Source organism: Spirosoma sp. (assembly GCF_026391055.1).
Classification (GTDB): domain Bacteria; phylum Bacteroidota; class Bacteroidia; order Cytophagales; family Spirosomataceae; genus Spirosoma.
Window position 1 is genome coordinate 576,715 of sequence record NZ_JAPLET010000030.1, and the last position, 57,671, is coordinate 634,385.

A 57,671-nucleotide genomic window follows, 5' to 3' on the forward strand; every position below is an offset into this window, starting at 1 on the left:
ACAGGAGTTGAGTCTGGTTACGTCGTACAGCCGAAACCATCTGTCCAACGCAGCCGACTGGTACACGACGGCATTGAATGCCGAGTCGGGCGCAACCCCGGCGACGTCTCAGCCGGGTTTTCCCGAACGGGATAAAATTACGGGTCGCACCATCGGCGATCAGGTCATTGCCCAACTCGACTACACGCATCCGCTGGGCGATTCGGCCAAGCTGGAAATGGGATTGCGCAGTTACACTTACATCCGTGATCAGCAGTATTTTTTTAACAAGCTGAACAACGATACACAGGCGTATCAGTTACTGCCCAGCTATTCGCAGGACGCCCGGATTGCCGAAGCTGTCAACGCCATTTATGTGCTTTACACGCGCCAGTTTCGCCGGAATATCAGTTTGCAGGCGGGTTTGCGGTTAGAGCAGTCGAGTTTACACGGCACCTCCCGGCTCGACACGACGACGTTTGGCTATAACTATCCATCCGCCAGTGGGCAGAATCTGTTTCAATCCTTTTTCCCCTCCTTTGCCCTTTCGAAAAAGCTGAGTGAAAGCGCCGAAATTGGCCTTAGTCTAAGCCGCAAGGTAGGAAGACCTAATTTCCGGCATTTGTTCATTGGCATTCAGGCGAATGACCGGCAAAATATCACCATCGGCAACCCCGCCGTGCGGCCGGAGTTTGTCAATACGGCGGAGGTCAACTACAACAAGAGCTGGGATAGCCCGTTACTCGGCGCACTAAGCTGGCTGGCTACGGCCTATTACATCTACGAAGACCATACCATCAAACCCTTCACGCGCCCCTCGGCCACTGATTCGTCAGTGCTGGTCACAACGTTCATCAACGTCAAAGCTGACATCCGCTACGGGTTTGATAATACATTAAAGTTCAACATTGGCCCGAACCTGAGCGCGGTGGCTAACCTGAACGTGTTTAACGTAATTCTGCAATCGGTCGATCTGCAAAATCAGTTGGTTTCCTACAATGCCAAGCTGAATCTGACGTATCGATTCCCAGCCGCTATCTCGGCGCAACTAACGGGCACCAATGATGGCAAATCACCCTCGCTGCAGGGCTACCGGCAGGCCGTACGTGGCGTCGATTTTGCGGTTCGGAAAGGATTCTGGCAAAACCGCGCCAGCGTTACGTTCACGATCAACGACATGTTCAACTCCCGCCGGTTCATCAGCATCTACGATCAACCTGGGGCCTACCAGGTGACCATGAACCGCCGGGAGGTACGGTTTTATAAACTGTCAATACAATTGCCATTGGGTAGCGATACCATCAAGCGTAACCAACGTAAAATGGACCGTCCAGACGTAGACTTTAGTAATTAGCCATACCCACTATATCGTACGCATAACCGCTAAACGAATCTGTAGATATCGTTGACTGGTTATGCATTTCCTCATATACTATTCGAGTATTAATTAAGTATAAACTACTTATTATCAACTAATTAACTTAGAGTCAGTGCCCGATATAACTTGGAAATAGTCTATAAGTTTGTTGCTGAAAGAATCAAAACATCGTCGTATTCAGTAATGAACTATGATCTCTTTTGTTAAAAAGATTACGCTGGTTGCCTGTCTGTTGGTTGCTGGTAATGTGTTAGTTATTGCCCAGCCGACTTATTCATTTATTCAGAAAATCAGTCTGCCTACGGGTGAGGGGAAATGGGATTACCTGAAAATGGATGGTGAGTGGGAACGGCTTTTTGTCTCTCACTTCGACGAAGCCCCAGTTTTTCGGATAGACAGGGTATGCCTAGTTTGGTCGGCATTTACCAAACGTAATAAAGCAGATTAAGCAACAAACTGGTAACTCTTACCAGTTTGTTGCTTAATCTGCTTTATTAGTATGAAGTAACTACGCAGAATTAAATTTAGTCATTACCTTACTTAATTAGTTTAGCCTAAAACCCGTTAACCATGAAAAAAAGAACGTTCCTCAAATTATCATCGACCCTAATGACCGCACCTATACTCTCGCCACTTGCTGATCTGGCAGCACCCGAAAAATTAAAAAACTGGGCCGGAAACCTGCAATACAGCACCGATCGGCTGTATGAAGGCAAATCCATTGGACAGGTGCAGGAGCTTGTCAAAAAATACGATAAACTCAAGGTGCTGGGTACGCGTCATTGCTTCAACAGCATTGCCGACAGCAAAGACAATCTGCTGTCATTAAAGGCGATGGACGACGTCATTTCGCTGGATACAAAAGCGCATACCGTAACCGTCGACGCCAGTATGAAATACGGCCAGTTAGCACCTTACCTCGATAAAAAGGGCTTTGCCCTGCACAATCTGGCGTCGTTACCTCACATTTCCATTGCGGGAGCCTGCGCCACCGCTACGCATGGTTCGGGCGTGAAGAACGGCAATCTCTCGACGGCGGTGTCGGGCATGGAAATCGTTACAGCCGCCGGCGATGTTCGCACGCTTTCCCGGGCTAAAGACGGCGACACGTTCAACGCAGCCGTTGTTCACTTGGGGGCACTGGGTGTCGTAACGAAGGTTACGCTCGACATACAACCCACTTTTCTCATGCGGCAGGACGTTTACGAAAACCTGCCAATGGCTCAGCTCAAAGAGCATTTTGAAGCCATCGTTTCGGGTGGGTACAGCGTGAGCCTGTTCACCGACTGGCAGAAAAGCCGCGTCAACGAAGTCTGGATCAAGCGCCGAATCGACAAAGGCGTGAAGCTGGACGCGAAGCCGGAGTATTATGGGGCAACGCTTGCCAAAAAGAATCTGCACCCCATTGCCGAACTTTCGGCGGTGAACTGCACCGAACAGATGGGGATACCGGGGCCGTGGTACGAGCGCATGCCCCACTTCCGGATGGGCTTTACACCCAGCAGCGGTAAAGAATTACAATCCGAGTATTTTGTTCCCCGCAAAAACGCCGTCGAAGCGATCCTGGCCGTGGAACGGCTCAAGGCGCACGTAAGCCCTCACCTGATGATTTCGGAGTTACGAACCATCGATGCCGACAATTTGTGGATGAGCCCTTGTTACAAACAACCCAGTCTGGCTATTCACTTCACCTGGAAACAGGACTGGGCATCGGTCAAAAAGGTGTTGCCGATGATTGAGAAGGAACTGGCTCCTTTTCACGCCCGACCGCACTGGGGCAAGTTGTTTACCATGACGCCTGTGCAACTCCAGTCGCGCTACGAAAAGCTACCGGCTTTCAAGCAGCTGGTTACTCAGTACGACCCGAAAGGCAAGTTTCGCAACGATTTCCTGAATACAACGATTTACGGAATTTAAGCAAGCAACTTGATAAACACCGTTAAAACTCAACTGGGCACCCTGATTTCAGGGTGCTTTTTTATTGCATTATATCAAGACGACTGAAAACGACAAAATAAAGAGAAGGCCATTAAATAAGTATCGATTTTAGTCTGAGTTTAATCGTAAAAAAGAAAAATACAACTCTTTTACCTATTTCTCCAGACGGTTCTATTGTATCTATATATAATTAAAAAATTTAGAATAGGACAATTTTTTATCTGAAAACAAGGCGATTACCTACGACTTATATTGCCATAAGCTTGTTTCCTACTTTTTTGAATAAGCAGGAAAACAAGCCAGCGATTAGCGATATACAACTTGAAAAACTGGTAATCATGAAAACGACCTATACGTTCACATTTGCCTTATTACTTGTATTTTTTCACGTCACTGGCAACACTAAACCCATCAACCCACTGTGGCGGACCGGACAAATACGCTTCTGGAACAAACTGGTTCTGGAGGGCGATTTGGCCTACAACTGGTCGGCGGAGATGGTTTCCTTTCGGCAGTCGGATGGCCGGATGCAAACCTACTCGGCCAATCAGGTTGCCGAATTTAGCTGGTTCGACCAGGAGCAGAATAAACGTCGAAACTTTGTCTCGCTGGCAAGGCCGCTGGACAACGAACGAAGCAGCCAGCGTTTTTTTGAAGTTTGTATAGATGGTCCTTTAACGGTTATTCGGCGGTTTAGAAAGCCGCGTGGGCCGTTTAAACATGCATTTAGCCACCCGGATCATTCGTCTGATCAGCCCACCTTCGCGCAGGATACAGACAGGTTCGATTATTTTGTTTTCGATGCGGGTCGATTGCTGGCGCTAAATAACTTCCACGCTGACATCTATAAACCTTTAATGACCACTTACCACAAGGAACTACGTCAGTATATTCTGACTCATAACATCAATGATCGTGCACTGTCAGGTCGTCTGTTACTGATAGGCCGCTATAACTCAATGGTCCAGTACGATCCAAAAACAGCCTCGAACAAAGATCTCTCCGGGGCAAACGACTAAACATTAACGAAGGTCAACGTGTATCTTTGGCATCCGGCCGTTTCTCTGGTAAGGCCGGGCATCAACTATGTTCAACGTCCCTCAACCTGACCCCGCGCCAATTACCCGTCATTTACGGGCCATGTTTGGCTCACGTTTATTACTGGCCGCCGTCCACCACCTGAACGTCTTCGAGACATTTAGCGCCGGTCCGCTCCCCCTCGCCGACCTGAGCCGTCAACTTGACTTGAACGAACGGCCAGCTATGACGCTCTTTCCGGCCCTCTGTGCTATGGGACTGCTTCAATGGGACGAAAACGGACGGCTTGCCCTCACAGAACTGGGCCGTTTTCTGACAGTTGACCACGTACCGAACCTGACGGGCTACACGGGTCTGGAAAAAGACGATCCGGGAGCGCTCGAAATGGCTGTTCGGCTCAAAAACGACGGTCCGCTCCAGACCGATGATGGTATTTCATTCGTGAAAGAAGGCGAAGGGCCATCGCCCATGGACGACCCGGAGTTATCCCGAAAATTTACGCTGGGTTTGGCCGGACGCGCCCGGCACCTGTCGCCCCTTGTGGCGGCAAACTTACCGAAGCGCGAAGGCCACCTGCTCGACGTAGCCGGAGGAACCGGCTTTTATACCTACGAGTGGCTACTGGCCAACCCTACCTCCACGGCCACCCTGTTCGACCGGCCAGCCGTACTGGCGGTAGCGGCCGAACTGCTGGACGAATTCAGCCAGAGCGGTCGGCCGGGAGCGGCACAGGTAAAGGGTCGGGTTACATTCCAGCCGGGTGATATGCTGACGGACGAGCTTCCACAAACGGATATTCTGTTAGCAGCCAGCCTTTTCCATGACTGGCCAACATCTACCTGCCAGCTACTGGCCAACCGCTTTGCGGCCGCGCTTCGACCCGGTGGTGAACTGTGGGTACACGATGCATTTCTGAATGATACGCTGGATGGCCCGCTGGCAGTTACCGATTATTCAGCCCAGTTATTTTGGGGAACCAAAGGCCGGTGCTACAGCCGGACCGAGTACCGGGCCTGGTTTGCCGAAGCTGGTTTGGAACCAACCCCGGCAACCATTCCGACTCAGTTGGATTATAGCTTAATCTGGGCACGCAAACCCCTTTAGGATTAGCCCAATCCGGGAATCACGTTCAGCAAACTGCGGCCCTTTGTAGCCACGGCTTCGTTGAACTGATCGGTAATCACATTTTTTATGATCTCGCTGCGGTCTTTCTCCCCGCGCACGAGGGCTTTGGCAAATTCGATGGCCTGATCCGTCGTGATTTTTCCGGGCATGGGCGGCTCGTTGGCGTCGACAATAGCATCGACAACGACCGGGCCGTCGTGCGCCATCGCCTGCCGGATTATGGCGTCGGCATTTTTCGGATCGTCGATGGTGAAGCCGGTTGCCCCACAGGCTCTGGCGTAGGCCGCAAAGTCGATGGAGTGTAGATCGACGGCAAATTCGGGGTTACCCTCCATCACAATCTGCTCCCATTTTATCTGTCCATAGGAGTTATTGTGGAAGATAAACACCTTGATGGGCAGCTTATATTTGACCGCCGTAGCCAGCTCGCCCATCAGCATGGTAAAGCCGCCATCGCCCACCAGTGCCACCACCTGCTTGCCCGGATGCGCCACTGAGGCTGCAATGGCATAGGGCAATCCGGAAGCCATGGTAGCCAGCAGTCCCGAGGTAGAAAACTGCATAGTTCCCCGCATCTGAATGTGTCGTGCGGCCCAGGTTGTGTTGTTGCCGCAGTCGCAGGTAATAATGGCGTCGTCGTTGAGGAGCGGGCTAACGAGGTGCGGCACCACCTGTGGCTTCATGGGCATGACCTCCTGGGTTGCCCGCTCGGTGAGCAGCTCGTTCCAGTGCGTCATACGCTGCTGTGATTTCTCCAGAAAACTCTGGTCATCTTTGCGCTTGATCAATGGCAGTAATGCCTGCAAAACAGCCTTACTATTGCCCATTAGCCCAATTTCGACCGGCGTTCGTAGTCCAATATGCGCCGGATCGATGTCAATCTGCACGGTACGCGCCTGACCCGGTTTCGGGAAATATTCGAGATACGGAAAGCGCGTACCAATCATAATCAGCGTATCGCACTCCTGCATGGCATCCTGCGACGGGGCGGTACCCAGCAAACCCAGACCACCCGTTGTATGCGGGTCCGTATCGGGCACAACACCTTTGCCCAATAAAGCTTTGATAATGGGTCCGCCAACGGCATCGGACAGGGCCAGCACTTCGTCGCGGGCATCCAGACAACCCCGCCCGGCGAAGATAACCACCTTCTCACCGGCGTTGATCAACTCGGCGGCACGGTGCAGTTCGTGGACATCGGGCACGACGTTGTGGCTTACCCGCGTCGCGCTACTATGATTAGGTACGTTAGGCTGCGAGCGGATGTCGTCACTTACGGTCCATTCCTGGTAATCTTTCGGGAATGAAATATGAGTTACTGTACGCTGTCCCATCGACGTACGAACGGCCTGATCGAGGACATTTACGACATGGTCGGGACCCATTACGCGCTCATTATAGGCGGCCACATCGGCAAACACCTTCACCAGATCAACATCCTGCTGGTAAAACGTACCGCTGACATCGTGGGCCGTATGCCCCGTAATGGCCAATACGGGCTGCGAATCGTACTTGGCATCGTAGAGACCGTTGAGCAGGTGAATACCGCCACAACCCGATGTAGCCAGACAAACGCCCAGCTTACCGGTAAATTTCGCGTAACCACAAGCCATAAAAGCGGCTGCTTCTTCATGCCGCACCTGAATGAGCTGGATCTTATCCTGCCGTTTACGCAGCGACTCATAAATACCGTTGATGCCATCGCCGGGAAGGCTGAATATGGTATCGACACCCCATTCCAAAAGTCGTTCGACCAGCAGGTCGGCTCCTGTTTTTGCCATAATACGTGATGAAAAGAAAACGAGTAAACCCAGGCTTCCAACCACAACCGATCGACAGTCGAACCGCGAAGCCTGTACGTTTTCAACCACCCGCACACCATTGGTGTTTGATAACAGACTGAATATTAATAAATCTTAATGAGCGTACGGTATATACGTAAACGGCAACCACCTTATGCCTGCCACTCTATCCGGTAACATTTCTTGACCCACTCGCGCAACTCCGACTGGCCGGTTTCCGTATTGTACGAAACTCTAAACGGCTTTATCTTATGAAACTCCCACTACAGCTACTCCTGGCGCTGACACTATCAGTATTCTCCTGCAAAAAGGCATCTGATAACCTTATCCCCGCCACTGCCACACCCACCTTTGATGTAAAAGGGGTTATGGCTACCGGTAGTTGGACGGTTGGCAGTTTCCGACAACGGACAGAAGATAAATCGTCCGGTTTTAAAGGAATCACATTCGTTTTTTCTGCCGATGGCACGGTCACCGCTACAGAAAACAACAAGACAACAAAAGGAACGTGGGTTTACTCACCGGCGGTGACGTATTATGGTGGAAATGGCCTATCGTCTTTAACCATCAATATAGGAACATCGAAACCGTTCGATCTACTGAACGCAACCTGGAATATTAACGCAGCTTCGACCACCTCGGGCTTAAAACTAGACAACAAAGAGCCCGCCGAAGACGAGCATGTGGAATTTGTGAGACTATAAGCCAGGAGCACTTAGCTGTTTTTTTTGAACACGACCCGTTGCAGGTTGTCGACCGAGTAGTTCGTAACGCCCTGACTTGGCTCGGGCTGTTTCTTCCCGGATGTTACCTCAAAAATAAGCCTGTCGCCTAGTAACTCATAAGTCGATGTCAGGACAATTCCCTGTGTTTCGAAGACGCTGTACAGCTTGTTCCCGAACAGGTAATCGGCTAACACGACCCCGTCTCCTTCGTCGGTAACGTATTCGTGTTTAGCGGCATCTTTCAGGCGCAGCGTGTAATCTTTGACGACCGGCATTTTACTAGACAGATACTCGGTTTTCCAGGCCCAGGCTTTTCTTGGTTCGGCGACTGTTACCGTCAGGCGTACCGGAACACTGTCTTTAAGTGTGCCTTTGCTATATATGTGCATGGTGCCTGTCCAGGTACCCACGCAGGCATCAGCAAAAGCAGACTGTGCCCGGAGTTGGTAGCTGAGTACCAGACTGACAATGAATATGAGGGCAAATCGTGTCATAGAGGCAGGACGGTTAAGCGGATAAATCGGACAGGGCAGTAAACAGACCGCCGGCAATAAGGGCATCAATGCACTTTCCCATAGGCTTTTTCGCCTGCTTCCACGGCAACGGATAGCGTGTTATTTTGGGGGGGAATCGGGCAGGGATACCCTTCCTGAAAGGCACAATAGGGATTATAGGCTTTATTAAAATCGATGGTTACGCGGCCGTCTTTGATATCGCCTGTTCGCAGGTCGATGTAGCGGCCGCCCCCGTAGGTTTCTTTACCCGAGGTGGCATCTTTAAACGGCAGGAACAGGTAATCGCGGTATTCGGGCATCCGAATTACGTTCAGATTCCGGTACAAAGTCAATTGTTGTTTTTGGCCGTTCAATACGAAGGTCAGCACCGCATAGGCCACGTGCGACCTTGTCTGTCCATTGTACGTTGGCATCTCGAACGGTTCGGCATTAGGTATCCGCTCCGCTGTAGCTATCACCCGATAAGTGGAATCGGGCGAGTAAAACTGCACATAGGCCAGGTCGGCCTCAACCTTGATTGGCCCTCCTGCCGACGCCATCAAGTCTTTTTTATACGTTTCGCGATGCCGGGCAAGCTGCTCGGCAAAAGGCGTTTGAGCAACAGAAACCGTCGTTAGAAATGAACTCAGTAGAACGAAGAGAAAACGCATAGCCAATCAGTTAATCACGTACTCCCGACCGATGGCAGGAAAAGCACAAAGATACAGTCTGAAAACATACTAGCCTCAGCTATAACTGCCGTCCCCCCGCACACCTCCGAACTGATCGGCGACATAGCGCTTGTATACTTTACCAATGGATAACTCTTTCAGACCGATCCAAATGGTGTCTGCTTCCATCCGGTCTACATACATCGTGTTTACGATATTCGACCGGCTAATACGAACAAACTGCCGTTTTGGCAAACGCTCCTCCGCTTCTTTCATGGTCAGGCGGGTCACGTAGGTTTTCGATTTGGTAATGACTTTCAGGTAATTCTCTAAACTTTCGATATAATGGATATCGGCGTGCGGAATCATCTGCCGGTCGCCCCCGACCATACATGAGAAATAGTCCGTTTCTGCTGAGGCAAGCGGGAGCAGCACCACTGGTCGCCCGCCATCTTTCTGATGCGTCCCCAAGAAGCGATACGTGACATAAACGCCCAGCCCGGTAAGGGTGTACACCCAAAAATTAACCAGATACGGTAATGACCGGGATATATTAAACTGGGTCAACAGAATAAAATTCAGGTTGAACGAGCCCAGTGTCATAAGCAGAAAAAGCCATCCAAAATAAACCGCTTTTCGACCTTGCAGGAACTGGCGCTCAAACAGGATTCGGTTGTGAAAAACGATCCACCCATATAAAAGCACCAGGTATAGATAAGGCGATAGCTTGGCAAATCCCGGCCGCTCACCGATGGCATACAGATCGCTCAGGTAGTGAACCAGCAACAGCCCCGTCAACCCCAGCAGGTTGCGCACAACAAAATGGTTCAGGAACTGACTCGGTTTCATTCAGGCAAATTACAACCCGAACGATAGAACACCAGCAGGAACGTGACAAACGGCTTTTGTCACAGACAATGGCACCCGGTCACTCAATCCTTGCGGTAGCTGCGGCAACAAGCCACTTTTGAGCATCCTCCGGCAAACATCAACATCCGGACGCTCGTTTATGCAAACGCTTCATACGCTTACCATTCTTACGCATGTCAGCTTTGGGACCCTTGGGCTATTCCTTGGTCTGCTGGCGTTGGGCTATCGGAATAAATCCCGACAACATATCCGTTACGGACGCTATTTTCTGTACACCCTGACGGTCGTTGTCGTTACGGCATTCATCGGCATTCTTTTCTTTCGGTCCAGTTCCTTTTTGCTCATGCTTACCCTACTCGGTGGCTACGTTGGGTTTTCCGGTTACCGAGCCGTTCGGCTCCGCGAGCGGCAGACTACTCCGCTGGATGTTTCAATTACGCTAATCGTGCTTGTGGCGAGTGGCCTATACCTGCGGAGGCTACAGGCAGGAGACATCAACTGGTCTCCGGCCGTCGTCTACCCAACACTTTCCGCGCTGATGTTGGTGACTGGATATGATTTAATAAAGCATTTCTGGCTCTACAAACGGCTCAGAACATGGTGGCTTTATGAACACATTTACAAAATGCTATCGGCCTATAGCGCTGTTCTATCGGCCTTTTCGGGCACGGTACTTCCGCAATTCAAACCTTATAGCCAGATTCTGCCGTCGGTACTCTGCGTAAGCGCCATCCTCTACTTTATCCGAAAACAATCCCGAAGGCCTGCTGCAAATACAGGTTACGCACAGATACGCACCCGCGACAGGCGGATATCCGACCGATTTAACTGACGCTGCATTTCGGCGAAAACACAGTCAATAGCTTCGTCCGGATCGTTGGCCGAAACGGACAGATCTTCATCCAGACGGAGGTTTTGTTTCATCTCATCCAGTACGTCGAAGACGACCCGGATCAACTGTTTCTTTTTAGTAGCCATAGTAGTAAGGAAGTTAATTCTGTTCAGCCATTGCCGACAGCCCAAAATTAACACCTGACTACTATAGTTGTATTATATATAGCAAAATAATATCATAAACAGGCTGACCGGTCCGGTCCCTACGTCACTAGCTACCTATGTATGTTGGCTTCCTCTTCCCAAAAGGCACATAAAGTCTGCTTGAGCGAAAAAATCAGTCCGTAACAGGCCAGTTGGTGCCGGTACGACTTGTACTGCGCCACTACCTGCGGGAAAGACCGCAAACAAGCCGAAGCAAATGCTGACACATCCAGCAGCGACAGCACATCGCCATTGGTCAGGACTGCCCAGTCGTGCTGGCTAAGCTGTGGTTCTTCTACCGTGTATTTCTGTCCTTCAGCATCCACACCGGCTTGCAGATAATGTCCGTAAGCCGCCAGCAGAAACGTTAATGACGATACGTCTTTACCTTGCTGGAGCCGGTCAAGCAGAATGGGAATAACCAATGACGAGAACTTGGAAGCCCCATCCCGGCACAATTGATCCAGCGGAAGATTTTCGTCCGAGTTAGCCAAATAGGCCATGAACGAGTTGATATCGTCTTCCAGACTGATGGAAAGAGGAACTTTGGATTTAGCCGTTGTTGCTAGAAAAGCCCGTACATACGCACTAATAAAATTGTCTTCCATAGCTTCGTGTACGGTTCGGTACCCGGCCAGAAATGCCGGATAAGCCAGTACGCTGTGGGCCGCCTTCAGGCTGATGCCATCAGGCAATTCCGTCGATACTTCCTGAATGGTTGTGAACATACGGATTCGATGATTAAAGTTTTTGAGTCAATTGAGGGATGTGCCACATAGGAATACCGCGATGAAGCGCGGGCAGACTAGCCCACGTCAGTTCTTCATCGCGTTCAGGTTCGGACACGATTGTTTATCCTAACCCTACGAAGTGGCTGGCCGGTACCGGTCTCAGACCGGTAATCCATGCGTCGTGGCTGCCTGTTGGAGACAGGCAATTACGCAAACAGGAAAAAAGGTGCTTACAACTAGCTCCGGGCAATGCCGCTCCGGTTACTAGGCAAAGAAACTGGGGCGTCTGAACGTACCCGCTGGTTGCCAGCTAGCATCCCGACGGCGCAACGACTGGGCAATCGTAATGATTTGATCGGCCAGTTTACCCTGCTCTTCAATGGTTCCCGTCGTGTAGATCTGCTGACGGCTGGGTTCCCATTCGAACAGTTCCGTTTTGTCATCGTAGATACCGATGGGTACTCGTTTTGTGTTTGTTGACAGATTTTGCAAAAGAGACACCGCTTCCGCATGGGTAGAGGCCCCAATGTGATGGTACTGTCCTTTAAGCATATATAAAACTGAAAAACGATTCATGGTTGTAGTCATTAATGTTTGTCGATGCTGGCTTTTCATCCACGATCCGCATTTGGCAGGATAAAGCCGCTTTTTGTTTTTACTCTTCTCGTCGAACTACCGGTTAGTAACCAGAAATGAACCACCAAATGGTGTCTGGGTACGACTCAGTGCTTCAAACACATCCGCATGTTGGGCGATGAATGCCAATACAGATTTCTGCAACGACGCGCGCAGGCCCGTTATGTCTCTGTGTCCGATGCTATTATATATAGGTTCCATTTTTTCTCGCTTGTTTAGGGTCCGCGCTGGAGAAGTTTTCGTTCTGATCTCCTCTTGCCGTCGAACCGGATTCATTTCATTTTGATGGAATCGGCGGGCTACTTCTCCCAACAATTCCCAGCACATTTTCCCTGATTCGCGCTGTAAGCTACTCGTACTAAGGCTGTTCACGCTACAGGTATTTCAGCTATAAAACCCCTGCATAGCCGGATTGGTTTAAACGTTTAAACGCCAGACGGCTAAAATGACTAAAGTTCTTTATATTCCCCCGTAAACAAATAAGAATAGTACAAATAACGTCACATTTATATTGATTTTTTGTGATTTTACGGCGGTTAGTAAAGTAGTCTAAACAAGGTCAATGTTTAAACGATTAAATTATTAATTGGCTTTTTCTTATGTTTGCCAGCTATGACTAAAAAGACATCATTGAAAGATATTGCCCAAACGGTGGGTGTTTCAACCGCCCTCGTTTCGTATGTGCTTAACAATCAAAAAGAAAACAGAATAAATAAGCTGGTGGCTAAAAGGATCAGGGAAGTGGCCGAAGAACTGAACTACCGGCCTAACCAGATTGCTAAAAGCCTCAAAACGAACAAGACATACACCATTGGGCTAGTCGTAGCGGATATTTCCAACCCATTCTCTTCGTCGCTCGCTCGTATTATTGAAGATGAAGCTGATAAATTCAATTATACCGTGCTCTTTGGCAGCTCGGACGAAAAACCTCAGAAGGCCCAGAAGCTCATTTCGGCACTGCTTAACCGGCAGGTCGATGGATTACTGATTTCTCCGCCGGAAGGCTACGAGCCACAACTTACTGAATTACAGAACCAGGGCATTCCCTTTGTGCTCATCGACCGGTACTTTCCTGACCTTAAAACCAATTATGTAGCTCTGGACAATTCCGAAGCGATTCACAAAGCCGTTCAGCATCTGCTCGATTCCGGTTATGAGCGAGTGGGTATGGTTACCTTCCACACAAGTCTGTTTACGATTAATGAGCGTAAACGCGGGTATTTAGCAGCCCTCAAAGAGAACAAAATCCCGTTTCGTAAAACCTGGCTAAAAGAATTACCGATTGATGCTTCCGGGCCAGCGATTGCCAAAGCGGTCGACGATCTGCTCAGAGGCCAGAAACCCGTCGACGCTATTTTGTTTGCGTCCAATACCCTCGCTCTTTACGGCCTGCAACAGATCAACGCCCTACAATTGACCGTCCCCGAACAGGTCGCCGTCGTGAGCATCGACCAGGCCGAATCGTATAACTTGTTCCGGACCCCAATTACCTATATCAGGCAACCCTTGCTGGCAATGGGTCAACTGGCCACTAAAATTCTATTGGAGAGCATCAAAAAAAATAACACCACCACGCAGGTCAATCTGGAAGGCGAACTGGTAATACAGGAATCGACTCGGCCGGTTAACGGATGATGGAATACCGACCGGGCCAGTCGGTCGATTGGAATCTGATAGCGCTTACACCACATACATTGTTTACCGGCTCCCGGAAACAGCCATCGAATCCAGTTTACCGTTTCAAAAATTCCTGTAGGCGTAGTGTGCCGTCGCCCAGCATAATTTGCTGAGCCGAATAGGCCTCCCGAAAGCTTTTGAAATTTTCGACGGTATAAGGCATAGTCATGGGGGCAAAATGAGCGGTTCCAATGGAGCTACCTTCAGTGAGCAGACGGGCTTCGAGCTGGTCGGCCCGGCCGAGTGCCGTTTGACCCATTCCGCCCTGAGGAGCCGTTGCCCCGGCGAAAATCAAGACATTATTGGCTTTATTATAGAGAAATTCTGTGCCCAGATTAGGGGTGTTGTCAATAGCGGCTGTATTGCAGGAATGTTCAAGCAAAAAGACAGGTTTGATAGCTGCCCGGCGGGCATAGTTTACATCAATCAAAATACTTCCCCACTCGTTAAAACTACCAAACGAAACCGTGTTTCCATGCGCTCCGATGCTGGCAACGTCATATTTATTGGTGAGCATTTCCTGTTCATAGCTTACCTGCGAGGTCGGAAACCTGGCCAAATCGCCCAGTGTATTGTCGATACCTACGTAAAAGTTACCACGCTTTGCCAGAGCTGTATAATATTCGTCGCGGATAATCTTGTACTGGCTGGCATACAGGGCCTCTGTCGTGATTCGGCTGCCCAGGACAGGCTTAATGAACCCCTTCTGAAGTTGAGTTACCTGCGTTCGGTAAGCATGGTTTTTAGTCAGATAGTCCCGAATGGAGGCAATGGTTTGGGCTTTGCTCTGGTAAAAAGGCAAAATGGACGTCCAGATTTCAGTTTCGACCCGCCCCGTGTGTGCATCAATGGCCATGTTTGCGGGTTGACCGGCATTCGTAAACTGCCCATCGAGGTCCATGTAAAACTGCATCGAAAGTCCCCGGTAGGGTGTCGACGGCGGGTAGATATATTGAGCGGATGGGATGGGCGTTTGTCCAACAAAAAGCACCCCTTCCAGTCGGGGCGTCAGGTCCGTAAAATAGGTCTGAATTCGTTTTCGTAAATCAATAGGTTGCTGTTCAAGCCTGGGATGCATAACGACCCGGTATCCATCATTGACCATGTCGTTGAACCAGACATTAAGCGATTGGTGCAGGTCTTTTACCAGCGTTGTGTCCAGTACTACTACTACAGATTGCTGAAAGTTTCCCTGCGGATTTATCCGTACTTCTTTTTGTAGGGATTTTTTATTGCCTTGCGCATCAGAGGCAGTCAGGGTGATATAATAAATCCCCATTTGAGCATACTGGTGTGTAGGTTCCGCTTCTCCGGAAACAGAGCCGTCACCAAAATCCCAGACGTATATGGTAGCATTTTGGGAGCTATTTTTAAAGCGTATGTTGGTATTCGTTACATATTTCTCCGCGCTATAGGAGAAGTCAGCCTCAACGGGCAAAACCGGCACGGACGGCGCTGGCGTATCCTTTGCAGGCTGACATTGAACCAGGCCGAAGATCGCCAGAAAGGAACACAATACAACCACCAAGTGGCACTTGTTGACTCGTAAAAAATAACAATACGTCATGTCTATAACAGCTTTATTAAGGTAACCCTGGTTGTCTACTTGCTCAGGTTGGGTGGCCATTGCCGGAACAGAGGAACATCTCCACACCGCATTAAAATAGAAAAGCAGTCCCCTGATCTATCTTTTCAGAAAGACGCTCACTTTCGGGTCTGATTGATTTTGGTGGGTAAGTCATACGCCCAATCGAGGATATGTCGCATCCGGGTGCGCTGGTCGAAGGTGAAGCAGCCCGAACTCGGTACGCCATAATCCATGATATTCGTCCCCAGAAATTTCACACCCGAACAAGCGTTGCGAACAATACCTTTGTTGACCTCTTCGAACAAAAAAACGGGTGTATCGGCGCAGTAATCCAGATCCTGATTACAGTTACCCTCCTGAAAGACGTGTAAAAGCGACAGGCAATGCCCCAGTTCGTGCGCAAACGCCGGAAAATAATTGACCGGGTCTATTCGGAAATCGCCGGGCCAATACACACCATAGCTTGTTTTGGCAGAGGAGGCTATACCTGTGCCTACACCTTTCAGCGGTTTATCAGCCGGAAGCGTTGGGTAGGCTCCATTGGCTGCGTTAGGGTACTGGGAATTGTATAAAAATACGTTCAGGTACTTGGTCGGGTTCCACGACGCTGCGAGTGCATTCTTCACGACAAGCGGGTCGGAGCCGGTTCCATACAGGGTGGGGTCGTCCGAGACCTTATCGAGTCCTTTCTTAGGCAATGTCCGGCCAGTAGGGTCGGTGTCGGCCAGATAGAACTCAATATAGGTATTGACCGTATTCGGATCGCGTTTGGGCGAGGTGTCATCGTAAAGTGCACCCGCATAGAGCTTGTTGACATAATCGATCATCTGCTGCAAATCGGCAGTGGTCCAGGTGTCGTTTTTATACATCAGGTGAAAAACCAATGGGATACGAACAACCTCAAAGACGGCGTCTTTTCGGGCATTCACGACCAGTGTATTGCTCGAAATACCGTAGCCTTTTGCCTGAATTTCGTGCAGTCCCTCGGCGGTTGTTTTAAAAACTGACGATGTTAGTTCGGAGCCGTTGTCATACAGCTTGACGGCGCTGGCTGCCGGAATGGGATTCCCGGCTTTATCGTACAGCGTGACCTCAAAGGCCAGCGCCGACTTCCCGTTGGCAAGCATCCCGAGCATACCACCTGCCAGACCGTCTTTCAATTTCAGCTCCAGCCGATATTCAGGATTTTCCTTTACCGTCAGGGACTTAGTCATTCTCTGACTGCCGCCGGGTCCGGTAGCGGTTAGCGTTACGGTAAACGTTCCCTTTTGGTGAAAAATATGTTTGGGCGATGCCTCTGTAACGGGCGTGGTACCGTCGCCAAAGTCCCAGGCGTAGGCAGTCGCGTTTTGGGATGTGTTAGTAAACGTCAGAGCGGCCGGGGCATAATACTCTCCCTCGGCGAAGGCAAAGCTGGCTACGGGCGCGGGTTTGGGCTGTGGATCAGGTTCTGTTTTCTGGGCACAGCTTACCAAAGCTATCCAAAGGGAAAAGTACAGTTTTTTTTTCATGACAACGCACAGTTACGATTACCTCCCCAACCTATATATGGATTGATAGACCGGAAAATGAGTGAATAGAAGCGGAATTAGTAAGACGAAACTACCAGTGACAAACAAGCTTGTCAGTGAATACGTAACAAATGGTCACTTCAGCGAACTACTGGTCGTTTTGCCAAATAACTGGCTAGTGCCCAAACCACTTCCAGAGCTTTTCGACAAGGCTACCCGATTGACTGATGTTGGCCTGAGCGCTGTTGTTCAGGTAATGGCGCAGCTCCTGCCCGCCCCGACGCGATGCATACCGGACACTGCCATCGGTAAGGGTTACGCTCAGCTCGGCGTGGTTATAGCGTCGGACATACGCCAGATTCACGATCTCACTCTGACTGATGGGAAAGAAGTTGTAATCCTTGACCAACAACTCACTGTAATGCCCAAGATTACGCATAGCCGCCAGCCGGGAGTTGTTGGTCAGGAAAAACCAGGTTACCGTGCCGTCGGCTTCGCAACGCATCAGGTCTTTTATGTCGACGAACTCAATAATGCCGCGTGCCAGATGCAGAGCTATGCGGCCCGTATCGCGCGGGGCTCCTTGTTGAAGCAGCGTCAGCATAAACTCAACCTGTTGCCGGTATTGCTGTTTATGCAGTTGTTGCCCCGCCTTTTCAATAGCCCGGCAGAGCTTTTCGGGATCGATGGGTTTATTCAGGAAATCAATGGCCGAGTACTCAAAAGCCCGCGTAGCGTACTCATACCGGGCTTCACCCGTCAGAAAAATCACGTCAAAATCCAGGTTATCGGCCTGTTGTAAGCGGCTCAGTATATCGAAACTGGTTCCTCCCCGAATGCCAATGTCCAGAATAAGAAGGCTGGGGCGTTGTTGCATAATCAGGTCAAAGCCACTGTCAACACTATCGGCATCGCCGAGAACGTCCACCTGTGGGCAATACCGCCTTAACATGTTCTTCAGATTGACCAGGTTGTCAGGGACGTCTTCAATCAATACGGCTTTGATGGGTAGCATAAAAGTTAAAAAATTAGGTGGATAGTTTTTAGGCTTTTGGTGTGTAATTAATAATAAGATCGACCAGGGTTCCTCCAGCTGGCCGGTCGCTGGTTGTCAGGCTAATATGATACCCCATCTGATTTAACAGCTCGATGCGTTTTTTTACCAGTCCGCTTCCCCTCGATACATACGGTTTGATGGAGGTGGCCTGCTGCCGCCGGGCGCCCTCCCGCCCAACGCCGTCGTCGTCAATTTGAATACACAGCCGGTCGTCGTCTTCCGGCCAGATGCGGATGCTCAAGTGGCCGCTCGTTTCCTTATACAGCAAGCCGTGTTTAATGGCGTTTTCGACGAACGGCTGTATCAGCATGGGCGGTATGGACCACATGCTCGTTACAAGTGTTGGAGCCACGTCGAATGCGTATGTGAAGCGGTCGCGGTATTGCAGGTGCTCGAACTCGACGTACATCTGTAACATTTCCAGCTCTTTATCCAGCTTGACTTCCGTTTCAGCCGACCGGCTCTTGGGCATTTCGGAGCGAACGGACGATTCCAGAAACCCCCGGATAAGTTGCGCCAGCCGTAACAACCCCCGATTAGCCTGCTCAAGATCGTTGGTCAGGATCATCCGCTGCAGCGTTCCGAGCACATTGAAAACAAAATGCGGGTTAAGCTGGGCCTGTAGCGTTTGTACCTGCAGGAATAGCAGTTGCTGCTCCTGTTGCTGCAGACGAAGGCTACTCTGGCGGCTTCGGAAGTAAACATAGCCCAAGGATACCATCAGCAGGCCTATAATACCGGCCGCCAGATATGGGAACATGGGCCATTGCCAGACAGGCAATGACACCCGGAACCGAAGCCGTGCCACAGCCTCGCCCGATTCAGTGAGGTCGCCGGTTTGCGTTTTTAATTCGATGGTGTGTAAGCCGGGTGGCAAATTGGTAATGGTAACCTGATTGTTGGTTTGCCAGCTACTCCAGTTGTCGCTGATACCCGGAATACGGTAGCTGAACTGCGTGCGTAAGGGCTTGTTGACCCCGATAGCCTCGAAGCCAACGGCCAGGGTATTCTGCCTATAAGCCAGTACAGCCACCGAGTCGGGGGTTCGGCGCCGGAAGGGTATCCGTTTGGTATTTACGGATGTAAAATAGGTTCGAACAGGGTTGGGCGACAGGTTCAGACGCCTGGGGTCAATCTGGGCCAGCCCGGTACCGGTAGACAGCCAGACGATCCCTTTGGCGTCCTTGAAAACTCCCTGTTCTACAGGTTCGATACCCAGAAATCCGTTTCGGCTTGTAAAAAGCTGAAACGTCACTTTCCCCGTAGCGTAAAATATCGCTAAATCGAGGATATATATATTTTGTGAATCAGTAATTAACAGGTGAGTAGCATCGAGAGGGGTCACGTTATAAATGATGTTCTGCAAGAGGTTTGTTTGCAGCGCGATAAAGGCATCTTTTTGTTGATCGAAATACAAACAACCGCCTTCGCCGGTACCCAGCCAAAGCGTACCCCGCGCATCCCGACACATACTTAGTATACCTCTGGCGGGGAGTTTTTTGCTTAACGGCGGATACTGCCTGGTTACCTTAGTGTCGAAATTATAATGCGTCAGTCCAGTGCTCCCGATCCAGTAGTTGCCCCGCTTGTCTTCCAGAGCGGATATATAGGGGCCGGGCATCAGACCGCCTTTTTCTGTCAATGAGCGGACAACCCGATAAGGTGGCTTTATCGAATAGAAGTCGACTTGTTTTACCCGGGAGGCAAGCACCAGGTTGCGTTGTGCGCCATTTAGTAAGTAGACAACCGGGTTATCGGTATCCGTTTTGGTCTCAATGCGGCTAAAGGTGTTGCCATCACCATGATGTAACATATGCGATCCGTAACTAATCCAGAGCGCCTTCCGGTTATCAAGCACCGAGGCCGATTCCTCCCAATGACTAGTAAAACCAGGATCGTGCTGCTTCACCAGTTGTTCGTAGCCCGATACCCTGCTCAGGTTGCCATCCTGTAGCTGTTGGATGGGGCCGGTACTATTAACAATCCAGAATACTCCTGGAGACCGCTCAAGAACAGCGCGGGGTGCCGGTATTGTCTGCTCAGAGAAATACCTTATTCCGTTCGTAAATACCCGAAGCAGCCCTTTTCTTGTCCCAATCCAGTAGCTGATTCCGTCGGATGTGGCATGGAGTAATTCACTCCCGGCCATCAGCAGGAAGGAATGTCGACTACCTCGCTCCAGCAGATAAATATTCCCCTTATGGCTGTACACATAATCGAAGGGCACCGTTTGCAGAACCTCAACCGTAGCAGCCCTTAGTTTCAGGAAGGGTACATAGTTGGCCCCCTGCCGGTAAAGAATCAATCGGCTTTTATCCGGCAATTCACCACCAAGAATACTGTATCCGTTCGTCTCCGCTGTATAATTGGGAGTCGGCACCCCCGACAATAACATAAGGTCTTTGGCAACCGGGGTTAGTTTTCCATTGTCCAGTAAAAAAAGGCCTTGTTTTTCGAAGGAGATATACAGCTGTTTGCTGCGTTTATCCGAGATTAATCCCGTCGGCTTCCACCCGTTGGGTACCACCCTGGTGGTCTGCCAGGCCGATTTGACCAGTTGCGTAAGCTGATGATCGGGATAGGTCAGGGCAAAAAGCTGATCATGGCTATCAATGGCTATCGTGCCTGGGTCGATGAATCGTTCATGATGGAACGAGACAAGCGTATCCCCATCGAACCGGACAACTCCCCGCAGAGAGGCAATCCATACATTGCCTTTACGATCTTCCACAAAGCCACCGATGTAGCTGCTGCCTACGCCATCGCGGGTACGGAAGTTTTTGAACTGTTCGCCATCAAACATTGAAAACCCATTTCGCGTACCGATCCAGATGTAGCCACGGCTATCCTCAAATACCCGGAGAATCTGCATCTGCGGCAGTCCGTCGTGGTTGGTATACCGTGTAACGGGGTACTCCTGCCCGAATGTCAATATACTCTGAAGCCCAAAAGCCATCAACAACAACCAGCGCAGCATCGTGTAAGCGTATTTTTTCGGAACGGTAGGTAGGCAAGTTAGTAAGGAGCAACGCTGAGAATCGGGAAAAGCAACAACCGGCCGATTTGCCAAACAACTGGCATAAAAACGATACATATCCGCTTATCACTCTGCTTAGACGGGCGCCCCCTGGGCCAGGTTTCGGTTTAGGCTGATTTTTATGGGCCGAGCATCAACTACCTCCCTCTCGCAGCCATGAGTTTATGCGTACGTGCAGCCCGATTGCCCAAAGCCAAAATGACTGAAAAACAAAATCCCGGCCCTGTTACCACAGCCGGGAGCGTATAACTTCAATATGTCTGTTTATTAACTGCTACACGATATGCATTCTTCAGGGTAATCCAGCGAACAGGTCATGGCTGCATGCTGCTGTTCGAGGGACGTTACCAAAGAAAACTGCCTTGGACTCCCTAATCCGTTGCCTTTTACTTGGTCAATTCTTTCGGTAACCCATATTTTCGTATCAGTTCCTTAGCTTGCTCATTTTTCTGAGGGAAGAAAACACTGTCACCAAAAACTCGAGCCAATTCCGGATTTTCGGCTACGACAAGGTTGTTACACAAAGTCATCTTATTGTCAGTTCCAGCTTTCATAAGCGAAATATACTGATTTGTCGTCTATGTATGACAAACGCCTGATAGTTCTTGTTTCGTTCAAATAGATACCACTGTCCATTATCCAATCTATATAATATGTGATTCTCTATTATCTCTGTATAAAATCGATTCAATCCCATTTAGTACTGTCTGGTGCGCGAATCGGTACTACCGGTTGCATAAACAGTAGCCAGTGGATAAGTAGACAAAAAATCAAGTGTAGCTCTTGCCACCGTAGCCAATACTTTGTCTTTATCTCCATTTCTAGAGTCTGCAAGGTCGTTCACCTGCATTGTATCACTGTCAAAATCTCCAAAGCCTAAATTATATATGTCTGTAATGCCTATGTTGCCTAGGTCCGTTCGCTCAATGAGGGCAAACTGAATCAATTTTACAATCGCTCCTTTGGGGCCTCTACTCTCAAAATAATAGGTTGTATGACTATTGAATACCTCTACGTTATAAACCTCCTGCGTCATGCTACGGTATTAGTTCAAAATAAACCCCGGCTACTCTTCAGTAACCGGGGTAACTTCATTTCATTAAGTCTAAACTTTAACTTCCACACATCTCGCAACCTTCGGGATCATCCAGCGAGCAGGTCATAGCGGCATACTGCTGTTCGAGGTCCGTTACCATCGGTACGGGTTGCGGAGTGGTGTTCTGGGCGTGCTCCTTAGCGTATTGTACGTAATCGAGTGGCTTTTCCACCGTTACGGCTTCGGCCATTACAGGCTCCAGTTGTGGCTCGGCCTGTGGCTGAACGACCGTGAACTTCACGGCGTCGGCAGCGGCTTTCGTACGAAGGTAATACATACCCGTTTTCAGACCCGCTTTCCAGGCGTAGAAGTGCATCGACGTCAGTTTGCCGAAGTTCGAATCCTGAATGTGGATGTTCAGCGACTGCGACTGGCAGATGTACGCGCCCCGATCGGCGGCCATGTCGATGATGTGCTTCTGCTTGATCTCCCAAACCGTTTTGTAGAGGTCTTTGATGTTCTGCGGAATGTTCGGAATCGCCTGGATCGAGCCGTTGGCCAGAATCAGGTTGTTCTTCATGGCATCGTTCCACAAGCCCAGCTTCACGAGGTCTTTCAGCAGGTGCTTGTTCACGACCACAAACTCGCCCGACAATACGCGACGGGTGTAGATGTTGCTCGTGTAGGGCTCAAAGCATTCGTTGTTACCCAGAATCTGCGAGGTCGAGGCCGTTGGCATCGGTGCCAGCAGCAGCGAGTTCCGAACGCCGTGCTCAACCACATCCTTGCGCAGGCTTTCCCAATCCCAGCGATTCGACTTGGGTTTTACCCCCCACATATCGAACTGGAAGATACCCTGCGAGATGGGCGACCCTTTCCAGGTCTCGTACGGACCGAATTCTTTAGCCTGCTCCATCGACGAGGTCATGGCACCAAAATAGATCGTCTCGAAAATATCTTCGTTCAGGCGACGCGCTTCCTCCGATTCAAACGGCATCCGCAGCATGATGAACGCATCGGCCAGGCCCTGCACACCCAGCCCAATTGGCCGGTGGCGCATGTTGCTCCGGCGAGCCTCTTCGACGGGGTAATAGTTGATGTCGATGATCTTGTTGAGGTTGCGGGTGGCCGTTTTGGTCACTTCATACAACTTCTGGTGATCGAACCGCATAATACCGTCCGTGCCACGGGTGATGAACTTCGGCAGCGCAATGGACGCCAGGTTACAAACGGCGATTTCGTCGGGGGCCGTGTACTCGATGATTTCGGTACACAGGTTACTCGACTTAATTGTACCGAGGTTCTTCTGGTTCGACTTCTTGTTGGCGGCATCTTTGTACAGCATGTACGGTGTGCCGGTTTCAGTTTGCGATTCCAGAATTTTGAACCACAACTCCTGCGCCTTTATCGTCCGGCGGGCACGGCCTTCGCGCTCGTACCGGGTGTACAGTTCTTCGAACTCATCGCCATAGCAATCGGCCATGCCGGGGCACTCATGCGGGCAGAACAACGACCAGACGTCGTCATCCTCTACGCGTTTCATGAACAGGTCGGGCGTCCAGAGGGCGTAGAACAGGTCGCGGGCGCGTCCTTCTTCTTTACCCGAGTTCTTTTTCAGATCCAGGAAGTCGAAAATATCGGCATGCCAGGGCTCCAGATAAATCGCGAATGAGCCTTTCCGTTTGCCACCACCCTGATCGACGTAGCGGGCGGTGTCGTTGAACACGCGCAGCATGGGTACAATGCCGTTCGATGTTCCGTTGGTGCCTTTAATATAGGTACCCGTAGCCCGAACGTTGTGAATGCTGAGGCCAATACCACCCGCCGACTGCGAGATTTTGGCCGTTTGTTTGAGCGTATCGTAAATACCATCGATGGAGTCGTCCTTCATCGTCAGCAGGAAGCAGCTCGACATCTGGGGTTTTGGCGTCCCGGCGTTGAACAGCGTTGGTGTGGCATGCGTGAACCACTTTTCCGAAAGCAGGTTGTACGTCTCGATGGCCGAGTCGATATCTTCCTGGTGAATCCCAACCGCTACCCGCATGAGCATATGCTGCGGCCGTTCGGCAATGCGGCCGTCGAGTTTCAACAGGTAGGACTTTTCGAGTGTTTTGTAGCCAAAGTAATCGTAGCCGTAATCCCGGTCGTAAATGATGGTCGAGTCCAGCAGTGCGGCATGCTGGCGAACCACGTCATACACCTCTTTGGAGATCAGGGATGCATTTTCACCGGTTTTGGGGTCTTCGTACTGATACAGTTTCTTGATGGTACCGGAGAATGATTTATTCGTTTCCTTGTGCAGGTTCGAAATGGCAATCCGGGCGGCCAGAATAGCGTAATCCGGGTGTTTGGTGGTCATCGACGCGGCTGTTTCGGCAGCCAGGTTATCGAGTTCGGTGGTTTTAACGCCATCGTAAAGACCACTAACGACCTTCACCGCTACCTCTACGGGTTGTACATAAGCGGGGTCGAGACCATAGCAAAGCTTTTCGATCCGGGCCGTGATTTTGTCGAACTTAACCGACTCCCGGCGACCATCGCGTTTGACTACAAACATGAGCGTTTGGGTTAGTTTTAATGTATGAAAAAATGATAAATTAATGCCTCAGGCAACCTGTTTTTAAGCTTCCCAAAGATACCAATTTCTCTTGTAACCTAATTGGCACAAGTATTGCATTCGGATACTTTATTAACAGGTCGACGTTCTAAAGTTCTTTCGAAATAGACGGAAAAGCAACCGGTAAGGTTCGGTGATTTTCGTGAATCGTTGAAAGGTGCAATTCTACCCGACGCGTTAAGGAATTGTTAAGTCGTCAGTGTTAAGGACTTACCAATAACCCACCGGAGAACTAGTCTAAAAATAAAAAAGATCGAATTTATTGATCGGTGCAACCGGGCTTAAGAGACCGGGTGAACCGTAGAGGAAGGCAACTTGATTTTCTAAAGTTAAAAATAAAAACCCAGTCCCGTCAAGTCTTCATCAAGCCAATATTATGCAACGGTACAGATTTAGAACGTTCATTATCAACACCTAAAAGAACCTAAAAAAGACTTGGCTATTCAACGCAAACCCCGTACCTTTGCAATCCTTTTCGGTCGGAAACCGAGAAGATGACAAGAAACTGAGATTAATCATGAAAAAGGGCATTCACCCGGACTACCGCGAAGTGGTATTCCACGACCTGTCGAGCGACTACAAATTTCTGACCCGCTCTACGGTTCAAACAAGAGATACAATCGAGTACGAAGGACAGACCTATCCGCTCGTTAAAATTGAAGTTAGCTCGCAGTCGCACCCGTTCTACACGGGTAAGAACGTACTGCTCGACACCGCCGGTCGTGTGGACAAGTTCCGCAAGCGTTACGGTACCAAAGAAAGCGCTACGCCGACCTCAACGGCTCAGTAGTCTTCTACCAGCACAAAAAAACTCCCCCGCTGCGGTCAAACGCGACGGGGGAGTTTTTTTATGTCTGATTTATCAGAACGTTGGGACATGACTATCTCAAAAAGGTAAACCGCCGTCAACACCCCTCTACTGAATCTGTGGCAGCGACCAGTTTTTTCGAATGGCCACAAGCCGGAACACGGTAATCAGAACGACAGAGGTTACGAACAGTACGGTCGGGTCAATGGGTAACGACCGGCCAAGTTGATAAAGAAGTGCTCCCGCCAGACAGGGCGTGGCGTAAAGTTGTTTGCTGAAGATAAGGGGAAGGTCGTTGACCAGTGTATCCCGAATTACCCCCCCGAACAGAGCGGAAATAACACCCAGCAGTACCGACGCCCAGCCGTTTACACCCAGCGCCAACGCTTTTTGCATACCCAGTATGGTGTAGATTCCGACCCCGAGGGTATCGAAAACGAGCAGGGGTCGTTGCAAGGTACTTAGCCACCACTTCCGGCACAGCACAGCCAGGATCACACTGCTGAGGATAACGATCAGGTAATTTGGGTCGTGTATCCAGGCAATTGGGTGAGCCCCTATAATGATGTCGCGCAGGGTACCACCGCCTACGGCCGTGACGAAGCCTATAAAAAAAAGGCCAAACAGATCGTGGTACATCTTTTTGCTCAATGCCGATAAAGCTCCCGAAATGGCAAAGACGCCCGTACCCACCAAATCCGTTATATACCAGATCGTCATAGAAAAAATAAATTTGTCAATAGTAACCTGACTAATCGAGTTGACTAATTACCGGCAAAAGAAAGCAGAAAAGCCGGTAATTTTATTTTCCTTAAGGCCCTGTACACCAGATTTAGTGATTGGTGTATCGGACCGCATGGCTCCGGCTACCCGACCCGATACAACCTAACAACAGGATAATGTTTCGCCCCGTTTAATCGTACCAATCTGCGTTCTGGCGTTCTTTGCAGCATGGCGTTTATTCAAACAGATACCTTTACACTACGGGGTTACGAGTGTGATGCCTTCGGGCGGATGAGCCTACCGGCGTTGATGAACCTAATGCAGGAGTCAGCTAACCGAAATGCGATTGACTACGGCATTGGTATTGCCGATTTGGGCCAAAAGGGCTTTGGCTGGATGCTCATGCGTTTTTGCCTGCGAATGCACCAATACCCGCGCTACGGCGATACGATTCGGTTGATGACCTACCCTACCACGGTGGAGAAGTACTTCATTCACCGCGACTTTCGGGTGCTGGCCGAAGACGGAACCTTACTAGCCGATGCAGGCAGCATCTGGCTGGTGTTCAGCATGGAAAAACGAAGCATGGTGCCCCTTCCCGATTTTATCCGGCAGTTGAGTCCGCCCACCAACGTTGAGCCACTGCCTCTGCTGCCCCTTAAACCTGATTTCCAGACATTACCGTTTAGCCCGTCAGAAACCAGGCCGGTTGAGGTGGGTTGGCTGAGCATCGACCAGAATCAGCACGTCAACAATGTGGCGTATGTGCAGTGGCTGATCGAATCCATAAACACCGATACACTACAAACGCGGGAAATTGCCGAAATTGATTTAGTTTACAGGACCGAAAGCCATTGGCACGATTGGCTGGACGTACAGACTGCCACTGAAACGGGCGACACGCTATTGCACCGAATTGTTCAAACCGAATCGGGTAAAGATGTGATTCTGGCCAGAAGCCGATGGCGTTAATTTCCAAGACAACCATGACTACTTCATCAACTACCCAAACCCTCGACGCCGTGCTGGACGGCCTCATGAGCCGATACAGTGAACGCGTTCCCGATGTTCACAAAGTAACTGACGCCATGATCGCTGCGGGGATTATTCAGTCGGCAGAGGAGATCGAGAACGACCACATTGCCTTTCGGACAATGGGCGTACCGAATTTAGGGCTGGCTTCGTTCGGGAAGATTTTTTCGCATTACGGCTACGAACGACGGGACGAGTTCAACTTCACCGGCAAGAAACTAACGGCTTATTGGTATAGCCCTCCGCAGCCGCATTACCCGCGCATATTTGTTAGTGAACTGCGCGTGCATGAGCTGTCGGACGAAGCGCAGCGCATCATTCACAAGTACACGGATACCGTGACGAGCGACCCCGTCGACTCGCTGGATCTGGACGATGCCGAAGCCGTCGACCGCTTTTTGCACCAACCCCTCTGGCAAACGCCCACGCTGGCCGACTACCAAACCCTGCTCGCCGAGAGTGAGTATGCCGCCTGGGTGATTTATAACCGTTATTACCTTAACCATTTTACCATCAGCGTACACAACCTCAAGCCAGGGTACAACACCATCGACGAGTTTGTGGCTTTTCTGGAAAGTAGCGGTTTACGGCTCAACTCGGCTGGCGGAACCATCAAAATCAGTCCAGATGGTGGTCTACGGCAGGCGTCTACCGTGGCCCAGATGATCGACGCTGAATTTGCCGGTGGCGACGTATTCCGAATTGCGGGCTCGTACGTGGAGTTTGCGGAACGTCGTGTGCTGCCCGAATTTCAGCACCTCCCCACCGACCAGATCACCCGCCAGCACCGACGCGAAGGTTTTGAAACAGGTAATGCCGACAAGATTTTCGAGAGTACGTTTACCACCCAAACGGGTAGATAGCTTATCGTATTCGGTTTACGATATTTGGTTGCCTGACATCCGTAAACTGTAAACCGAATACGCCAAAACTCTTCACTCCATGAATACAAAATCTACGCTGTTATTTGTCGTTCTGCTCCTTTGCAATCTTGTTTCATTGGCGCAAAAGCCTGCTCCGGTGGGTTTGCAGTTGTATAGTTTCCGAACTCAGTTTGCGAAAGATGTACCGGGAACAATGGCTAAAGTGAAGGAGATGGGCTTTCGGGAGGCCGAAATTGCCGGAACCTATGGCCTTAGCTTAACCGACTTCCGCAAGTTGCTGGATCAAAACGGGATCAAAGCCATCAGTACGGGAGCGAGTTTTGAGGACCTGGATAACAATGTACCCAAGGTACTGGCCGAAGCCAAAGCGCTGGGGGCGAAGTACGTAGTCTGCACCTGGATTCCCCACGCTACCGATGCCCTGACGCTGTACGAAGCCGACCGGGCTATCGACGTGTTCAACACCGCCGGAAAACTACTGGCCGAAAACGGGATTACATTCTGTTACCACAACCACGGCTACGAATTTCAAACTTACAAAGACGGCACCTTCTTCGACTACCTGGCCGAAAACCTCGACCCGAAATCTGTCTATTTCGAAATGGATGTGTTCTGGGTCAAGGCCCCCGGTTATGATCCGGTAGCCCTCCTGCAGAAATACCCCAAGCGGTTCCTGCTCATGCACCTGAAAGACCGCAAACCCGGCACCCCCGACAGCAACAACGGCCGCTCGGATGTGGAATCGAACGTGACCCTTGGGCAAGGCGACGTCGGTATTGCCGCGATCATGAAACAGGCCAAAAAATCGGGGGTAAAGCATTTCTTCATCGAAGACGAGTCATCCCGTTCGATGGAGCAGATGGTGCCCAGTCTGAACTTCTTATCCAGCCTGAAATAGTTGAGGCAACCGGCGAGCAACCTGCTCAATATCGTCCGGCTCATGAAACGCACTAATTACGATGCGTGTGTTGGCCCGGTCGGCAGCGGTTGGGTACGCAAACGAGTAAATCAGAATTTTGTGGTCAAGCAGTTGCGCGTACAGTTCATCGTGTTCGGTATAGAACACCGGGTAACCCATAGCATGTCGAAATAAGCCGGATGGCAGCAAGCGTTCTTCGGCCAGGCGAATATTGTGCTGGAGTTGCTCCTGCCGTTCGGCATATAAGCTATCGGCACGCAGATAGGCATCCAGACAAGCCGGAGCCATGGGCGAGCAGGCGCCAAAAAAGGCCGTTTCGCGGAGATTGGCTATTGTTTCGGCATCCGAGAAAACGGCCCCGCCAGGCAAGCCCATGGCTTTCGCCAGCGAGGCCGTGACAAGGATACGAATCGGTCCGCTCCGGCGGTTCTGCAATGAAGAAAGCTGCGGCCAGATACCCCGCCCGTTATTCAACACCCCTATTCCATGCGAATCGTCGACAACCAGCGTAATCGATCTGTCGTCGGGGAGGTCGTTTATCCAGGCGAAATCGTAATAATCCGAGCAGACCGCTTCGAGGGAGTTCATTAAAATAGCCACCGGTCCGGCGTCGAGCGCCTGTAGCTGGGTGGGTAACTGGGCCGTCCAGTCCGGAAATGACAGTTTCGGCAGTTCAACCACCGGTGCGTGCCAGAGAGCCGGATGCGCACCAGGCGCATACACGAACGTAGTCTGCTCCCGGCGCAGCCAGTTGACAATAACCTGCCCGGCCATCATACCCGACGAGAGCGTGAGCGCGGCTCCGGCACCGGTTCGTGCCGCAAGTTTGGCTTCGGCCTCTTCGTAAACGCCGAGTCGTAGATTCCCATTCCGGGAACTACCGAAAACCGTCCCGTATCGGCTCATGCTTTGCGCCACCAGCTGTTGAAAACCGGGGTGCTGGGGCATCCCGAGGTAGGCAGTGCCGCTAAAGAAAAGGTAATCCGTACCGTTATGGGCGATGGTCCGGTTCGGCAGGTGGTCGATGTGGATACGTTCGTTCATTTGCTTGCCAGCAGGTTCACACCAGTCCCATTTTCAGTCGCATACATAACGCGGCCATCTTCGAATGTAACGCCCGTTGCCGGATCGTTTCCAATGAGCATGGCCCCATCCAGATCAGCATAATCGAGTAGTGGCAGCAATTGCGCAATAGCCGATATTCCCACGCTCGATTCGGTCATGCAGCCAACCATGACACGCAGGCCTAATTCACGGGCACGGCTGATCATCCGCCGGGCGGGGGTCAGGCCACCACATTTTGTTAATTTTATATTGACGCCATGGAAGTACCCCGCGCAACGGTCAACATCGCTCTCGACAATACAGCTTTCATCGGCAATAATTGGTAAGGTACTTTGCTCATACACTTGCTTTGCACCGGCCCAATCGTCGGCAGGAAGTGGCTGTTCGATAAATTCGACACCCAATTCCTGCAATACCCGCGATTTACGAATGGCGTCGGCCGCTGTCCAGCCGCAGTTGGCATCGACCCGAAAAACCGCATCGGTATGCTCACGTAGCGTGGTAACAAGGGTTATGTCTTTTTCTGGCCGACCTAACTTGATCTTGTACAGTGGCCACGGGCGTTCCTGCATTTTTTCGACCATCCGTTCGGGCGTGTCGAGGCCAATGGTATAATCCGTCAGGGGCGCGTTGGCCGGGTCCAGGTTCCAGAGTTTATACAAGGGCTGTTGCTGCTGCTTGCCCCATAAATCCCAGGCGGCCTGATCGAGCGCACAGAGGGCAAATGGGTTTTGCGACAGATGCGGCTGCACATCGGCCCAGAACGTTTCAGGATTGGTCAGAGAATAGCTTTCGATGGTGTCTCGGAGGGCTTCGAGAGCGGCCACCATACCGTCAATCGTGATGCCATAATAACGGGTTGCGGTAGCTTCGCCAAAGCCGCTGTACCCACCGTCCCGCAGCTCGACTAGCAGGGTTGGCTGTACGTCGCGGCTATCGTGCGCAATGGTAAAGGTATGATTCAGGCGAAGATCGACCCGATGAAAAAGCAATTGCATACCGCAAAGGTAGGGAAAAGAGGGAAAAGGGAGGAGGGGGAGGAAGGAGACGAGGGGAAACCAGGAGGTGCCCCACTCCTCCCTTTTCCGTAACTGATACGCAGAAGTAGCGATTGAACTGTTATCTTTGTGTATTACTTCGATTTAGCAATTCTCCCGCTATGAAATTTGGCGTTGTTGTTTTTCCCGGTTCCAACTGCGATCAGGACGCAGTCGATGCACTGGAACTGATGGACCAGGAAGTCGTAAAACTCTGGCATAAAGATCATGATCTGCAAGGCTGCGATTTCATTATCCTGCCGGGCGGTTTCTCCTATGGCGACTATCTCCGGACGGGTGCCGTGGCGCGTTTTTCGCCCATCATGAACGAGGTGATTGCCCACGCCAACCGGGGCGGTTACCTGATGGGTATCTGCAACGGTTTCCAGATTCTGGCCGAAGCCCGGCTAGTACCGGGTGTTTTGCTGCAAAACAGCAGTCAGAAATACGTTTGTAAGAACATTTACCTGAAACCCGAATCGACGGACGCGCTGCTGACGGCGGGTCTTGATAAACCTGCTTATAAAATACCCATCGCTCACGGTGATGGCCGGTACTTTGCCGACGCCGATACGCTGAAAGCATTGAATGATAACAACCAGGTGCTATTCCGATATTGCGACGAAAACGGTATCGTTACCGAAGCATCTAACGCCAACGGAAGTCTGGAAAATATTGCGGGCGTAACCAATAAAAACAAGAACGTTTTTGGTATGATGCCCCACCCCGAACGGGCCGCCGACTCTGTCCTCGGCAATACCGACGGTCGGCTTATTCTGGAGCAGATTCTGAAGGCAGTGTTGGTATAAGTAGTGAGGAGTCAGAAGCGAGGAGTGAGGATGGCTGGCGCACACTGTGCTACCGGATGGCTCCTCACTCCTCGCTTCTGACTCCTCACTACTTAAAATACTTATGCCTTCACTTCTTCCAGCACCGGATAATCCGTGTATCCTTTTTCGCCGGGGGTATAGAAAGTCGAGAAATCGGGTTGGTTTAGTTCGGCGCCGGTTTTCAGACGTTCCACCAGATCGGGGTTGGCAATAAATGGCCGACCGATAGCGATCAAATCGGCTTTTCCACTCGTCAGGGCCTCTTCTGCCCGCTCGGCATCGTAGCCTCCGCTCAGAATCAGCGAACCTTTGTAGTTTTCCCGAATGGCTTCTACAATCGCCGGATCAACCGCTGGTGCGCCCATCGACTCATGGTCGACAAGATGCACGTACACGACATAATCTGACAATTTTTGGGCTACGTAATGGTAGATCTTATCGTCGTCCGGTGAGTAGGGCATATCGTTGAATACACCATAAGGCGATAGGCGAATACCCGTCTTCTCTTTGCCAATAGCGGCCGAAATCTGTTCGGCAATTTCCAGGGCAAAGCGGGCATTGTTTTCGGCTGAGCCACCGTACTCGTCGGTGCGCTGGTTGGTGGTTGAGCGCAGAAACTGCTCGACCAGGTAGCCGTTTGCGCCGTGAATCTCTACGCCGTCGAAACCAGCTTCAACAGCATTTTTAGCCGCCTGGACAAACTCCTGAACCGTCTGTTTTACCTCGTCCGTTGTTAGAGCACGTGGGGTTGGGTGGTCGAGCATACCGTCTGTATCGGTGTAGATCTGCCCGGCGGCAGCAATGGCCGAGGGCGCGATAACTTCACCATTTTCGTGCATGTTAACGGGGTGTCCAACACGTCCGCTGTGCATCAGTTGGGCAAAGATTTTGCCGCCTTTGGCATGAACCGCATCGGTAACATTCTTCCATCCGGCTATCTGCTGTTTAGTGTAAATACCCGGAACACGGGCGTAGCCATTTCCGTTGGGTGAAGGCGCGATGCCTTCCGTTATGATCAAACCGGCCGATGCCCGTTGTTCATAATACGTAGTCATTATGTCGGTTACGGCGTGATCGGTCGTGGCGCGGTTCCGGGTCATTGGAGCCATAACAAGGTGGTTCTGAAGTGTCAGGTCACCCAGCGTAGCCGCCGAAAAAAGTTTTTGTGCCATTGATAGGGTCCGTATATCTACGGGTTTGGTTTTCATGTACGAACAGAAAACCAAACCAAATATTTAAAAGTTTAAATGTTTTTGAGAAAATTTTATGTCAGTTTAGACAGGAAGTCCGACAACTGCCGTGTCGTGTTCTTATTCAGACGTAGATAGACATTCCTTCCTTCTTTAGCCGCGATCACTAATTCACTCTCTGTTAACAGCCTGACATGGTGAGAAACACAGGGTTGGGAGAGGCCGGTCAATTCCTGAATATCAGAAGGCGTCATGCTTTCGCGCTGGGCCAATTCCAGTAAAATCGAGAGCCGGTATTTATCGGCAATAGCACCGGTTGCCTTCTCGCATGATTTAGAATCCATATTACAAACGTAACCAAAAACAGGTTGTTTAGGTGTGTTTCAGTGATCAATACCAGCCGTTAACGGATTTTGTGGTTTGACAACTAATAAATAACTGCATCGGCATAAATTACTCATTCGATAAGCCTTTTCATGAAATAATTGGATAACCTTCTTCTTAGTTCAGGAGTTGATAAAAGCAGAACTAAATTCTCAACGTACTATGGAAACGCAGCAACGATTGCAGGGAAAGAAGGTGGCGATTCTGCTAACCGATGGCTTTGAACAGGTCGAAATGACCGAACCCCGCAAAGCATTACAGGAAGCTGGTGCCACTACGCACTTGATTGCCCCAAATGGCGGTGAGGTGAAAGGATGGGACGAAACCGAATGGGGCGATAGCTTCCCGGTTGACCTACCGCTGGCCGGTGCCGACCCAAATCAATATGACGCCCTACTTTTGCCGGGTGGCGTAATGAACCCGGATACGCTCCGTACAGAGCCTAAAGCTGTGCAATTTGTCCGGCACTTTTTTGAATCGCACAAGCCGGTAGCTGCCATTTGCCACGCGCCTATTATGCTCATTGAAGCCGGTGTGGTGAACGGGCGTAAGCTTACCTCCTATCCGTCGATCAAGACAGATCTCATCAATGCCGGTGCCAACTGGGTCGATGAAGAAGTGGTTACGGATCAGGGGCTGGTGACGAGCCGCAAACCCGACGATATTCCCGCATTCAACCGCAAAATGATCGAGGAAATACGGGAAGGCAAGCACCAGGGTCAACACGCATAACGAATTGATGAACACATCGGACCGCCGAAGCGGAGACCGGAGAACACAAAGAGAATAAAACTCTGTGTTCTCCGGTCTCCGCTTCGGCGGTCCGATGTGTTCATTACCTGTTTTTAACCAAATACGGTATCTCTTACCAAAACGTATCTTTTGTAGTTTGTATACCTAATGTAAAGGGCTACTCACCAAAACTACACGAGAATGCGTACTCTCTATTGGCTGCTGGCTTGCGGCCTTTTGGCGCAAACCAGCTTTGCCCAGCTTACTACCTTACCATTCTACAAGCCTACGCCCGTTAAAAGCGATTGGCTCATAACGCCCGTTACCCAGAAAGCTGGGGTTTTTCAGACCAACGGCGGCAAGGATTTAGTGTTAGCCAATGGCCTGATCAGTCGCCGGTTTCGGATTAGTCCTAATGTGGCAACGGTCGATTTTCAAAATTTATCCACCAATGAACAGTTCATCCGGGCAGTAGGTCCCGAAGCGCGGGTGAACTTAAACGGAAAAACCTACGCCGTTGGCGGACTGTATGGCCAGAAAGAGCGGGCCTATCTGCGCGAAGAATGGCTCGATGGGTTTACCGCCAATCAAACTGATTTTCAATACACATCCTTTAGCGTTTCTCCGATACAGCCGTATATCAACTGGCAATCCCGTACATGGACACTGAACCGGAAGCAGCCTACCGGTCAGGAACTTACCCTGCATTTTGCCTCGAAACAGCCCGATTTACAGGGCGTCGACGTTGCGGTTCACTACGCACTTTACGATGGACTGCCGGTACTCAGCAAGTGGGTGACCATCTCAAATAAAACGCAGAAAGGGCTTCACATCAACCAAGTCGTCAATGAAATTCTGGCCACGCCGGAAGAAGAGTCGGCAGTGGTGGGTAAACCGGAGCAGATGAAGAAGCCTCAGCGCATCTACATCGAGAATAACTTCGCCTTCAACAACGCCATGCGGTATGATCTCTCCGACCAGGCCACGCATTGGAAAACGGATTCACTCTATACCTCACAGGTGAATTATAATTACGAAACGCCCTGCGTGCTCGAAGTTTACCCCGGCCTCGGCGTTGGCATCGAAGCCGAGCCGGGGCAGACGTACACGTCCATCCGCACGTTTGAACTGCTGCTGGATGGCTACGACCGGGAGCGAAACGGGCTGGCGCGTCGGCAATTCTATAAAACCGTTACGCCCTGGACAAGCCAGAATCCCATTTTCATGCACCTCGTCAGCACCGATCCGGCTATCGTGAAGCGGGCCATTGACCAGTGCGTCGAAACGGGTTACGAGATGGTCATTCTGAGTTTCGGCAGTGGCCTGAACATGGAAGACGCCAGCGACACGAACATTAGGAAATTCAAGGAACTGGCCGATTACGCCCACGCAAAAGGTATTTTACTGGGTGGTTACTCGCTGTTCAGCAGCCGCCGGATTGACGACGAGAATGACGTGATCGACCCAAAAACCGGCCTCCCAGACAAAGGGGCTTTTTTCGGCAACGCGCCTTGTCTGGCCAGCCAGTGGGGCATCAATTACCTCAACAGCCTGAAGAAGTTCATCACCGAGACGGGCTTCGACTTACTCGAACACGACGGCCCCTACCCCGGCGATGTGTGTGCCTCGACCAAACACCCCGGCCATAAGGGGCTGCACGATTCGCAATGGGTGCAGATGGAAATGCAGAAGGGTTTCTACCGATTTCTGAATGAAAAAGGCGTGTACATTAACGCGCCCGACTGGTATTTTATGGATGGCACCAACAAGATTGCCCTGGGCTATCGTGAGGTTAATTTCTCACTCTCCCGCGAGCAGCAGAAACTCCTGAACCGCCAAAACATCTTCGACGGTACCTGGGAGAAAACGCCCACGATGGGCTGGGGCTTTGTGCCCCTCACCAAGTACCAGGGCGGTGGCCCCGAAGCCGTACTGGAACCCCTCAGCGAACACCTGACCGACTATAAACAGCTGATGATGCAATATTACGGCGCGGGTGTGCAGGCCTGCTACCGGGGCCCACGACTCTACGATACCGATGCCACTAAACAAACCGTAACGGAAGTCATCAATTGGTACAAAAAGTACCGTACCATCCTCAACGCCGACCTGATCCACCTCCGCCGGGCCGACGGCCGCGACTGGGATGGCTTCATGCACGTCAGCCCAACGGGTAAAGAGAAAGGGTTAGTCATGCTCTTCAACCCGCTAAAAACGAAGGTCACCCGCATCATCAAACTGCCGCTGTATTATACCGGCCTGCGCGAAACGGCGATGATTCGTCAGGGCGAAGGCAAAGCCAAGATGTACAAGCTAAACCGGAATTACGAAATTGAACTAACCGTAGAGATTGAGCCGGAGAGTTACGGCTGGTGGGTTGTGGAGTAAGAAAGTATATAACCGCCGTTAACTAAAACGCTGTCAACACCCTAAGAGCGGAATCAGTAGGTTTGTATGGCATCTTTCCATTTGATATTTCACCCACCCTTCTTAAGCACCGTTTCATGGTTCCACTTGATCAACTCTTAGACGACGTAGCGTCGGCCCGAGCCCAGTATACATACGAAGTTGAGAAACTCAACGAAGAACAAGCTCACTGGAAACCGTCTGCCGACGAATGGAGTGCCACTGAAATTACCGAGCATTTATACTGGGCAGAACACGGGGGTATCTGGGGCATGTGGCGGGCCTTTCATGCACATCAGGCGGGCATCCCCATCTGGACGGGTGAATTAGTCCACAGAGGACTACCGATCGAAACAATTATTGAGCGCACCTGGCAGGAAAAAGAAATTGTACCCCTCATTGCCGCTCCCCGCATGGGTGGCCCGGTGGCGTTCTGGTTATCGGCCTTTAACAGCCTTCAGCAACCGTTGCGGGATTTAAGCATCGCTCTGGCTGACGCTGATTTGGAGTCCGTCATCCACCCTCACCCTCTTTCCGGCCCGCTGGATATTCGGCAGCGATTCGAGTTCCTACGCTTCCACATCGACCGTCACCGGAAGCAGGTGATGGCGCTGGGCGTGCGTTAGATGAGGTCCGGGAAGTTAGCGCGAACCATGGCTGCGAACGGTTTCGTACTGTCAGTGGCTACACTCAGAAAGGCCTTAGCTGTCAGAATTGAATCTTCTAAAGCTAACCGTAAACAGTAACCCAAAAACCGTACCCCTACTTCTTCACCTTGTTCTCAAATAGAAAAACACCGTTCTTATTGGCGATGACGATATCGGGCTTTTTGTCGCCGTTCATGTCTTGGGCTACGATGTTCAGGCCCGCGCCGGAGTCGTTGTCGATGATGTGTTCTTTGTAGTACGGAGCCTTGCCGGGCGTGAACTCAAACCACATCAGGATGCCCGGATCGCTGTCGCCGGGGTCGCGGCCGTGGTGAGCCAGGAACCGTTTGCCGGTGATGTAGTCAGCACGACCGTCGCCGTTCAGGTCGGCCATGATGGACGAGTGGGTTTGGGCGGTGGTGTTGCTCATCAAGTGGGTTTTAAAGTTAATGGCACCCTGCTCATCCATCACCTGCTCGTGCCACCAGATACCCAATGCGTGGGCCGATGCACTGACGACGTCCATTTTACCGTCGCCATTCACGTCAAGCACCTGCATGTGCGAGCAGGGTTCGCCCAGATCGGCCGGATGAAACACCCAGTTGCCCGATTTGAGATCGGTCGTTCCTTTGAACCAGCCATCCCGAATCACAACGTCTTTGATACCGTCTTTATCCACATCGCCATAGCCGATCCCGTGCGAGAAAATCTCTGTACCAGGCACGTTTTCTTTGCTCAGCGGATAGCGTTTCCAGGCCGTTTCGCCGGATTTCGACGGTGGTTTTAACCAGACAATCTGCTTTTTAGCCTTGTCACCACACAAGATATCGAGTCGCCCGTCGCCATCAATATCAATGAATCCCGGCGACTCGTTGGCGATACCAATGGAGTCAGCAATGATATGCTTCGTCCATTCGCCCGAGGTGGCCGCACCCGCTTTGCTCTTCGGATTTTCGAACCAGAAAGCGGGCTTACCGGGGAAGTCAATGATGACGACATCGTCCCACCCATCCAGATTAACGTCCATACCGAGGTTCAGGAACGACTCGCTATATTCTTTTCGGGGGTCGAACGTGCGGGACGGAGCCATTTCGTGGCGGGTCCAGTTGGGGGCTTCGAACCAATAATAACCCGCCACAATATCCATGCGTCCGTCTTTATTCAGATCGGCCACGGCTACCCCTTCCGAGATAAAATCGCGGGTGAGGATCGTCTTTTTGAAGTCGCCAGCGGGTACGACGGGGGTCGTTGTAGCCCGTGTGGCGGTTTCGGCCTGCTTCTGACGGACATCGAACAGGGTTTTCTTCTCCTGGCCGTAGACGCTTGTCAGGCAACAGGCGAGGAGGATGGTGTATATGATACGTTTGGTCATGGCCATGGCGTTTGTCGTTATCCGGTCCGGGGGCTGCACCCCTGTCTGTATCCGAGGGCTGTGCCCCTGGTTATCCATAGTCAACCCCTTCGGGGTTATTGGCGTACTGTCTATCATATCACAACCCCGAAGGGGTTGACTGTGGGTAGCCGGGGGTGAAACCCTCGGCGGGCTCGATGGGCGGTAGGTTTAATTTTTATTCCTCAAGCACCTTGGCAATCAACTCCTGAATTTCGTGGTTCTCGTGCGAATGGTCGAGTTTACCCACACGGTCGTTCAGTTCTTTCAGCAGCTTTTTAGCTTCATCCGTACCGATGGCACCAATGCGCTGAATGGTGTAGGGCAGTTGCTTGGGCAGTTTCGATTTCTGAGCCATTGCCAACGCCCGTTTCATGTCGATAGCCGCCAGCGGTTCGGAGGCATACCATACCATCAGCGGCAGGTTATGATCATCTTTATCCTGAACTTTCTGCACCAGCGCGTCCATCACGTCCCACCGCTGAGCCGGGTCTAACCGGAGCATGGCCGAAGTCAGATACAGTCGAACGAGCGCTGAGTTGTCGTTCTGTGCCAAAGCTGCAAACCGCTTCAGGGTTTCGGGCGATACGTTCTTATTCTCCGTCAACAACTGAATGGCCCAGCTCCGAACGTAGTCATTTTCGTTCGCCAGCAAATCAGTCAACTCTTTTTCCGAAAGACCTTTCGTGACGTGCAACGTCCATAACGCACGGAGCTTACGGGTCGGATCGGGATTTTTCGCCAGGATTTCCTTCAGCGCTTTGTGTACTTTTTTGTTCGGGCCGCGCTCCTGTAACAGGGTACGGGCCTGACGAACGTACCACTCGTTGGCATTCAACTGGTAATTGACCAGTTCCATGTCCGATGCTTTGGCCAAGTCGACCTGAACCCATTTGTCGTTTTCGTTGGTGATCTTGAAAATCCGGCCCATCGTTTTGTTATGCACATCCGGGTTTGGGCTGTGACACTGGTTTTTGTCATACCAGTCGATGGCCCAGACCGAACCGCTGGGGTCGTATTTCATATTCAGCCACTGCGACCAGGAGTCGTTCATGGTCAGGAAATCCGGCTTGTGGGTAACCATATAGCCCGACCCGGCCCGAACGGGGTGGTCGTTATTGAGCTTAGCCCCGTTGATATTGTTCATAAAAATATCGTTCCGGTATTCCTTCGGCCAGCTATCGCCCCCCAGGTAGATCATGGCTCCGGAATGGGCGTGGCCACCACCCGCCGAGGCCGATCGGAAGTTACCCGCATGGGGTCCGCGTTCACCCACCCAGTGTACGTGATCGGCGTGGGTTTTGATATCGTCGTAGGTGTAGGGGTTGAAATGCTTACCGGCCTGCCGGAAATAACGCCCGCCCTGAATCATGTTGTACATGTGCGGAATCACGCAGGCCGTCACGAACGCATGGCCGTAATCGTTGAAATCGAGTCCCCAGGGATTGCTGGTGCCTTCAGAAAACAATTCGAACTTTTGGGTCGTGGGGTGAAACCGCCAGACACCAGCGTTCAGCTTCGTCCGTTCCGAATCGGGTGCGCCGGGTTTGCCAACGTTGGAGTGCGTAAATACCCCATGCGTACCATACAGCCAACCGTCGGGTCCCCAACGGAGGCTATTGAGTACTTCGTGGGTGTCGTCGGTGCCCCAGCCATCGAGCATTTTCTGAGGTGGGCCCAGCGGTTTGTCCGTTTTGAAATCGGTAGGAATGAACAACAGGTACGGAGCTGCACCGAGCCACACGCCCCCCATCCCTACTTCGATGCCACTGACCAGATTCAGTCCTTCGGCGAAGACCTTCCGGCTGTCCAGCGTGCCATCGCCGTTGGTGTCTTCCAGAATCAGGATGCGGTCGCGACCCTGTCCTTCCGGTGCCGGAACGGGATAGGTGTGCCCTTCAACCACCCAAAGCCGACCGCGTGGATCGAGGGTGAAACAGATGGGTTTGACAACGTCCGGTTCAGCCGCTGCCAGCGTGATTTTGAATCCTTTGGGCAGCGTCATTACCTTGGCCGCTTCGATGCCCGACAGCCCGGCATGAAGAACGGGGTCGAGGGGCGGCAGAATGATAATGTCTTTCTGGTTCAGCTCATTCGGAAAAACGGGCCGGGTGGCATAGAACTGAAAATCATCGAAGTTGATATGCGCCAGCTTATCATTCGCGATATAGGGAATCTGCGAAATACCGGTTTCGTTGTCGATGATTCGGATGAATATGTCTTGATTCAGATACGGTTTCAAATCGACCACCACCGGCTGAAGCGTAGCCCGCCCCTGCCCGGTGCTGTGAAAAATAACTTTGTCCGTTCCGGCCTGCACGAGTTCGACCCGCGTATCCTGCAACGCCCCACCCGACACCTTGAAAGCCGCAAACGGCTGAGTGATGGTGAACGGAACCGACGTCAACGTTCCGGTTTGTTTATAATTTACAGTCCCCCCGCTGCTCAGGAAATACTTCCCGTCGAAACCGATATGCATCTCTTTGTCGTGTACCGGCGACGGGTCCTGATCGATGAGCGGATTCGTGAACGCATCGCCCGTAGCGGTCCAGTCGGCCAGGGTACCCGTCTCGAAGTTCAGGTTGAGGGGTTTGCCGTTCTTCATCGGCACTTGTCCGGCAACGGCCGCGGTGGTCAGCGAACCCTCTACTACTTCGAAGTTGCCGACCATGCCAGCCGCCCGGTGGCCCGGAACCGAGCAATAATAGACATCGCTTTTATCGGCGGTAAACGTGATACTGGTACTGGCCCCTTTATCGTTGATCGACTTGCTTTTGAGTCCTAATTTCTCCAGCGAAATATCGTGCGTCATCTGCTCGCCATTGGTAATCGTAATCCGAACGCGATCGCCTTTGTTGGCCTTCAGCGTAGGGTTGCGGGCGCCATCTTTCGAGAAGTAGCCGAGCATGGTGGCCTCCATCGCATACTCGCGATCAACCTTTTCAGTGGACTGAGCAGCCGGTTTAGCTTTTGTCGATTGGGCGATGCTGTATGGGCTGGCCAGAACGAGGACAGCGCAGACGAAAACGAGGACGATAGTGGGCCTGTTCATTGAAATAAGTCGTAAGCCGGTGAATGTAAACGTGTTTATCTAGGAAACTGAATGGCTTGATTTTCTACTGATTGGGGGTGGTGTGGCAGATGTCGTGGTGTCGGGTCCTGGAGCGCCAGCCCGGTCAAACCCGACAAGTGAGTTTTCTCCAAACCGAAAGAATCAATTAGGTTTTGAGAAACCTCACTTGTCAGTTTTAAGAAACTGACATCACCCTAATTACAACTCCACTATTACCAAATCGCGAAACTCGACCTGAGCGACGCCCCCGCTGTGAATCTGAACGGCAATGACGCCTTTCTGCGGAATCTTGCTGTCTTTCTCGATATAGTCGCAGGTTTTAACGCCGTTGATGTACAGCTCATGCCGGTTGCCTTTGCAGCGGATGATGTAGCTGTTCCAGCCATCTTCTTTCAGGATGTGCCGGAGCGTTCGCAGATCGCCACTCACGAGTTTTTCCCGTCGGTGTTCGTCGTACAAATCACCCCAGAACCCGTTGCCAATATCGGCCTGATAGCCTACTATTTTACCCCCTTCCAGCAAGGACCGGTACTGAATGCCACTGTTGATCATCCCCGTTTTAGGGTCACCGTGTAGCCGGAACAGGCAGCGAAATTCAAAATCACCGTATTCTTTCAGGGTGTGCAGATAGGTGTTTTCGGGTATCTTGTGCACGCCGTCACCGCTTTTAATCATACTATCGGCAACCGACCACAGCTTTTGATGGGCGGGGTCTACGGTCTTCCAGCCAGCTAGGGTTTTTCCATCGAATAACGACACCGCTTTCTCCGGCGATTGGGCAAAAACGGGTATCCCAATGAAGGCATGACCGACCACACTAAAAAGTAAATAGATTTGCCAGATTGATTTCATGGTTCAATAGTCTAGTGAACATTACAAAGCCGCATAGTTTTTAGCCGCATCGTCCAGTACCAGTACCCAGTCCTGACCATACCCCTGCGTAGGTGGCTTAAATTGCATGGGTTTTTGGTTATCGAACGTTCCCGCCGACTGTGTTTTTCCCGAACGCGGATCGAACCAGGTGGCGGTGATGCGCTGGCCCGAAATTTTTCCCGGATTGACCGTAAATGCCTTTCCAACAGCCGAGTAGACAAAAGCATAGTCAGTGCCTCGCGTGGCCTGAATGCGTTCGGCAGGGCCGAGATTGCCCTCCACAATGATTGACTGGTCAGGTACTCGGGCCAGCAGGGGGCGGGCCGTCATCAGGTGCCGAACGTGTTTCATTTGATTGGCACCGGGCAGATCGAGGGCTTCCTGCCAAAAAATATGCGGGTTGTTAACAGCCGGACGCTGGGCACTGTACATCTGCCAGATATCGTGGCAGCCGTACGTATGTCCATGTGCCCCCGCAAACAGATCCAGGTAGGCATAAAGCCGCACGTCATAGGCGTTGGAGGTACCCAGGTCTTTGGCATTGAAACAAACCGGATGGTCTTCGTAAATCGGTTCGGCATCCATCGTAGGCTTCACGGGCTGATTATTGTACGACACCGTGATGTTATCGTACATGGTGTTATTGCGGCAGTGCCCGTTCTGGTGCATGTTGAAGTCAAACCAGGCATCATTCTTAAACCACTTCGATGCGCCCCCGTCGAGACCGTTGGGCTGCGGATGATAGGTCATAAGGGCTTTATCCGCCCCACCCACCGCTTCCTGAATCCCGGCCGCCATAGCTCGCCAAAGCTCTACGTCAGATGTGCCGTCTCGCGGCTGGCGGTCACCCCCCAATACCCAAACGATGTTTTCGCGGTTTTTGTAGCGATTACCCAGGTAACGCCCATACGTTCGCGCGTTGGTCGGGTTGAAAATCTCCGGCCCCTGCCCCCATGAACTTTTAAAGACCTTGTCGCCCCAGGTTGGCAAAAAAGCAATCACAATGCCGTACTGGGCAGCTTTATCAACGATGTAATCGACGTGTTTGAAATAGGCTTCGTTGGGTTTGGTCGGGTCGTTATCCAACAGCGGCACCTCGCCATAGGGATTGGGTTCTTTCAAGCCGTCGAACTCCGCCAGCGCTACCGCCTGCACCACCGTAAATCCCTGTTCGGCTCTGCGTTTCAGGTACTGATCGGCTTCTTCACGGTTTAGCCGATGGAAAAGCTCCCAGGCTGTATCGCCAAGCCAGAAAAATGGTGTGCCGTCCTGATGAACCAGGTACCTTTTGTTATCGGATACCTTCAGGCGCCCCTTCATGAAAGGTTGTTGCGCCAACAGGAGGCCGGGCAGATAGATAAGTAAAAACAGGGCAATAAACTTCTTCATACGGGTTAGAAACAGCCTGATTAATTCGCACAGTGCAACAAATCAAATTTTGACTTTGAGATGAAAAACTGTGACAATAAAAGGCAGAAACAGTCCGCTGCTTACTCCTAAGCACGATGCATAATACATTAAATCTACTAGCATGCCCTACCACTTACACGCTGGCCTTATACACGTTCGCTACGAAAACGGATTTCTGCGTTACCTGTCGGTTAACGATACCGAAATCGTTCGAATGATCTACTTCGCCATTCGCGACCACAACTGGCTTACGGCCGCGTTGACGCTGTCTGATGAGGTGATTGAGCAAACCAATAACTCGTTCACAATTCGGTACGACTGGCATACCGATGATCTCGGTATTCAGATGACGGGGCAGGTTTCGATTCAGGGAGACGCTGACGGGACGGTTAGGGTCGATTGGTCGGGCAAAGCCCTGAATACCTTCCGAAAAAACCGGGTTGGCTTGTGCGTGCTGCATCCGATTGAAGGCGTTTCGGGACAACCCGCTACGTTGATCGCCCCGGACGGAGAGCGTACGAACGGGTATTTCCCTACCTTCATCAGCCCGCACCAGCCCTTTCTGAATATCCAGTCGATGCGCTGGAAACCGGCATCCGACCGTACCTGGCAGCTTGATTTTTCGGGCGATGTATTCGAAACGGAGGATCAGCGCAACTGGACCGATGCATCGTTCAAGACCTATTCAACACCACTTTCCCTACCCTTCCCGGTTACGGTACAGCCGGGCGATACCTTCCGGCATCGCATTGTATTCAGTCAATCGAAGCAGGAAATTACAGCCGAACCAGGACTCATTGAGCCAGTACAAACGGCGGGCATCGCGACCAGAGCCAAACCGCGCATCGGCGTTGGACAGCGCACCGATGGCCCGCCCCTGACGACTACCGAAGCGGCCTTACTGCAAAAACTTAACCTCTCGCACCTGCGGGCCGATGTGTTCTTTAGCCTGCCCGACTGGCAAACCAGGCTGACCAACGCCATCGCCGATGCCAACCAGTTGCGGGTTCCGCTTGAACTGGCCGTGTTTTTCGGCAATGAATCGGTCGGTGAACTACATCGGTTGCAGCAATTTTTACAGATCGAGACCATTGCCGTTCAGTCCATCATCCTGTACGATGCCGAGACGCTCACTACTTCCAATGAACTCCTACAGGCGCTTGTTCCGGTCTTGCGTGCCAGCTGGCCGGGCGTTTTGATTGGGGGCGGCACGGACGACAATTTTGCCGAGCTGAATCGGAATCCGTTCGACTTTACGCTGGTCGATTTCGTGGCATACTCGGTAAATCCGCAAGTTCATGCGTTCGACGATCTTACTTTACTGGAAAACATTGCCGGACAGGTCGAAACCGTTTTATCGGCCCGGCATTTGAGCGGTGGTAAGCCCGTTCATATTTCGCCCGTAACATTACGGCTACGCTTTACAACCCGCGCCGGAGCCGCCACCGAACGCCTGAACCAACCCGCCGACCCACGCCAAACCACCGACTTCGGCGCCGACTGGACCCGCCGAAGCCTACAGGCGCTCACCAGGGCGGGCGTTGCGTCGATTACGTATTACCAATCGCATGGGCCAACTGGACTGGTGAACGGCGATGTCATATATCCATTGGCTAGTGTTCTGTAGTACCGACCGTCGGTACTACAGAACGGTCGCAATACACCCGCTCTTTGTCGGTTTCACACTGCCTTTACGAAAGGCTCATACCGTACTTTTGTCTGAACATAACTCGTAAACAACATGCCGAAGATCACGACATTCCTGACCTTTAACAACCAGGCCGAAGAAGCCGCAACCTTGTACACATCCATCTTCAAAAATTCAAAAATCATCCAGATTCGACGCTTACCTACGGGGCCCGTTATGTCGGTCAGTTTTGAGCTGGATGGGCGGGAGTTTATAGCCATGAACGGCGGGCCGTCTTTTACATTCTCCTTGGGTACTTCGCTCTTCGTTCACTGCGATACACAGGAGGAAGTTGACATGTACTGGGACAAACTGACAGAGGGTGGCGAGCCGGGCCAATGTGGCTGGCTAAAGGATAAGTTCGGTGTCTCCTGGCAAATTGTCCCCGAAGCCCTCGGCCGACTATTGGGCGACAAAGACCCCGAAAAAGCTAAACGCGCGATGCAGGCTATGTTGCAAATGACGAAGATCGATACGAAAGTGCTGGAAGAAGCGTAGCGTGAGCCGACGACTTTATGTATCTGTTCCCTACTCGACTTGTCTGTTACATCATCAAAGACCTGTTCAGGGTTTCACGTCTTCTGCTAAATATTGCTTTATGGGTCTATCGGCACATCCTGCACGTACTCAATTGACGCCACTATAATCTATACAAACCGCAGGCATGGTTATTTTTTCCAGTCGTTGGGCATAGTCATAGATTATGCCCAACGACTGGAAAAAATCGAAAAGGGCGGAGATCCTAACGACCTTCGCCCTTTTTAATTCGTACATCTAAACCCGTAGATCCTACGCTTCTTCTGTCTGCAACTGTTTCTCGTACAGCTCGCGGTAAGCTCCGTTTTTTGCCAGCAGATCGTCGTGGGTACCCTGTTCTATAATGTCGCCATCGTCCAGCATAATGATGAAGTCAGCGAGTTTTGCGGATGAAACTCGGTGCGAAATCACGACCGATGTCCGATCGGCCATAATGCGCTGGAGGTTGTTCAGGATGATGTTTTCGGTGTTGGTATCCACCGCCGAGAGGCAGTCGTCCAGAATCAGAATTTTAGGGTCGCGGGCAATGGCGCGGGCAATACTCAGTCGTTGCTTCTGCCCACCCGAGAGGGTAACGCCCCGCTCGCCAACGCGGGTATCGAACTGCTCCGGAAACTCCAGCACGTTCTGATACAGATCGGCATCGCGAATGGCTTGTTCCACACGCTCCTGCGGCAAATCAGGTTTGCCAAAGCGAACATTATTGCTGATGGTTTCGGAGAACAGGAAAACGTCCTGTGGTACGTAGCCCATCTGCTCGCGCAAAGACGTCAGGTTATAATCTTTAATCGGAATACCATCCACACGAATCTCGCCCGAGGTTACGTCGTACATCCGCGTCAGCAGGTTAGCCAGTGTACTTTTCCCGGAACCGGTTGTTCCCAGAATAGCTACCGTTTCGCCCGCCCGGACGTGCATCGAGAAGTTTTTAATGGCTGTGATTCCCGAATCGGGATACACGAAGCGAACGTTCTTGAACTCAATTTCGCCATTGATTGTGTGCTGAATATTCTTCTGCGACACGATGTCGGTTTTGATGTTCAGGAATTCGTTTATGCGCTCCTGCGACGCGGCTGCCCGCTGCGTCTGGCTTGTTGTCCAACCTAGGGCCATAACCGGCCAGGTGAGCATATTCACGTACAGGATAAACTCGGTGATGTTGCCCGGCGTAAGTCGACCGGCGAGAATTTCCTGACCACCAACGAAGATTACGAGTACGTTGCTCAGACCAACCAGAATGGCAACGATGGGAAAAAACAGGGAATCGACCCGCGTCAGGCTGAGCGATTTGTTACGGTATTCATCGCTCTCCAGCTCAAATTTTGCTGCCGAATTATTCTCTTGTACAAAGGCTTTCAGGACGCGAATCCCCGAAAACGCTTCCTGAACGTAGGTAGACAGCCGCGACAACGACCGCTGAATTTCCTCCGACCGACGGATGATAATGTTATTGACAATATAAATCGCAACCGACAGCACGGGCAGCGGCAACAGTACGTACAGCGACAGCCGGGCGTTAATACTTACCATGTAGGTAATCACCAGAATGAACAATACAATCAGGTTCAGGCCGTACATGATGCTTGGCCCAACGTACATCCGAACCTTGCTCACATCTTCCGAAATACGAGCCATTAAATCGCCGGTATTATGTTGTCGGTAGAAACTCAGAGGGAGCGTCTGGTAGTGGTCGTAAATCTCGTTTTTAAGGTCATACTCCACATGACGTGACATCACAATAAGCGTCTGACGAACCAGGAATAGGAAGAACCCCTTCAGCAAAGCCATGACCAGCGTAAGTACGCCAAACAGCAGAATGCTAAAAGCAAAGACGTCATAAAGCGCCGATTGAAGCGGGGATTTATCGTAGAGGTAGTAGATATCCAGCGTTTCGCGCACCAGATCAAGAGCATACCGAACCAGCTGCGCCGGAAAAATACCAAACAGGTTGGAGATGATGGTGAACACCGTCCCCAAAATCAGGTACCATTTATACTTTAGAAGGTATTTATTTAAGTAGGAAAGAGCTTTCACAATTCAACCAGCAGCGTTTAGTTCGTAACCCTCGGGCACGGGGAAAAGTTGCAGGGGAGTATTAGGAGTAAGGAGTTAGGAGCCATCCGGCTACATCCCAATACCACAGGATAGTTGCTCATTCCTACCTCCCCCCTTCTACCTCCCAACTTCTCATTCCTAACTCCAGGTACTAATTTGCCTTTCTCCCCAAAAAGCCGTACTTTTGCACCCGATTTAAGCAGTTCTTTTTCATACTGGTAGCAAATAGACTAAGGCGGGATGCTCAATAGGCGACTACTCCGAATAAAGGTCATGCAGGCGATATATGCGCTTCGGCAGGCCGAATTTTCCAACCAACAACTAGCCATCGACGGCATTAATGACCTCTTCCAACCCGACCTGAACTCGATGTTGCCGCAGAACAAGCGACAACTGGAAGGCTACCGGAAACTGGCCGCCCTTCTTTTTGAAGAGGCCATCAAAGCCAATCAGCCCGCTCAGGACGAGGACGCCCCCCGTAATGTACTCAAGGCCGCCAACGACGGTTTTTTATTCTACCAGATTCGCGCAAAAAAAGACCGACAGCACCTCGCGCAGATGATGCTGAAGCAGGTAAATGGCATCTATGACGGTTACCTGCTCGTGTTAACCCTGCTTGTTGAACTCGGACAGGCGGCCCAGATTGACAGCGAACGCCGGTACCGCGACGTCGACGAAACGCCTTTCCCCTTCGAATCGACGCTCTACGACAACACCGTAATCAAGGCGCTCGCACAGCACCAGCCGCTCCAGAATGAAGCCGTCCGACATAATATTTCATGGACGGAAGATCTTGGCTTTGTTCGGAAAGCCCTGCGCGAAGCCCTCAAAACCGACGATACCTACCGGGCTTACTGCTCAACCCGAACCCACACCGCCGACGAAGACCAGGCCCTGGCACAATACGTGCTCCGCAGTCTGGTATTCAAGCATGAGGTAATTCGCGATCACCTGTCGGAGGTTGATCTCAGTTGGGCCGAAAACAGTGAAGTGATTCGTGGCCTTGCCATCCGGACGTTGAAATCCGTCCAGAGTGCAACGGGTCTGCAACTCGAACCACTCACCGACGACTGGGAGGAAGACGAATTATTTCTGAACACGCTATTTAACAAGTCAGTTGAGAACGACGCCGACTACGAGCAACTCCTGGCCGATCAGCTCAAAAACTGGGACGTTGAACGGGTGGCGATGATCGACAAGATTATCCTGAAACTGGCTGTTTGCGAGTTGCTCAGTTTCCCAAACATTCCGGTCAAGGTAACGATTAATGAATATATCGAACTGGCAAAAGCGTACAGTACGCCTAAAAGCGGTAAATTTGTGAATGGTATTCTGGATAACCTCTCCGAGAAGCTACTGGCTTCGGGCCGTTTGCGTAAAAGCGGACGCGGGTTATTAGATAATAAATAAACGAGTTGCCAGTTTATAGGGTACGGATTATGATTTTTGGGTGAAGAAAGGCCTTTGCGCTTGTAGAAAGTCGAACGTCAAAAACGTCAGCTATAAACCACAAACCACAAAATTTTTTAGAAATGAGCAGAATTGGCCGTGATTTAACCTTTTTGCTAACCGGAATTGCTGCCGGGTCTCTTATTGGCTTGCTGTATGCACCCGACAAGGGTAAGATTACCCGCGACCGTCTGTCGTTCCGTTTGTCGAAATATAGAGAGCAGATTAATCAATTGCTGGAAGACTTGGGGAACTCAGTAGAATTGCCTGAAAATTCATCGAAAAACGAAGGTCAGCGTGTTGTGAACGACGCCCGCGAAAAAGCGGAACGCCTGCTGGAAGATGTTGATCGGCTGATGGCGCAAATCAAACAGCAAAACGCATAATTTAAGTGTACACGGTCCATTACTTCAGGTTATGGACCGCGTACACTAAAAAACGATACCTCAGCAATGTACCTCAAAAACTGGCTGCTTATAGCGGCCTTCGCGGGATTAAGTTTTGGCCAGATCAGTTGCGATAACCGGCAGCAGGGCCAAACCTCCAAAGAAACGGCTTCGACCAAGATGCCTAAAATAACCTTCGAGGAGAAGGGTATTTACGATTTTGGGACGCTCACGGAAGGCGATACGGTTGAGCACGTATTCGCGTTCACCAACACGGGTGAATTTCCACTGATTATCAACAATATTACGGCTTCCTGCGGGTGTACAACCCCCGAATGGCCACGGGAGCCGGTAGCCCCCGGTGCCAAATCGTCGGTACGGGTGCGCTTCAACAGCCGCGGCAAAAGTGGCCAACAGAACAAAACCATCACCATCTTTGCCAACACGGAGCCGTCCATGACCGACCTTCAATTTAAGGCCCTGGTAAACCCAAAGTCCGAAACCACCAAAACGTCCTAAACTCACTCACCTATGTTGTCTATTCTGTTACAGGCCGCAGCCGGCTCCAACACCTCAATGATTTACAATGTGCTCCTTTGGGTAGCCATCATTGGCGTGTTTTACTTCTTCATGATTCGTCCGCAGCAGAAAAAGCAGAAAGACCAGAAGAGTTTTGTTGATAATCTAAAGAAAGGCGACAGCGTGGTTACCATTGGCGGCTTGCACGGCCGTATTGCATCCGTAGACGCGACCACCGTTACGCTGGAAGTGGACCGGGGCATTAAAATGACCTTCGAGAAAAGCTCCATCTCTCGTGAGGCAACGGTAAAACCGGCCATCGAAGCCGAGAAACAATAGCGTGTGAATACCGCCCCAAACGTCCGCTCCTTTCAACCAACTAAAGCGCTTCTTTGCATAGGTGCGGCTGCACTGTTCTGGTTTCTGAATGCTCTTAACAAGCCGGGTTACACGCTCACGGTAGAGTACCCAATCCGGTTTGTTTATGATGATTCTTTATTCATTCCCACTTCGCCATTACCCCATACCATGCAGGTAAACGTATCGAGCGATGGCTGGGGACTGCTGCGCCATTCGTGGCTTCCCTTCCGCATCGAACCGGTCGACTACCTCATAAAGGACCCGCTGCGGGCAACGGCTATCAATACGTCTTCGCTGGCGGCAGCCCTAGCCGAACAGGTAAAAAAGCTGCATGTCAATTACATTGTTGCCGATACGCTGGCACTGAATTTCGACCGGCATATCTCCAAAACGGTTCGTCTCCTCCCCGACAGCCTGCATTTGGATATGGCCCCGCGCTTTATGGTATCCAGTGTCATCAACATGACTCCGCGTTCCATTCAGATCGACGGTCCGGCAAAGTTGGTCAAAGGATTGCCGGATACGATTTGGGTACGGATTCCCCGCAAACGTATCTCAGACAATTACGACGAAGAACTGCCCCTGAATCAACTGCGTCACCCACTCCTGCATACCAGTGCCGACCGGGTAGCGGTTAGTTTTGAAGTAGGCGAACTGCTGTCTCCTCCACCTTCAGTAAAAGGCGAAAGAGCGAAAGAGTGAAAGAGTGGCTCACTGGTAAGTTGGCCATTCTTTCGCTCTTTCACTTTTTCACTTTTTCGTTCTTTATGAAAGCTCCCCTTCAGATTGGCGTAACGGGCGGTATTGGCTCTGGCAAAAGCGTTGTTTGCAGGGTGTTTAAAGCATTGGACATTCCTGTGTATGAAGCCGATGAACGAGCAAAGTGGCTTACAGAACACGACCCAATCTTAAAAACTGACATTCAACGGGTACTTGGTTCAAATGCTTACGACGCTACCGGAAAGTATAACCGGACGTGGGTAGCCTCCCAGGTTTTTTCTGATCCTTCGCTACTGTCGGCCCTTAATGCCGTCATTCACCCGAGAGTGTTTGCCGATACAGCCGCCTGGGTAAACGAACAGGCCCACAAACCCTATGTGGTGAAAGAAGCCGCCCTGATGAAGGCGGCCGGGTCGGGCAATTCACTGGATAAAGTCATTGTAGTACAGGCACCCATTGCGTTGCGCATTGCCCGTATCCGTCAGCGCGATCCACATCGTTCCGAGGCTGAAATCCAGAATATTATTGACCGTCAGATCAGCGATGCCGAACGTCGCCAACTCGCAGATTACATCATTGAGAATGATGAGAGCCAATTGTTGCTGCCGCAGATAATTCGGCTGCATGAGGAATTTCTGCAGCAGGTGGCTCAGTACATATAGGCAAGTCTGAATTCCCACCAAACAATTCCTGTTGTGTTTGCCAATTGCTCAATCGGTACTTACGGAGTTATTGGTTCCTGCACTCATCGTCACTTTTCCCTTGTTGCCCGGCTTTCCCCCTCGATTCAACAAATAACCCTGTATTGCCTCCATAGGCATTCCTAGGTTTGTCTCGTTAATCGAAACCAGTTCCAGCTATGCAACTCAGGCATTTTACCATAACCTTAGGTTTATTCGTTCACGCCGTTTTATCGCTGGCCCAGTCGCCGGTCGGTTCCAGTCAGGTGCACGTACTGCTTACCGATGCCAGCCGACAACCCTTATTTGGCGTTACGGTACAACTGCGCTCCTGGCCCGATACGACTCATACGATCACGGCCATTTCGGATACGACGGGAGTAGCCCTGCTCCCGCTGAAAGCCGACGCTTCGTATCAAGTACGTATTTCAGCCATGGGTTACAAACCTGTCGTGCAGGGCATTCGGCCCACCAAGAGCCTGGCGACCTATCGATTTACCCTGCAAACCGAATCCCAGACATTAGCGTCTGTAACCGTAACGGCGCGCCAGCCGCTGATGCGGCAGGAAGACGATAAAATGATTGTCAACCCCGAACTGATTGCCAGCAGCAGTACCAACGCGTTTGAATTGTTAACCAAAACGCCGGGACTGTTTATGGATCAGGAGGGGCATATATACCTGAACAGCGCCATGCCTGCCACTATTTATATCAACGGCCGCGAGCAGCGGATGAGTGCCGAAGATGTGGCTACACTGCTTCGGAGTCTGCCCCCCAACAGCGTCGACCGAATTGAGGTGATGCGTACGCCTTCGGCCCGTTACGATGCGTCCAATGCAGGAGGAGCCGTAAATGTAGTTTTGAAAAAAGGCGTTAAAATCGGGCGCACGGGTAGCGTCTCGGCCAATATGAATCAGGGCCAACTCGGTAATCAGGGCGTAGGGTTTAGCCTGAATGACAGCGACGGAAAGCGTAATTCATACCTCAATCTGAACTATAGCCGACGGGATAACTACGAGCAGTTGAGCAGTTCGCGAGAGTTGCCGGGCAACCAGATCATTAGCCAGCAGGCACACACCCGTACTCCCGGCGATGCCCTGTTTGCAGGCTATGGATTGGGCTACCAGCTAACGCCTACCTGGGAACTGAACCTGGACGGACGAGGCAATTATGGCTATACCAACAGTTTTTCTGATAACACAACCCGCATTCGATCACTGGAAAACAGCCAGCTACTGACCCAAAACCTGAACACGGTGCAGAATCTGGGACATACAGGTTCGCTGACCCAGGGCCTGTCGACGCGCTACAAGCTGGACTCCCTCGGTTCCGAACTGACCGCCGATCTCTCGTACAGCTACCTGTCGAACCGCTCCGATCAGCAGTACCTTACTCGCTCTCCACTGCCGTCTACCACCGATCAGACAGGCGGGGGCGATCTGCGGAGTCGCCGTAATTTTATAACTGCCAAAGCCGACTGGCTCCAGAAATTCCCTCATAAACTAACCCTCGAAGCCGGGTTCAAGACCAGCAATCAATGGTTCCGTAGCCAGTCCGATTATCGGATCGGTAGCGAGAGCATGCAACAGCTGGACCCGGCCCGAACGGCTGCCTTTACTTATACCGACGCCATCTACAGCGGTTATTTGCAGTCGACCAAAACACTGGGAAAATTTACCCTGAAAACCGGGCTTCGTCTTGAACATACGGCTATGGACGGCCATCAGCAGGTACCAACCGACACAACATTTCGGGTACGTCGTACTGATTTATTCCCGTATGTGTATCTGAGTCGGCCAGTAGTTTCCATTGCGAATTTTCCCGTTCAACTCTCGCTTATCTACCGTCAGTCTATCGCCCGGCCCACGTACGAACAGCTCAATCCCGCCATCCGCTACGTCGACCCGTACCTCTACGACACGGGTAACCCGGCCCTGATGCCCCAGTTTACTCAGAATGTAGAGGCTAACCTAAACGTGGCAAGCCTGCCGATTCTGGCCATTGGTCAAAACTACACCCGCCAACTGTTCTCAACAGTACTGTATCAGAACCCGACCAATCCAAGCCAGGCTTACCGCACCACCGATAACCTGGGTCAAAACCGGGAAACCTATTTTCGCCTGTTGCTGGGTATTCCGCCGGGTGGCCGTTATTTCTTCGTCGTCATCGGGCAGTATAACCACAACCAGTACGAAGGGCTATACGATGGAAAACCCATTGCCTTCAACCGGGGGTCGTGGACGCTGCTAACGTATCATCAACTCGAACTCGACAAACGCTCTACGTTGCAGGTTAACGGGTTCTGGTCAATTCGCGGGCAACGTCAGTTTTATACACTGGGTAATTTCGGCACCCTCGACCTGAGCATCAACCGAAAGTTTATGCAGAACAGATTGAACGTTACCCTGTCGGTTTCCGATTTACTGTTCACCAACCCGAATACGTTTATGCTTGAGCAGGGCAGCGTCGTCGCGCAGGGTATGCGCCAGGGCGACTCCCGGCGGGTAGGCTTGAGTCTACGCTATAATTTTGGGTTGAAAAAGCAGCGCGACGAAAGCCCGAATCCGTTTAATTTCGATGGACTAAACAGAGCCAACTAATGAAAACGAATCTATTCACGGTTCGGAAGCCCTCCCGCTCCGACTGGATGCTGATGGCCACGCTCTGGGCTATGGCCTTCCCATTCATGGTTATGGGCAACCTGAACCAGCCCTGGTGGCTTATTGGGTTGGGGTGGCTGGTCAACGTAGCGGTTCATACTGGGATCGTGCTGGTCATTGTCTATTGGCTTTTCCCTACATTTCTCTTCACCCGGCGCTACTGGCTGCTGTTCAGTTTCATGCTGGTTGCACTGCTAGGCTTTGCCACGCTCGACCAGTTATACATATGGCTTGCCTACCACCACGAGGGCGCGTTTCAGTGGCGCTCTATCTTGTACTCTTTGGTTAGCATCGCTCCCCAGGCGGGGGTACTGGCAGCCGTGCTGGCGGGTAAACAGTTTTTTGAAACCCAGGAGCGACTCGTACGAACCGAAAAAGAGCGGGTGGAGGCTGAACTCCGGCACCTGAAAGCACAGATCGACCCGCATTTTCTATTCAACAACCTGAATGTACTCGCCAGCCTCATTGAGCGAAATCCGCAACAGGCCAGCGCGTATCTGTATCGGTTCTCGGCACTTTATCGGTTTCTGATTCGCCACAAAGATGAAGACGTGGTTGCATTGGCCGATGAACTGACGTTTCTCGACGATTATATGTATCTGATTCGCCAGCGTTTTGGCCGGGCCTATGAACTGCTAACGACCGTGCGCGTACCCGATACGCTAGCCGTGCTTGTGCTGCCGGGAAGTATTCAGACACTTGTCGAAAACGCGGTGAAGCACAACCAGGCGAGCGAGACAGATCCCTTGCTGATTGAGCTGACCATCACCAGCGACGCTATCGTGGTACGCAACGAACGCCGGGCCAAGCTTACGCCCGTAGAATCGACCGGCACAGGGCTGAAAAACCTGGAGTCTCGTTACAAGCTTCTATCCGACCAGGCCGTTAGCGTTCAGACAACGGCTACCGAATTTCGCGTTAGTCTGCCCACGCTGCACTCGGCCAACATGGCCCCTACTCAACCTCTTGCTACTCGTTTGTAAGCTTATGTCGTTAACTATTGTCGTTCTGGAAGACGAAGCCCTGGCCGCCCGGCAGCTCGTCGAGTCACTGGAGAAGCTCTTGCCCGACGCCCGCATGCTGACCACGTTAGCCAGCGTACAGGAAGCGATGGCCTGGTGGTCGGCAAACCCTGCCCCCGATTTGCTGTTCTCCGATATTGAACTACTGGACGGCAACGTATTTGCCCTGTTCGAACGGGTAGCCATTCGTTGCCCGATTGTATTCACAACGGCTTACGACCAGTTTCTACTGAGGGCCTTTCAGGGCAACGGCATCGCCTATTTACTCAAGCCTTTTACGATGAGCCAGTTGCAGCAGGCCCTTGATAAATACGCCTTGCTGCGAACATCTTCTGCACCTTCTGCCCCCATATTGACGGAACCTATTCTGGCCCAGCTACGCGACGCGATTCGGCCCATACAAACGCGCTACCGGCAACGATTTACGGTGAAATTGCGTCAGGGCATCCATCTGCTGGCGGTGGAAGACATTACGTATCTTCAGGCCGACGAGGGCGTTGTTTTTGCGTTCGATAGCCGGGGGCAGAAATACCCGCTAAACGGCAAGCTGACCGAACTGGAAGAGCAACTCGACCCGGCTCATTTTTTCCGGCTGAATCGCTCCGAAATTATCAACATCCGCTACATCGACCGGTTAGAACCTTACTTCAACGACCGGCTGGCGGTGCGGATGCGGGGGCATGCCGAATTGCTCATTGCCAGCACGGGTCGTACCCCCGACCTTCGCCGGTGGGTTGACGGGTGAAGTCCGATTGCTTGGTTTTTACTGTTTCCTTCTGCCAAATCAAATTTTCACCAGATAACCTAGCTCACTTAATGCCTTTCTGCCGTAATTTGGCCTGTTGCTACATCAACAAGCCAAATCAATGAAACAAACTGTACGTCTGCTTACTGCCTGCGCCGGCAGCTTTTTATTAGGTGCATTTATCACCAACGACGATCCTCAAAAACCGTTAACAACCGAAATGGTCGAGGTCGCTTCCAAGGTGTTTGGCCTGGAGTTTACCCCCGCCGAGCGCGACTCTATGCTCGGCAATCTGAACAACGCCCGCGCCAATTACGAGGCACTGCGCAAAATTGATCTACCCAACGACATTGCCCCGGCCCTTTACTTCAATCCGCTGCCAGCCGGGTTTACTATGCCTGTCGGGGCTTCCTCATTTAAAGCGTCGGTGGCGGGTAAGGTATCATTGCCTAAGAACCAAGATGAACTGGCGTTTTACACCGTCGGGCAATTGGGCGAGT

The 57,671-nt window shown here is 51.4% G+C and carries 53 protein-coding genes (2 of these 53 only partly in view); 28 read left to right on the top strand and 25 right to left on the bottom strand.

Annotated elements, in window-relative coordinates; genetic code table 11:
* The 5 genes from NT073_RS31400 to NT073_RS31420 all read left to right on the top strand — a co-directional run.
* Positions 1-1,333, top strand: the 3' portion of a protein-coding gene (locus NT073_RS31400) for an outer membrane beta-barrel family protein (RefSeq protein ID WP_297382025.1). It extends 1,154 nt beyond the left edge of the window; the window shows 1,333 of its 2,487 coding nt (coding positions 1,155-2,487); its start codon lies off the left edge, out of view; its stop codon occupies positions 1,331-1,333.
* Between the two features lie 214 nt (positions 1,334-1,547).
* The gene (locus NT073_RS31405) at positions 1,548-1,805 is read left to right on the top strand and encodes a hypothetical protein (RefSeq protein WP_297382027.1); all 258 of its coding nucleotides are present in this window, start codon (positions 1,548-1,550) and stop codon (positions 1,803-1,805) included.
* 122 nt (positions 1,806-1,927) lie between these two features.
* Positions 1,928-3,274: a D-arabinono-1,4-lactone oxidase gene (locus NT073_RS31410; RefSeq protein ID WP_297382028.1), complete on the top strand. Its 1,347-nt coding sequence runs from the start codon at positions 1,928-1,930 to the stop codon at positions 3,272-3,274.
* Positions 3,275-3,633: 359 nt separating this feature from the next.
* Positions 3,634-4,314 carry a hypothetical protein gene (locus NT073_RS31415; RefSeq protein WP_297382030.1) on the top strand — a complete coding sequence of 227 codons (681 nt, stop codon included), beginning with the start codon at positions 3,634-3,636 and terminating at the stop codon, positions 4,312-4,314.
* A gap of 67 nt (positions 4,315-4,381) precedes the next feature.
* The gene (locus NT073_RS31420; RefSeq protein ID WP_297382032.1) at positions 4,382-5,437 is read left to right on the top strand and encodes a methyltransferase; all 1,056 of its coding nucleotides are present in this window, start codon (positions 4,382-4,384) and stop codon (positions 5,435-5,437) included.
* 2 nt (positions 5,438-5,439) lie between these two features.
* Here the strand turns inward: NT073_RS31420 and NT073_RS31425 are convergent, their stop codons facing one another.
* Positions 5,440-7,239 carry a thiamine pyrophosphate-dependent enzyme gene (locus tag NT073_RS31425; protein WP_297382034.1) on the bottom strand — a complete coding sequence of 600 codons (1,800 nt, stop codon included), beginning with the start codon at positions 7,237-7,239 and terminating at the stop codon, positions 5,440-5,442.
* A gap of 272 nt (positions 7,240-7,511) precedes the next feature.
* Between NT073_RS31425 and NT073_RS31430 the strand changes: the two genes are divergently transcribed.
* Positions 7,512-7,964: a hypothetical protein gene (locus NT073_RS31430; RefSeq protein WP_297382036.1), complete on the top strand. Its 453-nt coding sequence runs from the start codon at positions 7,512-7,514 to the stop codon at positions 7,962-7,964.
* An 11-nt stretch (positions 7,965-7,975) separates the two neighbouring features.
* Here the strand turns inward: NT073_RS31430 and NT073_RS31435 are convergent, their stop codons facing one another.
* The 3 genes from NT073_RS31435 to NT073_RS31445 form a co-directional block, all read right to left on the bottom strand.
* Positions 7,976-8,479 carry a hypothetical protein gene (locus NT073_RS31435; protein WP_297382038.1) on the bottom strand — a complete coding sequence of 168 codons (504 nt, stop codon included), beginning with the start codon at positions 8,477-8,479 and terminating at the stop codon, positions 7,976-7,978.
* A gap of 65 nt (positions 8,480-8,544) precedes the next feature.
* A complete protein-coding gene (locus NT073_RS31440) occupies positions 8,545-9,150 on the bottom strand; it encodes a DUF1684 domain-containing protein (RefSeq protein WP_297382040.1) in 606 nt (201 codons plus the stop codon).
* Between the two features lie 75 nt (positions 9,151-9,225).
* Positions 9,226-9,999 carry a LytTR family DNA-binding domain-containing protein gene (locus NT073_RS31445; RefSeq protein ID WP_297382042.1) on the bottom strand — a complete coding sequence of 258 codons (774 nt, stop codon included), beginning with the start codon at positions 9,997-9,999 and terminating at the stop codon, positions 9,226-9,228.
* A 160-nt stretch (positions 10,000-10,159) separates the two neighbouring features.
* Between NT073_RS31445 and NT073_RS31450 the strand changes: the two genes are divergently transcribed.
* Positions 10,160-10,852, top strand: coding sequence for a hypothetical protein (locus tag NT073_RS31450; protein WP_297382044.1), 693 nt, complete (start codon positions 10,160-10,162; stop codon positions 10,850-10,852).
* Here the strand turns inward: NT073_RS31450 and NT073_RS31455 are convergent.
* From NT073_RS31455 to NT073_RS31470, 4 genes are all read right to left on the bottom strand, one after another.
* Positions 10,801-10,998, bottom strand: a complete 198-nt coding sequence (locus tag NT073_RS31455; RefSeq protein WP_012930808.1) for a hypothetical protein — start codon at positions 10,996-10,998, stop codon at positions 10,801-10,803. The genes NT073_RS31450 and NT073_RS31455 overlap by 52 nt on opposite strands.
* Before the next feature lie 131 nt (positions 10,999-11,129).
* Positions 11,130-11,786, bottom strand: coding sequence for a hypothetical protein (locus NT073_RS31460; protein WP_297382047.1), 657 nt, complete (start codon positions 11,784-11,786; stop codon positions 11,130-11,132).
* A 267-nt stretch (positions 11,787-12,053) separates the two neighbouring features.
* Entirely contained in the window at positions 12,054-12,365 is a 312-nt protein-coding gene (locus tag NT073_RS31465) for a hypothetical protein (RefSeq protein ID WP_041617801.1), read from the bottom strand.
* A 96-nt stretch (positions 12,366-12,461) separates the two neighbouring features.
* The gene (locus tag NT073_RS31470) at positions 12,462-12,626 is read right to left on the bottom strand and encodes a hypothetical protein (RefSeq protein WP_297382049.1); all 165 of its coding nucleotides are present in this window, start codon (positions 12,624-12,626) and stop codon (positions 12,462-12,464) included.
* Positions 12,627-13,037: 411 nt separating this feature from the next.
* On the opposite strand from NT073_RS31470, the gene NT073_RS31475 reads away from it, so the two are divergent.
* On the top strand, positions 13,038-14,060 hold the full coding sequence (locus NT073_RS31475) for a substrate-binding domain-containing protein (RefSeq protein ID WP_297382051.1): 1,023 nt from the start codon (positions 13,038-13,040) through the stop codon (positions 14,058-14,060).
* Positions 14,061-14,157: 97 nt separating this feature from the next.
* Here NT073_RS31475 and NT073_RS31480 read toward each other — a convergent pair whose 3' ends face one another.
* The 7 genes from NT073_RS31480 to NT073_RS31510 all read right to left on the bottom strand — a co-directional run bounded on the left by NT073_RS31480 (position 14,158) and on the right by NT073_RS31510 (position 24,888).
* Positions 14,158-15,669: a PKD domain-containing protein gene (locus NT073_RS31480; protein WP_297382053.1), complete on the bottom strand. Its 1,512-nt coding sequence runs from the start codon at positions 15,667-15,669 to the stop codon at positions 14,158-14,160.
* Positions 15,670-15,806: 137 nt separating this feature from the next.
* Positions 15,807-17,201 (bottom strand): M43 family zinc metalloprotease, encoded by a 1,395-nt coding sequence (locus NT073_RS31485; RefSeq protein ID WP_297382055.1) that lies wholly within the window; start codon positions 17,199-17,201, stop codon positions 15,807-15,809.
* A gap of 175 nt (positions 17,202-17,376) precedes the next feature.
* The gene (locus tag NT073_RS31490; protein ID WP_297382056.1) at positions 17,377-18,216 is read right to left on the bottom strand and encodes a LytTR family DNA-binding domain-containing protein; all 840 of its coding nucleotides are present in this window, start codon (positions 18,214-18,216) and stop codon (positions 17,377-17,379) included.
* A 28-nt stretch (positions 18,217-18,244) separates the two neighbouring features.
* Positions 18,245-21,235, bottom strand: a complete 2,991-nt coding sequence (locus tag NT073_RS31495; RefSeq protein WP_297382057.1) for a sensor histidine kinase — start codon at positions 21,233-21,235, stop codon at positions 18,245-18,247.
* 446 nt (positions 21,236-21,681) lie between these two features.
* Positions 21,682-21,849: a hypothetical protein gene (locus NT073_RS31500; protein WP_297382058.1), complete on the bottom strand. Its 168-nt coding sequence runs from the start codon at positions 21,847-21,849 to the stop codon at positions 21,682-21,684.
* Between the two features lie 143 nt (positions 21,850-21,992).
* Positions 21,993-22,331, bottom strand: coding sequence for a hypothetical protein (locus NT073_RS31505; protein WP_297382060.1), 339 nt, complete (start codon positions 22,329-22,331; stop codon positions 21,993-21,995).
* A gap of 76 nt (positions 22,332-22,407) precedes the next feature.
* Entirely contained in the window at positions 22,408-24,888 is a 2,481-nt protein-coding gene (locus tag NT073_RS31510; protein WP_297382062.1) for a ribonucleoside-diphosphate reductase subunit alpha, read from the bottom strand.
* A gap of 577 nt (positions 24,889-25,465) precedes the next feature.
* Between NT073_RS31510 and NT073_RS31515 the strand changes: the two genes are divergently transcribed.
* Positions 25,466-25,738 (top strand): type B 50S ribosomal protein L31, encoded by a 273-nt coding sequence (locus NT073_RS31515; RefSeq protein ID WP_012930801.1) that lies wholly within the window; start codon positions 25,466-25,468, stop codon positions 25,736-25,738.
* 126 nt (positions 25,739-25,864) lie between these two features.
* Here NT073_RS31515 and NT073_RS31520 read toward each other — a convergent pair whose 3' ends face one another.
* Entirely contained in the window at positions 25,865-26,476 is a 612-nt protein-coding gene (locus tag NT073_RS31520; protein WP_297382064.1) for a trimeric intracellular cation channel family protein, read from the bottom strand.
* Between the two features lie 231 nt (positions 26,477-26,707).
* Here NT073_RS31520 and NT073_RS31525 point away from each other — a divergent pair, with 231 nt between their 5' ends.
* The 3 genes from NT073_RS31525 (at position 26,708) to NT073_RS31535 (ending at position 29,293) form a co-directional block, all read left to right on the top strand.
* Positions 26,708-27,451: an acyl-ACP thioesterase domain-containing protein gene (locus tag NT073_RS31525; protein WP_297382066.1), complete on the top strand. Its 744-nt coding sequence runs from the start codon at positions 26,708-26,710 to the stop codon at positions 27,449-27,451.
* Positions 27,452-27,465: 14 nt separating this feature from the next.
* Complete coding sequence (locus tag NT073_RS31530; protein ID WP_297382068.1) at positions 27,466-28,374, top strand: DUF1338 domain-containing protein; 909 nt, start codon at positions 27,466-27,468, stop codon at positions 28,372-28,374.
* A 79-nt stretch (positions 28,375-28,453) separates the two neighbouring features.
* Positions 28,454-29,293, top strand: a complete 840-nt coding sequence (locus tag NT073_RS31535; protein WP_297382069.1) for a sugar phosphate isomerase/epimerase — start codon at positions 28,454-28,456, stop codon at positions 29,291-29,293.
* On the opposite strand, the gene NT073_RS31540 is transcribed toward NT073_RS31535, so the two are convergent.
* Together NT073_RS31540 and NT073_RS31545 are read right to left on the bottom strand one after the other, a co-directional pair.
* Positions 29,276-30,358, bottom strand: a complete 1,083-nt coding sequence (locus NT073_RS31540; RefSeq protein ID WP_297382071.1) for an aminotransferase class I/II-fold pyridoxal phosphate-dependent enzyme — start codon at positions 30,356-30,358, stop codon at positions 29,276-29,278. The two genes, NT073_RS31535 and NT073_RS31540, sit on opposite strands and share 18 nt — an antisense overlap.
* Positions 30,355-31,377, bottom strand: coding sequence for a dipeptide epimerase (locus NT073_RS31545; RefSeq protein WP_297382072.1), 1,023 nt, complete (start codon positions 31,375-31,377; stop codon positions 30,355-30,357). The genes NT073_RS31540 and NT073_RS31545 overlap by 4 nt, the downstream gene beginning before the upstream one ends.
* A gap of 161 nt (positions 31,378-31,538) precedes the next feature.
* Between NT073_RS31545 and purQ the strand changes: the two genes are divergently transcribed.
* Positions 31,539-32,225 (top strand): phosphoribosylformylglycinamidine synthase subunit PurQ, encoded by a 687-nt coding sequence (purQ, locus tag NT073_RS31550; protein ID WP_297382073.1) that lies wholly within the window; start codon positions 31,539-31,541, stop codon positions 32,223-32,225.
* A 101-nt stretch (positions 32,226-32,326) separates the two neighbouring features.
* Here purQ and NT073_RS31555 read toward each other — a convergent pair whose 3' ends face one another.
* Together NT073_RS31555 and NT073_RS31560 are read right to left on the bottom strand one after the other, a co-directional pair.
* Positions 32,327-33,418: an alkene reductase gene (locus tag NT073_RS31555; RefSeq protein WP_297382074.1), complete on the bottom strand. Its 1,092-nt coding sequence runs from the start codon at positions 33,416-33,418 to the stop codon at positions 32,327-32,329.
* A 92-nt stretch (positions 33,419-33,510) separates the two neighbouring features.
* Entirely contained in the window at positions 33,511-33,780 is a 270-nt protein-coding gene (locus tag NT073_RS31560) for a metalloregulator ArsR/SmtB family transcription factor (protein ID WP_012930789.1), read from the bottom strand.
* A 202-nt stretch (positions 33,781-33,982) separates the two neighbouring features.
* Here NT073_RS31560 and NT073_RS31565 point away from each other — a divergent pair, with 202 nt between their 5' ends.
* The 3 genes from NT073_RS31565 (at position 33,983) to NT073_RS31575 (ending at position 37,584) form a co-directional block, all read left to right on the top strand.
* The gene (locus NT073_RS31565; RefSeq protein ID WP_297382076.1) at positions 33,983-34,552 is read left to right on the top strand and encodes a type 1 glutamine amidotransferase domain-containing protein; all 570 of its coding nucleotides are present in this window, start codon (positions 33,983-33,985) and stop codon (positions 34,550-34,552) included.
* A gap of 201 nt (positions 34,553-34,753) precedes the next feature.
* The gene (locus tag NT073_RS31570; protein ID WP_297382077.1) at positions 34,754-36,940 is read left to right on the top strand and encodes an alpha-galactosidase; all 2,187 of its coding nucleotides are present in this window, start codon (positions 34,754-34,756) and stop codon (positions 36,938-36,940) included.
* A gap of 116 nt (positions 36,941-37,056) precedes the next feature.
* Positions 37,057-37,584, top strand: coding sequence for a DinB family protein (locus NT073_RS31575; protein WP_297382079.1), 528 nt, complete (start codon positions 37,057-37,059; stop codon positions 37,582-37,584).
* Between the two features lie 136 nt (positions 37,585-37,720).
* On the opposite strand, the gene NT073_RS31580 is transcribed toward NT073_RS31575, so the two are convergent.
* The 4 genes from NT073_RS31580 to NT073_RS31595 all read right to left on the bottom strand — a co-directional run bounded on the left by NT073_RS31580 (position 37,721) and on the right by NT073_RS31595 (position 44,330).
* Entirely contained in the window at positions 37,721-38,977 is a 1,257-nt protein-coding gene (locus tag NT073_RS31580; protein WP_297382081.1) for a VCBS repeat-containing protein, read from the bottom strand.
* Between the two features lie 196 nt (positions 38,978-39,173).
* The gene (locus NT073_RS31585; RefSeq protein ID WP_297382082.1) at positions 39,174-42,047 is read right to left on the bottom strand and encodes a PVC-type heme-binding CxxCH protein; all 2,874 of its coding nucleotides are present in this window, start codon (positions 42,045-42,047) and stop codon (positions 39,174-39,176) included.
* 219 nt (positions 42,048-42,266) lie between these two features.
* Positions 42,267-42,920: a DUF1080 domain-containing protein gene (locus NT073_RS31590; RefSeq protein ID WP_297382083.1), complete on the bottom strand. Its 654-nt coding sequence runs from the start codon at positions 42,918-42,920 to the stop codon at positions 42,267-42,269.
* 21 nt (positions 42,921-42,941) lie between these two features.
* A complete protein-coding gene (locus NT073_RS31595; protein WP_297382085.1) occupies positions 42,942-44,330 on the bottom strand; it encodes a glycoside hydrolase family 140 protein in 1,389 nt (462 codons plus the stop codon).
* A gap of 142 nt (positions 44,331-44,472) precedes the next feature.
* On the opposite strand from NT073_RS31595, the gene NT073_RS31600 reads away from it, so the two are divergent.
* On the top strand, positions 44,473-45,978 hold the full coding sequence (locus NT073_RS31600) for a hypothetical protein (RefSeq protein WP_297382086.1): 1,506 nt from the start codon (positions 44,473-44,475) through the stop codon (positions 45,976-45,978).
* Positions 45,979-46,092: 114 nt separating this feature from the next.
* Complete coding sequence (locus tag NT073_RS31605; RefSeq protein ID WP_297382088.1) at positions 46,093-46,536, top strand: VOC family protein; 444 nt, start codon at positions 46,093-46,095, stop codon at positions 46,534-46,536.
* 291 nt (positions 46,537-46,827) lie between these two features.
* Here the strand turns inward: NT073_RS31605 and NT073_RS31610 are convergent, their stop codons facing one another.
* A complete protein-coding gene (locus tag NT073_RS31610; RefSeq protein ID WP_297382089.1) occupies positions 46,828-48,609 on the bottom strand; it encodes an ABC transporter ATP-binding protein in 1,782 nt (593 codons plus the stop codon).
* Positions 48,610-48,903: 294 nt separating this feature from the next.
* On the opposite strand from NT073_RS31610, the gene nusB reads away from it, so the two are divergent.
* The 10 genes from nusB to NT073_RS31660 form a co-directional block, all read left to right on the top strand.
* Positions 48,904-50,040 carry a transcription antitermination factor NusB gene (nusB, locus tag NT073_RS31615; RefSeq protein WP_297382090.1) on the top strand — a complete coding sequence of 379 codons (1,137 nt, stop codon included), beginning with the start codon at positions 48,904-48,906 and terminating at the stop codon, positions 50,038-50,040.
* A gap of 122 nt (positions 50,041-50,162) precedes the next feature.
* Positions 50,163-50,465, top strand: coding sequence for a YtxH domain-containing protein (locus tag NT073_RS31620; protein ID WP_012930772.1), 303 nt, complete (start codon positions 50,163-50,165; stop codon positions 50,463-50,465).
* 66 nt (positions 50,466-50,531) lie between these two features.
* Positions 50,532-50,984, top strand: coding sequence for a DUF1573 domain-containing protein (locus tag NT073_RS31625; RefSeq protein ID WP_297382091.1), 453 nt, complete (start codon positions 50,532-50,534; stop codon positions 50,982-50,984).
* Positions 50,985-50,996: 12 nt separating this feature from the next.
* Positions 50,997-51,323 carry a preprotein translocase subunit YajC gene (gene yajC, locus NT073_RS31630; protein WP_297382092.1) on the top strand — a complete coding sequence of 109 codons (327 nt, stop codon included), beginning with the start codon at positions 50,997-50,999 and terminating at the stop codon, positions 51,321-51,323.
* Between the two features lie 3 nt (positions 51,324-51,326).
* Entirely contained in the window at positions 51,327-52,046 is a 720-nt protein-coding gene (locus NT073_RS31635) for a hypothetical protein (RefSeq protein WP_297382093.1), read from the top strand.
* A gap of 65 nt (positions 52,047-52,111) precedes the next feature.
* On the top strand, positions 52,112-52,726 hold the full coding sequence (coaE, locus tag NT073_RS31640) for a dephospho-CoA kinase (RefSeq protein ID WP_297382094.1): 615 nt from the start codon (positions 52,112-52,114) through the stop codon (positions 52,724-52,726).
* Positions 52,727-52,923: 197 nt separating this feature from the next.
* The gene (locus NT073_RS31645) at positions 52,924-55,344 is read left to right on the top strand and encodes an outer membrane beta-barrel protein (RefSeq protein WP_297382095.1); all 2,421 of its coding nucleotides are present in this window, start codon (positions 52,924-52,926) and stop codon (positions 55,342-55,344) included.
* Entirely contained in the window at positions 55,344-56,387 is a 1,044-nt protein-coding gene (locus NT073_RS31650; protein WP_297382096.1) for a histidine kinase, read from the top strand. The genes NT073_RS31645 and NT073_RS31650 overlap by 1 nt, the downstream gene beginning before the upstream one ends.
* Before the next feature lie 4 nt (positions 56,388-56,391).
* The gene (locus NT073_RS31655) at positions 56,392-57,171 is read left to right on the top strand and encodes a LytTR family DNA-binding domain-containing protein (RefSeq protein ID WP_297382097.1); all 780 of its coding nucleotides are present in this window, start codon (positions 56,392-56,394) and stop codon (positions 57,169-57,171) included.
* A gap of 121 nt (positions 57,172-57,292) precedes the next feature.
* A protein-coding gene (locus NT073_RS31660) for an amidase (protein WP_297382098.1) crosses the window boundary here: on the top strand, positions 57,293-57,671 show its start. Its footprint extends 1,289 nt past the window's final position; only the first 379 of its 1,668 coding nucleotides appear in the window; it begins with the start codon at positions 57,293-57,295; its stop codon lies beyond the right edge, outside the window.

What these genes read in the sequence shown, in the direction of transcription:
- NT073_RS31525 (WP_297382066.1), top strand. Translation starts at nt 26,708, where the DNA reads ATGGCGTTTATTCAAACAGATACCTTTACACTACGGGGTTACGAGTGT.
- NT073_RS31435 (WP_297382038.1), bottom strand. Translation starts at nt 8,479, where the DNA reads ATGACACGATTTGCCCTCATATTCATTGTCAGTCTGGTACTCAGCTAC.
- NT073_RS31560 (WP_012930789.1), bottom strand. Translation starts at nt 33,780, where the DNA reads ATGGATTCTAAATCATGCGAGAAGGCAACCGGTGCTATTGCCGATAAA.
- NT073_RS31475 (WP_297382051.1), top strand. Translation starts at nt 13,038, where the DNA reads ATGACTAAAAAGACATCATTGAAAGATATTGCCCAAACGGTGGGTGTT.
- NT073_RS31590 (WP_297382083.1), bottom strand. Translation starts at nt 42,920, where the DNA reads ATGAAATCAATCTGGCAAATCTATTTACTTTTTAGTGTGGTCGGTCAT.
- NT073_RS31555 (WP_297382074.1), bottom strand. Translation starts at nt 33,418, where the DNA reads ATGGCACAAAAACTTTTTTCGGCGGCTACGCTGGGTGACCTGACACTT.
- NT073_RS31520 (WP_297382064.1), bottom strand. Translation starts at nt 26,476, where the DNA reads ATGACGATCTGGTATATAACGGATTTGGTGGGTACGGGCGTCTTTGCC.
- NT073_RS31405 (WP_297382027.1), top strand. Translation starts at nt 1,548, where the DNA reads ATGATCTCTTTTGTTAAAAAGATTACGCTGGTTGCCTGTCTGTTGGTT.
- NT073_RS31500 (WP_297382058.1), bottom strand. Translation starts at nt 21,849, where the DNA reads ATGAAAGCTGGAACTGACAATAAGATGACTTTGTGTAACAACCTTGTC.
- NT073_RS31605 (WP_297382088.1), top strand. Translation starts at nt 46,093, where the DNA reads ATGCCGAAGATCACGACATTCCTGACCTTTAACAACCAGGCCGAAGAA.
- NT073_RS31490 (WP_297382056.1), bottom strand. Translation starts at nt 18,216, where the DNA reads ATGCTACCCATCAAAGCCGTATTGATTGAAGACGTCCCTGACAACCTG.
- NT073_RS31540 (WP_297382071.1), bottom strand. Translation starts at nt 30,358, where the DNA reads ATGAACGAACGTATCCACATCGACCACCTGCCGAACCGGACCATCGCC.
- NT073_RS31485 (WP_297382055.1), bottom strand. Translation starts at nt 17,201, where the DNA reads ATGAAAAAAAAACTGTACTTTTCCCTTTGGATAGCTTTGGTAAGCTGT.
- NT073_RS31510 (WP_297382062.1), bottom strand. Translation starts at nt 24,888, where the DNA reads ATGTTTGTAGTCAAACGCGATGGTCGCCGGGAGTCGGTTAAGTTCGAC.
- yajC (WP_297382092.1), top strand. Translation starts at nt 50,997, where the DNA reads ATGTTGTCTATTCTGTTACAGGCCGCAGCCGGCTCCAACACCTCAATG.
- NT073_RS31600 (WP_297382086.1), top strand. Translation starts at nt 44,473, where the DNA reads ATGCCCTACCACTTACACGCTGGCCTTATACACGTTCGCTACGAAAAC.
- NT073_RS31655 (WP_297382097.1), top strand. Translation starts at nt 56,392, where the DNA reads ATGTCGTTAACTATTGTCGTTCTGGAAGACGAAGCCCTGGCCGCCCGG.
- NT073_RS31450 (WP_297382044.1), top strand. Translation starts at nt 10,160, where the DNA reads ATGCAAACGCTTCATACGCTTACCATTCTTACGCATGTCAGCTTTGGG.
- NT073_RS31495 (WP_297382057.1), bottom strand. Translation starts at nt 21,235, where the DNA reads ATGCTGCGCTGGTTGTTGTTGATGGCTTTTGGGCTTCAGAGTATATTG.
- NT073_RS31465 (WP_041617801.1), bottom strand. Translation starts at nt 12,365, where the DNA reads ATGAATCGTTTTTCAGTTTTATATATGCTTAAAGGACAGTACCATCAC.
- NT073_RS31440 (WP_297382040.1), bottom strand. Translation starts at nt 9,150, where the DNA reads ATGCGTTTTCTCTTCGTTCTACTGAGTTCATTTCTAACGACGGTTTCT.
- NT073_RS31425 (WP_297382034.1), bottom strand. Translation starts at nt 7,239, where the DNA reads ATGGCAAAAACAGGAGCCGACCTGCTGGTCGAACGACTTTTGGAATGG.
- NT073_RS31545 (WP_297382072.1), bottom strand. Translation starts at nt 31,377, where the DNA reads ATGCAATTGCTTTTTCATCGGGTCGATCTTCGCCTGAATCATACCTTT.
- NT073_RS31410 (WP_297382028.1), top strand. Translation starts at nt 1,928, where the DNA reads ATGAAAAAAAGAACGTTCCTCAAATTATCATCGACCCTAATGACCGCA.
- NT073_RS31415 (WP_297382030.1), top strand. Translation starts at nt 3,634, where the DNA reads ATGAAAACGACCTATACGTTCACATTTGCCTTATTACTTGTATTTTTT.
- purQ (WP_297382073.1), top strand. Translation starts at nt 31,539, where the DNA reads ATGAAATTTGGCGTTGTTGTTTTTCCCGGTTCCAACTGCGATCAGGAC.
- NT073_RS31420 (WP_297382032.1), top strand. Translation starts at nt 4,382, where the DNA reads ATGTTCAACGTCCCTCAACCTGACCCCGCGCCAATTACCCGTCATTTA.
- NT073_RS31565 (WP_297382076.1), top strand. Translation starts at nt 33,983, where the DNA reads ATGGAAACGCAGCAACGATTGCAGGGAAAGAAGGTGGCGATTCTGCTA.
- NT073_RS31530 (WP_297382068.1), top strand. Translation starts at nt 27,466, where the DNA reads ATGACTACTTCATCAACTACCCAAACCCTCGACGCCGTGCTGGACGGC.
- NT073_RS31535 (WP_297382069.1), top strand. Translation starts at nt 28,454, where the DNA reads ATGAATACAAAATCTACGCTGTTATTTGTCGTTCTGCTCCTTTGCAAT.
- NT073_RS31575 (WP_297382079.1), top strand. Translation starts at nt 37,057, where the DNA reads ATGGTTCCACTTGATCAACTCTTAGACGACGTAGCGTCGGCCCGAGCC.
- NT073_RS31460 (WP_297382047.1), bottom strand. Translation starts at nt 11,786, where the DNA reads ATGTTCACAACCATTCAGGAAGTATCGACGGAATTGCCTGATGGCATC.
- NT073_RS31430 (WP_297382036.1), top strand. Translation starts at nt 7,512, where the DNA reads ATGAAACTCCCACTACAGCTACTCCTGGCGCTGACACTATCAGTATTC.
- NT073_RS31620 (WP_012930772.1), top strand. Translation starts at nt 50,163, where the DNA reads ATGAGCAGAATTGGCCGTGATTTAACCTTTTTGCTAACCGGAATTGCT.
- NT073_RS31595 (WP_297382085.1), bottom strand. Translation starts at nt 44,330, where the DNA reads ATGAAGAAGTTTATTGCCCTGTTTTTACTTATCTATCTGCCCGGCCTC.
- NT073_RS31650 (WP_297382096.1), top strand. Translation starts at nt 55,344, where the DNA reads ATGAAAACGAATCTATTCACGGTTCGGAAGCCCTCCCGCTCCGACTGG.
- NT073_RS31470 (WP_297382049.1), bottom strand. Translation starts at nt 12,626, where the DNA reads ATGGAACCTATATATAATAGCATCGGACACAGAGACATAACGGGCCTG.
- coaE (WP_297382094.1), top strand. Translation starts at nt 52,112, where the DNA reads ATGAAAGCTCCCCTTCAGATTGGCGTAACGGGCGGTATTGGCTCTGGC.
- NT073_RS31505 (WP_297382060.1), bottom strand. Translation starts at nt 22,331, where the DNA reads ATGACGCAGGAGGTTTATAACGTAGAGGTATTCAATAGTCATACAACC.
- NT073_RS31580 (WP_297382081.1), bottom strand. Translation starts at nt 38,977, where the DNA reads ATGACCAAACGTATCATATACACCATCCTCCTCGCCTGTTGCCTGACA.
- NT073_RS31585 (WP_297382082.1), bottom strand. Translation starts at nt 42,047, where the DNA reads ATGAACAGGCCCACTATCGTCCTCGTTTTCGTCTGCGCTGTCCTCGTT.
- nusB (WP_297382090.1), top strand. Translation starts at nt 48,904, where the DNA reads ATGCAGGCGATATATGCGCTTCGGCAGGCCGAATTTTCCAACCAACAA.
- NT073_RS31515 (WP_012930801.1), top strand. Translation starts at nt 25,466, where the DNA reads ATGAAAAAGGGCATTCACCCGGACTACCGCGAAGTGGTATTCCACGAC.
- NT073_RS31445 (WP_297382042.1), bottom strand. Translation starts at nt 9,999, where the DNA reads ATGAAACCGAGTCAGTTCCTGAACCATTTTGTTGTGCGCAACCTGCTG.
- NT073_RS31645 (WP_297382095.1), top strand. Translation starts at nt 52,924, where the DNA reads ATGCAACTCAGGCATTTTACCATAACCTTAGGTTTATTCGTTCACGCC.
- NT073_RS31480 (WP_297382053.1), bottom strand. Translation starts at nt 15,669, where the DNA reads ATGACGTATTGTTATTTTTTACGAGTCAACAAGTGCCACTTGGTGGTT.
- NT073_RS31455 (WP_012930808.1), bottom strand. Translation starts at nt 10,998, where the DNA reads ATGGCTACTAAAAAGAAACAGTTGATCCGGGTCGTCTTCGACGTACTG.
- NT073_RS31625 (WP_297382091.1), top strand. Translation starts at nt 50,532, where the DNA reads ATGTACCTCAAAAACTGGCTGCTTATAGCGGCCTTCGCGGGATTAAGT.
- NT073_RS31570 (WP_297382077.1), top strand. Translation starts at nt 34,754, where the DNA reads ATGCGTACTCTCTATTGGCTGCTGGCTTGCGGCCTTTTGGCGCAAACC.